Below are 56,150 nucleotides of genomic sequence, written 5' to 3'. Positions count from 1 at the left end.
GAGCATTTCCGCCCGGCGCACGACCGGGATGCGGGATTCGAGAGCGGCGACGACTTCGGGATTGTCGCGCTTGACCGCCGTCGAGGTGACGACCACCGCCGCGCCATCGACATTGGTCTTGGCGTGGCCGATATGGACTGCGATGCCGCGTTCGCGCAGCCGCTCGACGCTGGCGCTTTCGTTGATGTCGGAACCCTGCACGGCATAGCCGAGATTGTGCATCACCTCCGCGATGCCGGACATGCCGATCCCGCCGATCCCGACGAAGTGGATCGTGCCGATATCGGTCGGAACCCCTCTCATGCGCGCGCCCTCATGCCGCCACGTCCTCGTCGCTCGACGCGCGCGAGGACGGCTGCGTGCGCACCGCCGCCGCCGCCCCGCGCGGAGCGGTTTCGCCGACGCGGATCACGTCCATCAGGTCGACCCCGCCGAAGCTTTCGAGCAGGTCGGCAAGGTCCCTCGTCGCATCGGGCCGCCCGCAATTGAATGCGCCATGCGCGGCATTGCCGAGGCTCGCCGGGTTCTGCGCCAGCGCCTGGATCTGCTTGGCGAGCTCCTTGGGCGTGAACTTGTCCTGCCGGATCATGCGCGCCCCGCCGGCCTTGACCATTTCGCGGGTGTTCGCCGCCTGGTGATCGTCGGTCGCGATCGGGAGGGGCACGAGGATCGCCGGTCGCCCCACGCCCGTAAGCTCGGCGATGGTCGATGCGCCCGCGCGCCCGATGAACAGGTGCGCATCGGCCAGCCTTTCGTGCATGTCGGTGAAATAGGTGCCGAGCTCGGCCGGGATGTCGTGCTGCGCGTAGCGGGAGCGCACCGCTTCGAGGTCCTCCGGTCGGCATTGCTGGGTGACCTGCAGGCGGCTGCGCAAGGCGGGCGGCAGCATGGCGAGCCCGTCGGGTACGATCTGCGACAGCACCCGCGCACCCTGCGACCCGCCGGTGACAAGGACACGCAGCAGGCCTTCTTCGGTGAGCGGCGGGAAATCCATGTCGCGCAGGGCCAGCACCTCCTCGCGCACCGGATTACCGGTAAGATGGACCTTGCGCCGGTGCTTCGCCTTGAGCCGGTCGACCTTTGCATAGGAGGTCGCGATCGCATCGACGCGCCCGGCGAGCAGGCGGTTGACCCGGCCGAGCACGGCGTTCTGTTCGTGGATGACGCTCGGCAGCTTGGCCGACCTTGCGGCGAGCAGGGCGGGCAATGCCGGATAGCCGCCGAAACCGATCACCGCGCTCGGCTCGAACGCATCGAACAGGCGCAGCGCCATGCTCCGCCCTTCGAGCACGGCGCGCACGCCGCCGACCCATTTCAGCGGATTCCTGCCGAAACGCCCCGCGGGCAGGACATGCGCGGTCAGCCCTTCGGGCTTGCCCGGGATATCGGCCCCGCGTTCATCGGTGACAAGCGCGACGTGATGGCCGCGCGCCTCCAGCTCCACGGCAAGCGCGAAGGCCGGGATCAGGTGGCCGCCCGTCCCCCCTGCGGCAAGGACGAAATGGCGACTTGCACCCGTTCGGGGTGTCCGGCGCGTGGCTTTGGTCATGCGCGCTCCTCCTTGCGCTCGAGAAACTGGCGCAATCCGCCACCCTCCCGCCTGAGGAAGGGATTGCGCCGCGTGATCGCCAGCAATAGCCCGAGCGCAAAGCACACCGCCAGCGTCGAGGACCCGCCATAGCTGATGAGCGGCAATGTCGCGCCCTTGGACGGGAAAAGCTGGAGATTGACGAGCACGTTCATGAAAGCCTGCCCGCCGACCTGCGCGATGAGGCCGGCCCCTGCGAGCAGTGCGAACAGGTCGTCCTCATCCACCAGCCGCATAAGCGCGCGTAGCACGATCGCGCAATAAAGCGCCACCACCAGGCCGCAGAAAAGCAGCCCGAATTCCTCGCCGATGACCGAGAAGATGTAATCGGTATGCGCCTCGGGCAGGTTCATCTTGCGCGTGCCGAGCCACAGGCCGGCCCCCGACCAGCCGCCATTGGTGAGCGTGCGAAAGGCAAGGTCGACCTGGTCGTAGGCGGTCCCCCCGCCAATAAAGGCATCGATCCGGCTTTTCGCATTGCCGTAGAAGAAATAGGCCGCGACGAGGAAGGCAAGCCCCAGCCCCGCGACGCCCGCAATGCGTTTGAGCGACACGCCCGCAAGCGTCACCAGCACCAGCCAGATCCCGCCGAACAGCACCGCTTCGCCGAGATTGGGCTGCATCATCAAGAGCCCCGCGATCAAAGCCATTACGAGGCTGGCGAAAGCGAGCACCGGAAGCTGCGGATCGCGCAGGCGCCATGACAAAATCCAGGCGAGCATGATGGCGAAAGCGGGCTTGAGAAACTCGCTCGGCTGCAGGCTCATGCCGACCTCAAGCCAGCGCCGCGAACCGTTCTTTTCCACCCCGACGAACGGCACGAGCACGAGCAGGAAAAGCATGAAGGCGAAGGCGAGAATACCGAGCCGCCGCGCCTCGTCGCGCGAAAGGAAGGAAAGGCCCACCATCAGCGCAAGGCCCAGCAGCTGGAAGACGAGGTGGCGCTTCAGGAACAGGAACGGATCGAGCGTCACCTGCGCGGTCGAGAGCTGGTCGGCGCTGGCGGGGGACGCGGCGGCGACCGCAAGCGTGCCGAGACCCATCAGCAGCACGATGAGACCGAGCAGCCAGCGGTCGAGCTCGCGCCACCAGATGCGCACCTCCTCGCGCCATCCGCGCCGCATCAGCGCGGGCGGCAAGGCCGAGGCGCTCCGGCGCGGGGCATGAAAGGCACCCGGCGTGCTCACGACGCAAGCTCCCCGTCCGCACGGTTTCCGGGCGCGCAGGTGTCGCATCTGGCGATCACGCCAACGAGATGACGGAAATGCTCGCCGCGCTTCTCGTAATCGCGGAACTGGTCATAGCTCGCGCAGGCGGGCGACAGCAGCACGACATCGCCCGGCCGCGCCGCGTCTTGGGCGCGGGCAACGGCCTCGGCGATCAGCTCGCAGCGTTCGACCTTGGGCACGCGCCCTTCGAGCAGTTCGGCGAAACGCGGACCCGCCTCGCCCACGGTATAGGCCGCCGCGATATGGCCGAGATGGTCGCCGCATTCGGCAAGGCCGTCCTCCTTGGCGAGGCCGCCGACGATCCAGTGGATGCGCGCCCTGCCGTCACGGATTGCCGGGTCGGGCGGAAAGGCGGCGAGCGCGGGGGCCGCGGAGGCGGGATTGGTCGCCTTGGAATCGTTGATGTAAAGCACGCCGTCCGCCTCGCAGGTCCGCTCCATCCGGTGTGCGAGGCCGCGAAAGCGCGGCAAGGCATGGCGCCACTGCGCCTCGGTAACGCCCAGCTCTTCGGCCAGCGCCACCGCCACGGCGACGTTCTGGAGATTGTGCGGCCCCTGCAGGGACGGCCATTGGTGCTGGAACGGAGCGAACCGGGCGAGATCGGCGAGCAGGGTTCGGCCTTCCCCGCGCCGCGCGACCTGCCGCGCGCGGATAGCGCCCGCCGGACCTTCGTCCGTCCCGAACACGGCACGGCGGTGCGCGGACTGCATGTCGAACAGGCGTTCCTTTGCCTCGGCATAGGCGGCGTAATCGGCATAGCGATCGAGATGGTCCGGCGTGATGTTCGTCAGCGCCGCGACATCCGCGTCGAGATTGAAAGTGAGGTCGATCTGGAAGCTCGACAGTTCGAGCACATAGACACCCAGCCCGTTCTCGTTGGGGCCGAGCGGCTCGCGCGTGAGTACGGGCTCGCCGATATTGCCGCCCATCACGGCCGGAAGGCCTGCCATGGCGAGGATATGGTGGGTCAGCGCGGTGACGGTCGACTTGCCGTTGGTCCCGGTAATGCCGATCACGCGGTGCTCCACCATGTCACGGCGGGCGAGCGCGAACAGCTCGATATCGCCGATCACCGGCACGCTGGATTTCGCCGCATGGAGCCCGATCGGATGGGTGTTGAGCGGCACGCCTGGCGACACGACCACGCCGGCAAAGCCGGCGAGATCGAGCTCGAGCGGGTCGGCGAGGTCGCAGCGCCCCGCGAACGCGGCGCGCCGGTCCTCGTCGCGATCCCACGCCGTCACCACCGCGCCGCTCGCCAGCAGAGCTTCGACGCTCGCCGCGCCGGATCGTGCGAGGCCCAGCACCGCATAGCGTTTCCCGGCAAAGGCGGCCGAAGTGATCACGCGCGCACCCTCACCGCAGCTTGAGCGTGGCAAGGCCCATCAGCGCAAGCACGATGGCGACGATCCAGAACCGGATCACGACCTTGCTCTCGCTCCAGCCCAATTGTTCGAAATGGTGATGGATCGGCGCCATGCGAAAGACCCGCCGCCCGGTGCGCTTGAACCAGAACACCTGGATGATGACCGAAACCGCCTCGACCACGAACAGCCCGCCGACAATGGCGAGCACGACCTCGTGATGCGCCGCGACCGCGATCGCGCCCAGCGCGCCGCCCAATGCGAGGCTGCCGGTGTCGCCCATAAAGACCGCCGCGGGCGGCGCGTTGAACCACAGGAAAGCCAGACCCGCCCCCATGATCGCCGCGCAGAACACGGCAAGTTCGCCCGCGCCCGGCACATGGGGGATGCCGAGATAGTCGCTGAAATCGACCCGGCCGACGAGATAGGCGATGATCGCGAAGGTCCCGGCCGCGATGATGACCGGCATGGTCGCGAGCCCGTCCAGCCCGTCGGTCAGGTTCACCGCATTGCCCGCCCCGACCATGACGAAGGCGGCGAAGACGTAATAGGCCGGTCCCAACGGGATCTCGACCTCGGAAAAGAAGGGCAGGTAGAGATTGGTGCTGATCTGGCTGACGATGATCCAGCTCGCGAGCCCGGCGACCGCGAATTCCATCAGCAGGCGCACCCGGCCCGAAACGCCGGAGCTCGTCGCCTTCGACACCTTGGCATAGTCGTCGAGAAAACCGATCGCCCCGAAACCCAGCGTGACCGCGAGGCAGGCCCACACGAACGGGCTGGACAAGTCCATCCAGAGGACCAGCGAGAATGTCAGCGCGACGAGAATCATCAGCCCGCCCATGGTCGGCGTGCCGCGCTTGGCGAGGTGGCTTTGCGGCCCGTCCTCGCGGATCGGCTGGCCCTTGCCCTGGCGCACGCGCAGCATGTTGATGAAGCGCGGCCCGATGATCAGCCCGATCACGAGCGCGGTCATCAGCGTCGCGCCGAAGCGGAAGGTCTGGTAGCGCACGAGATTGAGCGCCCCTTCGTAACCCAGCCATTCCGCGAGAAGATAAAGCATGGATGCGTACCCGGCGCAGTCAGGCCGGCCCTCTGGTAAAATGTGACACGAGCGCGCCGAGCCCGATGGAATTGGAGCCCTTTACCAGAACGGCATCGCCATGGGTGAGACCGTAAGCTTCGAGCGCTGCAATCGCCTCGGCAGGTCCCGCGCAATGCTCGAAACCGCATGCGAATCCAAGCGAATTGGCGGCTCCCTTGCCCAATTGGTCGGCCAGCGCGCGCATCTCGTCGCCGACAAGGATCGCGTGGTCGATTTTCGCCTCGGCCAGCGGCTCGGCAAGCTGGGCGTGGAAGCCTTCGGCGAAATCGCCGAGTTCCTTCATGCTGCCCAGCACGGCCACCCGCCGGTGCGCGGGGGTCTGGCCGAGCGCGCGCAAAGTGGCGCGCATCGAGGCCGGATTGGCATTGTAGCTTTCATCGATCAACAGCGCCTTGCCGCCCGGCACCTCGATCCTCAGGCGCGCGCCGCGACCTTTCAGCCCGCCCATTTCGGCGAGGGCGAGGCCCGCCGCGCCCAGATCGCCTCCGGCAGCGCGCACCGCCGCCATCACGCCCAGCGCATTGGCGATCCAGTGTTCGCCGGGCTCCGCGACCGAGAAGCACAGCCGCGCCCCGCCCTCGCCGGCCCCGCCCCAGTCTGGGTGGCAAAGCTCGGCGGTGACGAGCGAGCCGCCATTGGCCGAAGGAATCGCATCGAGCAGGCGCACATCGGCATGCGCGCTGCGCCCGAAAGTGACGATGCGGTGACCCAATGCCTCGGCATGGTCGGTCAGGCGACCCGCCCATTCGCTGTCCGCCGGAATGATCGCGGTCCCGCCCGGCATCAGGCCGGTGAAGATCTGCGCCTTTTCGTCGGCGATCGCCTCCATGCTGCCGAGATTCTCGATATGCGCAGGCGCGATGGTGGTGATGAGCGCGACATGCGGGCGGACATGATCGGACAGCGGGGCGATTTCGCCGGCATGGTTCATGCCCATCTCGAACACGCCGAAGCGCGCGCGCGCGGGCATCCGCGCGAGCGAAAGCGGCACGCCGACATGGTTGTTGTAGCTTCGCACGCTGCGATGCGCCGCGCCCCGGCTCGCGCGGTCGAGGCAGGCGAAGATCGCTTCCTTCATCCCCGTCTTGCCGACCGATCCGGTGATCCCGATGCGCACGGCGGCGCTGCGTTCGCGCGCGGCATGGGCGAGGGTGTGGAGCGCGCGTGTCGTATCCTCGACGAGGACATGGGGGAAATCGATGGGGCGGTCGACGATCGCGGCGACCGCCCCCTGGGCAAAGGCCTGTTCGATGAAGCGATGGCCGTCCATGCTTTCACCCTTCAGCGCGACGAAGACGTCGCCCGGGCGCACGTCGCGCGAATCCATTTCGATGCCGGACGCCTGGAAGGCATGGCTCGCCGCGCCGCCGGTGGCCGCGGCGATGGAGGCCGCATCCCACAGGGCGAGCGGGAGCGCATCGCGCGGGGCGACCGGCCAGCTCTTCAGGAGCGCAGTGGTGTGTCGCGTCATCGACCCGGGTCCTGCCCTGTTGCGGCCGCGCATTCGCGCACGGCTTCCACATCGTCAAACGGTAGAATGCGCATATCCGCTCCCGCCCCCATAATCTGCCCCTGTTCGTGACCTTTCCCCGCCACGAGCACGATGTCGTGTTCGCCCGCCCCGCCGATGGCCTGTGCGATGGCATCGCGGCGCCCTGCGACTTCGACGATTTCCGCCGCGCCGCCCGCCCCGCGCGCGCCATCGAGGATGGCGGCGCGAATTGCGGCGGGATCCTCGCCGCGCGGATTGTCGTCGGTCACGATCACGCGCCCGGCCGTGCGCGCGGCGACTGCGCCCATGGGTGCGCGCTTGCCGGGATCGCGGTCGCCGCCCGCGCCGAAGACCACGGCGAGCCGGCCGCCGCGCGCGTCGTCGACATGGCCGTGCAGGGCCTCGATGGCGGCCTCCAGCGCGTCGGGCGTGTGGGCATAATCGACATAGACCGGCGCGCCCGCAGGCGTGATCGCGGCGCGTTCGAGCCGTCCGCGTACCGGCTGGAGCCTGCCGAGTGCGTCGAAGACCTGCCCCGCCCCGCAGCCGGTCGAAAGGGCAAGGCCTGCTGCGACCAGCGCGTTGGCGGCCTGGTATTGGCCGATCAGCGGGAGATTGACCGTGCGCGCGCTGCCCTCGAATTCGACGGTCAGCACTTGCCCCAATTGCGTCGCTTCGCGCGCGGTCAGCCGCAGGAATTTGCCGCGCTCGCCCACGGTGCGCACATCGAGCCCGCGCGCGCTTGCCCGTTCGATGGCTTGCGGGATCCAGACAGGGTCGCGCCCCCCGTCGAAGATCACCGCCGGGCTGCCGGGCTGCGCGATGTCGGTGAACAGGCGCATCTTGGCTTCGAAATAGGCGTCCATCGTGCCGTGATAATCGAGATGGTCGCGGCTGAAATTGGTGAAGGCCGCAGCCGCCAGGGTCGGGCCTTCGCTGCGATATTGCGCCAGGCCGTGGCTCGATGCCTCGTAGGCGACGTGGGTCACGCCCTCGCGCGCGAGCCCGGCCATGTTGGCAAGGAAAGTGACGATATCGGGGGTGGTCAGCCCGGTCGAGACGCTCCCGTCGGGCGTCGTCACGCCCAATGTCCCGATGCTCGCCGCGCTCAGGCCGCACATGCGCCAGATCTGGCGGGTCATTTCGACGGTGGAGGTCTTGCCGTTGGTCCCCGTCACCGCGACAACCGCTTCGGGCACGGGCTCGAAGAAACGCGCCGCGAGCTGCGCGAAGGCGCGGCGCGGCTGGTCGCTCGCGACATGGGCCGCGCCCTCGATGCGCGCTTCGGGCGACGCAACGACGGCGATCGCACCCGCCTCGATCGCCTGGGGAATGAATTGCTCGGCATTGAAGCGCGCGCCCTTGAACGCGCCGAATACCGTACCCGGGGCGACCTTGCGGTGATCGATGGCAAAACCGCTCACCGCCGCGTCCTCCCAAGGACCGCGCGCCTCCAGCCCCGACGCCTCCAGCCCCGCCGCCTCCAGCCCCGCCGCCTCCAGCAACGCCGACAGCCTCACGTCTCCTTCCCCTTGCCGGCCTTGTCCACCAGATGCCGCAGGTCCGAGATGTCGACGTCGCGCGTGTCGTCCGGGCGGACCCCCAGCATCGGGCCGATCCGCGGGACCAGTCGACCCACGATCGGCGCCGCGTTCCACGCCGCCGTACGCTGGTAACTGCTGGCGATCGTCCCGCGCGGTTCGTCGAGCACGACCACCACGACATAGCGCGGGCGGTCCAACGGGAAAGCGGCGGCGAAGTTGCTGATCAGCTTGGTCTTGGAATAACGCCCATCCTCGATCTTTTCCGCCGACCCAGTCTTGCCGCCCACGCGGTAGCCCTTTGCATTGGCGCTCTTCCCTGTGCCGTAAAGCGCGACCAGCCGCAGAAGCTGGCGCATCCGGGCCGAGGTCGACGCCTTGAACACGCGCTCGCCCCGCGGCACGTCACCCGCCTCGAGCCGCCGCAGAGTTGCCGGGCGCCACATACCGCCATTGACCATCGCGGCATAGGCGCAAGCAAGATGCAGCGGGGTGACGGCGATGCCGTGGCCATAGCCGACCGTCATCGTGCGGATACGTCTCCATTTGCCCTTCGGCCAGATCGGCCGCGCGCGCGCGGGCAATTCGATCCGCGGGCGCTCGCGCATATGCAGATCTTCAAGCATCCGCATCAATCGCTCGGTCCCGAGCTTGTCGGCAACCCGCGCCGTCACGGTGTTCGACGAATGGGCCAGCGCCTGCGGGATGTTGAGCGCAGCGCCCTTGTTCGTATGATCCGACAGTCGCGCTCGCCCGATCTCGACCGTGGTCGCGTCCCAGTCGCGCGTCAGGTCGCGCACCACGCCCGCATCGATTGCCGCAGCGACCGTCAGCGGCTTGAATGCCGAACCCAGTTCGGACACCTGGTTGGTCACCCGGTTGAGCATGTTCGGCACGTCTTCCTCGGCGATCCGGTTGGGGTCGAAATCGGGCAGCGAGGCGAGCGCCATGACCTCGCCCGTGTCGACATCGAGCACCACGCCCGCCGCCCCGATCGCATCGGTCGCGAGCATGCCCGAACGCAATTCGTCCTCGAGCGCGCCCTGGACGCGCAGGTCGATCGAAAGCGCGGTCGGACTTGCCCGCAGGGAGGGGTCGGACAGGCGTTCGTCGAGCACCTGCTCCATCCCGACCCGCCCGCGGCGCGTGCCGTCGTCTGCTTCCACCACGTAGCCGAGGACATGCGCGGCGAGCCTGCCTTGCGGATAGTGACGGTCGGGCTCGCGCGGGATTTCGAGCGCCGGTTCGCCGATGTCGAAGACCGCGTTGGCCTCTTCGGGCAGGATCCGGCGGCGCAGGTAAGCGCCTCGCCCGCTCGCCAGCTGACGCGCGGTGCGGGCCTCGTCGAGATCCGGAAAAATCGTCTTCAACTCGGCCGCGACTTCCTGTGCAGAACGCACCAGCGGAGAATTGCCATCGCCCATCGCTCGCGGATTGTACCATAGCGCGTAGGGTTCGAACTCGCGCGCCAGCGGCACGCCATTGCGGTCGGTGATCTCGCCGCGGTCGGGCAGCAGCGCGGCATCGAGACTGGTGCGCGCGGGGCTATCGCCGGCAAGGCCGAGCCAGCCGAGCCGCGCAATCGCCAGGGCCGCGAGCGCGACGAAGAGCAGCGCGATCACCAGCAGCCGGGCCCGCGCGGTCAGCAGCAATTCCTGTCGCAGGCTGACGAGCCGGCCCGGCCCGGCAGGAACCGCCGGGCGCGCAGCGGTGGCGGGCGACGAGGATGGGGCGGGAGAGAAGGCGGGAGCGGGCGCGGGTGCGGCAAGACGCGCGGCCCCCATGGAAGGACCCGGCCAGTCGAAGCCGAGCGGGAGCTGGTGCTGGGCCGGGCGTGTTCCGGTCCCGGACGCAGCCCCCCTTGCCGAAACGCGTCCGAGGCCGGGGGCCCTCGCGGTCATTGCGCGCTATCCTTCGGCTCGCTTGCAACGACGGGCTGCGCGCGCGCCGGGCGGATCGGCGAGGCCTCGAGCAGGAAATCGCCGAAAGCGTCCGCGAAGCGCGCCGGAACATCGTCGCTTCCTGCGGTCCTGGTGGCCGCGAGCGCGACCGGCCTGCCGGTGACCGGGGAAACCATGGCCGGCTCTTCCGCCCCGTTGCCGCCGGCCTCGTCGTTTCGATCGGCCTGCACCCCATCGCCCGGCGCCGGACCGGCGGAAGCGGGCAGCTCGGCCCGGGCGACGCGGATCGGCGCGGGGGCATCGGGGCCGCGCGGCTGGCCGAGGCTTGCCAGCTGACGCTCCCCATCGAGATACTGGTCGGCGCGAGGTGCCTCGTAACCGAATTCGACCCGGTTCCATTCGGCCAGTTGGCGCTGGTTGGCGCGGGCCTGGAATTCGGTCTCCAGCCGCCGCGTCTCGCGTTCGAGCCGGATGATCTCGCGCTCGGCAAGCAGGACCTCGCTCTTGACCGCGTGGACCCGCAGGCTGAGCAGGACGAACAGGGCGAGACACAGCGCCATCACTGCGGCCCAGCCGAGCGAGCGCATGCGTGCATGAGTGACCATCATGGAGCCTCTCCCGGATCGGGCGCGCGCGTCTCGCCCCGCGCCGGGGCCGCGCTGCGCACGGCATGGCGAAGGATCGAGGAACGCGCGCGCGGATTGCGGGCGATCTCGGCCTCGCTCGCGCGGATCGCCCTCGACAGCTTCGTGAACGTGGGGGCCGGGCCGGGCACTTCGCCCGGCAGGTGGCGCGACACCGCGCGGCCCGCGCCCGAGGCCTCGCGCAGGAACCGCTTGACGATACGGTCCTCGAGACTGTGGAAGCTGACCACGGCGAGCACGCCGCCCTCGCGCAGCAGCACCTCCGCCGCCGCCAGCCCTGCGCGCAGCTCGCCCAATTCGTCGTTCACATGGATGCGCACCGCCTGGAATGTGCGGGTGGCCGGGTCCTTCTTTTCGTGCGGCTTGTGGCCCAACGCCTTGCGCACCACGCGGGCGAGGTCGCCCGTGGTCGCGAGCGGGCGCGCGGCGACGATCGCGCGGGCGACGCGGCGCGACTGGCGCTCCTCGCCATAGTGATAGAGCACGTCGGCGATGGCGGCTTCATCTGCCGTGTTCAGGAAATCGGCGGCGCTTTCGCCGTCGCCCGCGCCGCCCATGCGCATGTCGAGCGGGCCGTCAGTTGAAAAGGCGAAGCCGCGCTCCGCCCGGTCGAGCTGCATCGAGGACACGCCGATATCCATGACGACCGCATCGACCTGTTCGACCCCGAGGGAGGCCAGTTCGTCGGCCATTTCGGAAAAGCGCCGCGCATGCAGCGAGAGGCGGCTTTCGTAGCGCGCGACCAGTGCCTCACCTTCGGCAATCGCATGCGGATCACGGTCGAAGGCGAAGACGCGCGCACCCGCATCGAGCAATGCGCGCGAATAGCCGCCCGCACCGAAAGTCGCATCGACGATGCTCATGCCGGGCGCAGGCGCGATCGCGGCGAACACTTCATCGAGCAGGACGGGGATATGGGGTGCGCTCACTTGCCGCCCCCCTTCGCCTTCGCCATCAGGCTGCGGCAGGTTGCCTGCGCGCCCCTGAAGCTTGCATCCATGCGGGCAAGTTCGGCCGGGTTCCAGACGAAGAAGAACTTGCCCGCGCCGTGGAAATAGAGCGCGTCGTCGACCTTGCCGAGATCCTTGAGATGCTCGGGCATGACGAAGCGGCCCGAATCGTCGAACGGGATCTGCTCGAAGCCGAACAATTGCTGGGCGCGCACGTCGGGATCGAAATCGGTGAGGCCGAGCCGGATCGCGCGCTCCTCCTCCTTGTCGAGCTGCTCGTGGAGTTCGTCCATGCGCGACAGGCCGAAACCGACGAGGCAATCGTATTTGTCATGCACGGCAAGGCAGAGCGTCTTCGTCCCGCCCGAGCTCTCCTTCACCGCCTTGCGGAAGGTCGGGGGCAGGACGAAACGGCCCTTGTCGCCCGCGGGCGAAAAGGCCTGTCCGTTATATCCCGAAAAACCCGCCACTGGCCGCCTGACCCCCTCTCGCCTGCACCCGTCCGCGACACGCCTTCCCCCCGCCGCCCGAGCGCGCGTTCGGGCGGCGCGCCGCGCTGTGTGCGGCGACGCGGGATGGTTCGGCATGTTTGATGGAGCCCGGTAATATCCGGGAACCAGGCGGGTGAAAAGGGGAATTTGCGGGATTTCGCGGGATTACTTGGTAAATATTTGATTTAGATGATATTTCTTTCCCGGACCTCGCATTCGCACGGAGACGCCCCCGAATGACTTTTATCAACTTAAGGGGGGTCAGGGCCTGATTTCCCGTCGATTCCCGCATCATCCCCGGTGCAGCGGGGCAGCGTTCCCGCATCGTCCCCGGGCCGCGCGCAGGCGAAGGCGAAATCGAGCAGCGCCCCGATCGCTGAGCCGCCCTGCCCCGCCTCGCGCGCGAGGTCCTCATGCTCGAACAGGGCTGCATCGGCGAGCAGGGTGACACTACCCTCGCCCACCAGGCATCGGGCGAGCGCTCTTTCGGCAGCGACAATGCAGGAGGCCGCCCGCTCCGGCCCGGCGCGGATCTCGCCCGCGAGCATCAGGGCCAGCGTGCCATCGGGATGCGCGGCGAAGTGCGGGACCGCCTCTTGCCCGGGGACATAGGCGACCTCGAGACCCCAACGCTCCACCACCGGCGGGATCAGCGCAAGCGTATTGGGCCGGCCCGGATCGCCCAGCGGCAGGTCGTATTCACCGGTCAGGGCGGGATCGAGCACGAGCAGCAGTCGCCCGCCCGCGGTCACCCAATCGTCTAGCGCGACATTGTCGGCCGGGGAAAGCCCGCGCGGCTGGATCACGGCGAGCCGCCCGATATCCTCCAGCGGATCGTTTGCCGCGCCCTCGCCCGTCGGCCCTTCGGCCGGCGCCAGCGTATCGAGCGGGACGAGATCGTAGGTCCGCTCGAGCGCGCGTCTCTGCCACGGCACCGCGCCCTCGCCCCGGGCGAGTTCGGCCACGCCGAGCCCGAGCGGGCGGTAAAGCGGCAGTCCGGTGTGAAGGCCAAGGCGGGGGCGCACCGCCGCCGCGGGCGCAGCCGCACCCGGGCGCGGGGCTGACGCATCGGGCGAACCACCGGGCAGGAACAGGCGTGGCAGCAGCAGGGCGAAAGCCGCGGCGAGCGCGGCAAGCAGGCCGCCGATCAGGAAAGGCCGGGCACTCGGGCCGCTCATCCGTGCGCCCGTCGCCGCCTCCGCGCCGGACGGGCGATCACGGGGTCCCTGCGTCGTTGGGAGCCGGACCCGGCACCGGGCCATTGGCGGGCGCGGGGCCGGGGCGCATATGGGGGTCCGACGCTTGCTCGGGCCGCAGGTCGGGCTCGGGCTCGGTCGGCGGAACCACGCCCGCATCGGCGAGCGGGTCGCGCTGCTGCGGTGCGGGGCTCGGCTCGGTCGTGGGGGCAGCATCGGGCACGGCGGCCTCCTCGACGAGGTCGGCCTGGCTGCCGATGATGCTGGCAAGCCCGACCAGCAGGATCATGGCGCAGATGCCGACCACGCCGACCTGCACCCGCTGCATCGCCTCCGTGCGCGTTCCCCCGAGCGGCGCGCCCGCGGGCGGGTCCTCGCCCGATCCTGGGGGTTCCACGGCGAAGAGCCTGCGCATCTTCATGACCGCGAGTCTTCGTGCGCCGCCGTGCCGCCTTCCAACCATTCGAACACCGGCAGTCCCTTGGACCGCAGCCATTCGGCATTGTAGAGCGTAGAAAGATAGCGAAAGCCCGTGTCGCACAGGATCGTAGTGACCTGCGGGGCCTCGTGCCCTTCGGCGACGAGCTGGCGGCCCAGTTCGATCGCGCCCGACACATTGATGCCGGAGGACAGGCCGAGGCACAGCCCCTCTTCGCGCAGCAGGCGCTCCACCCAGACGAGGCCTTCCTCGTCGGAAATGCGGAACTGCGTGTCGATCGGCGCGCCTTCGAGATTGGCGGTGATGCGGCCCTGCCCGATCCCTTCGGCGACCGAGGACCCTTCCCCCTTCAATTCACCATGCGCGAAATAATTGTAGAGCGCCGCGCCATGCGGATCGGTGAGAGCGATGCGGATATCGGGGTTCTTCTCCTTGAGCCCCATACCCACGCCCGCGATCGTGCCACCAGTCCCCGCCGCGCAGGTGAAACCGTCGATCCGCCCCTCGGTCTGGTGCCACAGCTCCTGTGCCGTGCCTTCGATATGGGCCTTGCGGTTGGCGATATTGTCGAACTGCCCGGCCCAGATCGCGCCCTCGGTCTCCTCCGCCATGCGGCGCGATACGTGCTGGAAGTGGTTGGGGTCGGCATATTTCGTCGGGGGAACGAGGACCAGCTCGGCGCCCAATGCGCGCAGCGTGTCCATCTTCTCCTTCGACTGGTTGTCGGGCATCACGATCACGGTGCGATAGCCCAGAGCATTCGCCACCAGCGCGATGCCGATCCCGGTATTGCCCGCCGTCCCCTCGATCACCGTTCCGCCGGGCGCAAGCTCGCCGCGGCTTTCCGCACCGCGGATCATGTAGAGCGCCGCGCGATCCTTCACGCTGGAGCCGGGATTGGCGAATTCGCACTTGCCCCAGATGGTGCAGCCAGCCGCCTCGCTGGGGCCCGCAAGCCGGACGAGCGGGGTGTTGCCGATGAGCGAAAGCGTGTCGCCGATGGGCGCCGTGATATTCATGACACGTGACCTAGGGCGGGATCGCCCCGCCCGCAACACCGATCGGTCCCCTAAACCGCGCTCAGTCCTCGGGCGCGATCGTGACCTTGAGCCCGTCGAGCGCGTCGGTGAAGGGAATCTGGCACGACAGGCGCGAGGTTTCGGTGCGGTGATCCGAACTTTCGAGCAGGTCGTCCTCGTCCTCGCTCATTGCGGGAAGCTTGTCCATCGCGCCCGCATCGACGTGGACGTGACACGTCGCGCAGGAACAGCACCCGCCGCACAGCGCGAGCAATTCGTCGAAGCCGTTGTCGCGGATGGCTTCCATCACCGTCAGACCGTCCTCGACGTCGATTTCGCTCGTTTCGCCTTCGCGATTGGTGACGACCAGCTTGGGCATGGGCTTTCGTTCTCCTGCCGTTCGAATGGGAGCGCGGGACAAGGCTCCCGCGCTGTTCGGGAAACTCGCGGGCTGCTAGGCGAGTTTCCCGCGCGAAGCAAGTTAGGGGATTTGAGAGTGGGCGAGGCGGCATGGGGCTGAGCGAAAGGCAGTTGCGAAGCGCACTGGACGATGTCGCCGCGAGCGACGAACGGGTAGCGCGCGAGCTCGAGCGCGTCGGTTATCCCGCCCCGCGCATCCGCGAGCGCGGCTTTCGCACCCTGCTGCGCACGATCGTCGGCCAGCAGGTCTCGGTCGCGGCGGCGAGTTCGATGTGGGCGAAACTGGAGTCCGAACTCGGCGCGGATTTCGCGCCCGGCGAGCTCTTGGCGCGCGATTTCGACGCGCTGCGCGCCTGCGGCCTGTCGCGCCAGAAACAGGGCTATGCCCGCTCGCTGTGCGAATTGGTCGAGGCGGGCGCAATCGACCTTCATGCCCTGCCCGAAGACGACGAGGAGGCGATCGCCCTGCTCACGCAGGTCAAGGGAATCGGGCGCTGGTCGGCGGAGATTTACCTGCTCTTCGCCGAAGGCCGCCCCGATATCTGGCCCGCAGGGGACCTTGCCGTGCAGGAAGGGGTGCGGCGGCTTGTCGGAATGGGGGAGCGGCCGAAGGAGCAACGGACCCGCGAAATCGCGCAGGATTGGGCACCGCATCGCGGGGCCATGGCGATCTTCACCTGGCACTTCTACGCCAATCCGGCGCTGTAGCGCGCTCGTCGAAACCGCCTCTGGCAATCGGGCGCATGGCGCATACATGGCCCCGCAACCGACACCAAAAAGGGAAGAGACCATGCCCGAAGCCGACACTTTTCCGATCATCCCGCGCGAGGCGCTGTTCGGCAATCCGACCCGCGCACAGGGCAAGATCAGCCCGGACGGCAAGTGGCTCTCCTGGCTTGCGCCTTACGAGGGCGTGCTCAACATCTGGCTCGCGCCGGCCGACGATCCGGCGAGTGCGCGAGCGATGACGAAAGCGACCGCGCGCCCGATCCGCCAGCATTTCTGGCCGGGCGATGCCAAAAGCCTGCTCTATGTCCAGGACAAGGACGGTGACGAGAACTTCCTGCTCTACCGGATCGATCTCGAAACGGGCGAGGAGACGACGCTGACCCCGTTCGAGCATACCCGTGTGCAAATCGTGGGCGCGTCGGAGACGATCAAGGACCGGATCCTCGTCGGGCTCAACCACCGCGATCCGCAGTTCCACGATGTCTACCGGCTCGATCTCAATACGGGTGACCTGACACTGGTCTACGAAAACCATTCCTTCGCCGGCTTCATGGCCGACGACACGCTCACCTTGCGCATGGCGATGCGCCAGAACGAGGCCGGCGGGACCGACTATTTCCGCTTCGACGACGGCCGGGTCGAGGACGAACCGTTCGAGACGACGGCGATGGAGGATTCGCTGACGACGACGCCCGCCGGATACACCACCGACGGGTCGGTGCTGTACTGGCTCGACAGCCGCGGGCGGAACACAGCGGCCCTTTATGCGCAGGACACCGCCACCGGCGCGCGCACCCTCGTCGCACAGGACGACAAGGCCGATATCGGCGGCACGATCCGCGACCAGGAAACCGGAAAGGTGCAGGCCTATTCGGTCGAATATCTCACTACCGAATGGACCGCGATCGACCCTGCGATCCGAGCGGCGCTCGAATGGCTGGGAGACCGGCTGGAGGGGGAATTCGGCATTTCCAGCCGCACCGATGACGACCGGACATGGATCGTGTGGAACGATCCGCTGACCGCGCCGGTGCGCACCTTCATATTCGACCGCGACGCGGAAACGCTGGAGGAATTCTACGTCTCGCGCCCCGAACTCGAAGGCGCGCCGCTCCGGCCGATGCACCCGCTCGAAATCGCGAGCCGGGACGGGCTGACGCTGCCGTCCTATCTCACGCTTCCGCCGGGCAGCGACGGGACGCACAGCGGGCGCCCGGACAGCCCGCTGCCGACGGTGCTGCTGGTCCATGGCGGCCCCTGGGCACGCGATAGCTTCGGCTTCGACGCGGTCCATCAAATGCTCGCCAATCGCGGTTATGCGGTGCTTTCGGTGAATTTCCGTGGCTCCACCGGATTCGGCAAGGACTTCATCAATGCCGGCAACAAGCAATGGGGTCTGAAAATGCATGACGACCTCATCGATGCGGTCGAATGGGCCATCGATCAGGGCATCGCCGAAAGGGACAAGGTCGCGATCATGGGCGGCTCCTATGGCGGCTATGCGACGCTTGCCGGGCTTGCCTTCACGCCCGACGTCTTTGCCTGCGGGGTGGACATCGTCGGGCCATCGAACCTCGAAACGCTGCTTTCGACCATCCCGCCCTACTGGGCGCCGATGGTGAAGATCTTCCACGAACGCATGGGCAATCCCGATACCGAGGAAGGCCTCGCGCTGCTGCGCGCGGCAAGCCCGCTCCACAAGGCCGAGAGCATCGCAAAGCCGCTGCTGATCGCGCAAGGGGCCAACGACCCGCGCGTCAAACAGGCCGAAAGCGACCAGATCGTGGGCGCGATGAAGCAGGCGGGGATACCCGTCACCTATGTCCTCTACCCGGACGAGGGCCACGGCTTTGCCCGGCCGGAAAACTCCATCGCCTTTTTCGCCCTGGCCGAGAACTTCCTCGCCCAATGTCTCGGCGGGCGGGCCGAGCCGCTGGGCGACGTGCTCGAGCCGTCGACCACCCAGATCGTGGAGGGCGAGGAGCACGTCAAAGGGCTTGCGAGTGTGCCGGGCTGAACCGGGCTGACAAAGTCCGCCGGCCCTTATAGGCAGTTAGGAAACGCTATTCATGAGAGAGGGATCGGATGGCACAGCGGCGCAGCATTTTCATCAGCGGCGGGGCGTCGGGCATCGGCCGGGCCATCGCGCGCCATTTCGGCGAGCGCGAATGGTTCGTCGGCATTGGCGACGTCAACCAACAGGGGATGGAGGACACGCTCGGACTGATCCCTGGCGGGTTCAAATATGCCCACCGGCTCGACGTGCGCGACCGCGCCGCATGGGACGAGGCGCTGGCTGCCTTTCGCACCGCAGCGGGCGACCGGATCGATGTCGTGGTCAACAATGCCGGGATCGGCACGGGCGGCCCGCTTGCCGAACTCGACACCGACGAGATCGACCGCTGTCTCGACATCAATCTCAAGGGCGTGCTCTACGGCGCGCAGGCGGCCCATCCACACCTGCTCGAAACCGCGCCCGGATCGGCGCTCGTCAACATCGCGAGCGCGGCGGGCATTGCGGGCGGCACGGGCATGAGCGTCTATTCCGCGACCAAGTTCGCCGTGCGCGGGGTCGCCGAAAGCCTTGATGCCGAATGGGCGGCGGACGGGATCAAGGTCGCCTCGATCTGCCCCAGCTTCATCGAGACGCCGCTCCTGGACGGGACCGGCAATCGCCGCTCGAACGAAATGGTGCGCGACCGGGTCAAGGCGGCGGGCCTCGAGATCACGCCGGTCGAAGAAGTGGCCCAGGCCGTCTGGAATGCGGTCCATGGTGAGGACCTGCACTACCTCGTGGGCAAGACCGCCCGCCGCCTGAATTTCGCCAAGCGCTGGTTCCCGAACAAGGTCCGAAAGCAAAATCGCGCGGGCACGGCGTTACTCGGGAAATAGCGAGAGATATTAGGCGACGCGGAACAATCGGCGGCGTAGCCGCTGCAAGCGCGACCGCGCGCCCGCCGCGGAGTCGTAGGCGGCCGGAGCCACCCGGGCGGCAGGCCGTATGAGCTAGGATGGCACACCCGCCCAAGCGGTTGCGCCATCAAACCAACCGATCGATCGCGCGCGCCATCGTCGCATCGCGCACCGATAGGCCATCCGCGTCGTGCGTCGTCAGCGTGATCTCGACCTTGGCATAGACGTTGAACCATTCGGGGTGGTGGTCCTGCGCCTCGGCGATCAGCGCGACCCGGCTCATGAAGCCCCAGGCCTGCGAGAAATCGTCGAACTGGAAAGTGCGCCGGATCGCCTTGCCGTCATTGATCAGTTCCCATTCGGGATGATCCTGCAAAAGCGCCTTGCGGTCGTTTTCGTCGAGTTCGGATACGGCCATGGTTTCGCTCCCTGTCTGGCGTGGCTGGATTGGGATTTCTCGTCGCTTGTCGCGCCCCTGTGTTTTGCCTAACGCACGAGGTCAATGGAAGGTTCTGACCGTTTCCCGCCGGATAGTCGTCTCGTCGCGCACACGCTCGCCTGCCGCCGGGGCGAGCGGTTGCTTTTCCGGAAGCTGTCCTTCGCGCTGAGGCCGGGCGAGGCGCTGCATGTCACCGGTGCAAACGGGACCGGCAAGACGACGCTGATCCGCACGCTGGCGGGACTTTCGCGGCCCTATGCCGGAGAGATCGAGTCGGCGGGCAGCGTCGGCCTCGTCGACGAACGCCCTGCGCTCGATCCCGACCTGCCGCTCGGCCGCGCGCTCGGTTTCTGGGCGCGGATCGACGGCGTTGACGACACCGCGCCGATCCATGCGCGGCTGGGGCTGGACAGCCTGCTCGACGTGCCGGTGCGTTTCCTGTCGACCGGGCAGAGGAAGCGGGCCGCGCTCGCCGTGCTGGTGGGCCGCGGCGTTCCGGTCTGGCTGCTCGACGAGCCGCTTTCGGGTCTCGATTCAGGGGCGATCGAAACCGTCTCGCGGCTTGTGACCGAACATCTCGAACAGGGCGGCATCGCTCTCATCGCATCGCACCAGCCGCTCGCCGTGCCGGGCCTTCGGAAACTTGCGCTCGAGGACTTTGCCCCGCGGGAAGAGCCCGCGTGATCGCTGCCCTGCTCCGCCGCGACCTTGCGACATTCTTCCCCTTTGCTGGCGGAGGGGCGGCGCTGCCGGTGGTGTTCTTCGTTGCGGTGGCAATGCTCTATCCCTTCGCGGTGGGGCCGGACGTTGCCCTGCTCGCGCGCACGGGAGGGGGCGTTGTGTGGATCGCCGCGCTGCTCGCCGCGATCCTGCCGTTGGACCGACTGGTGGCAGAAGACATCGAGCGCGGCACCTTCGACCAGCTGCGGCTGCGAGGCGTGTCCGAGGAGGCGATGATGGCGGTACGGCTGCTGGCCCACTGGCTCAGTTTCGGCCCGCCGCTGGTGCTGGCAACTTTCCCGGCGGCCGCGCTGCTGGCGCTGGACGGGCCGACATTGCACCTGCTCCTGCTCGGGCTGCTGGCGGGCACGCCGGGGCTGGCCGCAATCGGCCTCATCATCGCCGCGCTCACCGCGAGCCTGCGTTCGGGCGCGGCGCTGTCGGGCCTGCTGCTGGTCCCGCTGGCGCTCCCCATCCTTATCTTCGGCGCCGGAGCGCTGGCTCGTCAGGACCCGGCGAGCCTCGGCTTCGTTGGAGCGGCAAGCCTGCTGCTGGTCGCCATCGCGCCCTTCGCAGCCGGAGCCGCCATTCGCGCCGCGAGGGAGAACTGATGCGCGCCCCCGAAAGCCATCGCCATTCGAACCTGCTGTTGAGCCGCATCGCGCAAGGGCTGCTAGGCTTCACCCTGATCGCCTTCGCGGCCAAGGCGATTGCAGAGCCCGCGGTGCAGGCGCGCTACACGCCGATCGTGGTGCTTCATGCGACGAGCATGGTCGCATGGCTCGGCCTCCTCGCCTCGCAGGCCTGGCTCGCGGCGGAGCATCGGTTCGAGTTGCACAAGACGTTCGGTCGCGCCTCGATGGCGCTGGTAGGCGCGATGGCGGTCTCGGGCGCAATCATCTCGGTCAATATCGGCCGCGAACTGGGCCGCCCGGAAGTGACGGTGGTGAACCTCGCCGCCTTCGTGACCTTCCTCCCGCTCTATTTCGCCGCGCTGCATTTTGCCCGAAGGCTCGACATGCACGCGCACCGGCAGGCGATGCTGATCGGGACGCTGGCGCTGATGACGCCGGCCTATGCGCGCGTGGTGCAGGTGGCAGGCCTGCCCGATCCCGTGGCGATCGCGGTGCAGGTGCCGATCACTTTGGGAATCGCGCTCGGCTATGAATGGAAGGTGCTGGGCCGCGTGTCGCAGCCGGTGATCGGGATGCTCGGCTTTTCGCTCGGCGTGATTGCGGTGATGGTGGGGGTGTTGGCGGTGTGGTTTATGTGAGGTCGTCTGCGCAGGTTCAACAGAATTGAGGCGGCCACGACACCTTTGGTTTCGTGGCCGCCCATGAATTGTCCAGCAGTAAAAGCTTGGTTTATTCAGCAGTGTACCATTGACCTGTGCCCACGGACATCTCGTTCGAGTACCAGTGCATGGTCAGACCGCCGCGCGTGCCCTTTGCGTCGCCATCCCTGGCCTCCATCGCTCCAATGCATCCCAATGGCGTCTCCGGGCCGGGCTCCCCGAGGAAATTGCACCCGTATGCGAGCGAGTATGTGCCTTGCTCGTCTTTTGCGGTGCAGGTGAGATGAATTGCAAAGACACCTCCGTCAGGTTGGTCCATCCCCACGCAATTTACCGCACCATTGACGACATTGCCGTCGTCGAACGTTGTCACATAGGTGCCCTTGACGGAACCACCGCCATACTGCGGCCCATCACGACCAGTCAGGCCACCCACGGATTCCACCGGTTCCCATGTGACATCGTAGGTGAAGGATTGCGCCAAAGCGGGTCCGGCCAAGACGACAGCCAAAGCCCCGGTCGCAGCAAGTATAAGATTTTTCATATCAAAGCATCCTCCCCATTGACCAACGGCCAAGACAGGACTCTGGGCTCGTCGATCAGAACGCAACCCATTCTTTGGGGATAGCACTAAAACGGTTGCCCGGCAAAAATAAAAAATGCCGCTGGCTTAGCGGTTTATTTCCCGGCTAAGTCCGCCCTCAAGAATATGGCGGCTTGTCCCGACCCATCGGGCTTTTTGTAAAAATCTCCACCCCGTCCTCGGTGATTGCGAGGGAATGTTCGAACTGCGCCGAAAGCGACTTGTCGCGCGTTACAGCGGTCCAGCCGTCGCCCAGCACCTTCGCCCAGGGCTTGCCGAGGTTGATCATCGGCTCGATCGTGAAGAACATGCCGGGCTTGAGTTCCGGCCCCGTGCCCGCCTTCGCCGCGTGGACGACTTCGGGTGCGTCGTGGAACAGGCGCCCCAATCCGTGCCCGCAGAACTCGCGCACCACGCCGTAGCGAAAGCTGCGCGCATGGGCTTCGATTGCCGCGCCGATATCGCCAAGCCGCGCGCCGGGCTTCGACGCGGCGTCGATCCCCAGCATCAGGCATTCGTAGGTGACATCAACCAATCGCTTCGCCTTGATCGACGGCTCGCCCGCGAAGAACATCCGGCTGGTGTCGCCGTGCCACCCGTCCAAGAGCGGCGTAACGTCGATGTTGAGGATGTCGCCCTCTTTCAGCACCTTGTCCGAGGGGATGCCGTGGCAGATCACGTGGTTGATCGAGATGCACGAGGAATGGGTGTAGCCGCGATAGCCGAGCGTCGCCGGAACCGCGCCCGCATCGAGCATCATCTCCCGAATGCGCGTGTCGATGCTTTCCGTGGTCACGCCCGGCTGCACCCACTCTGCGCACTCGTCGAGGATGGTCGCGGCAAGCCTTCCGGCCTTGCGCATCCCTTCGAAGCCTTCCTCGGTGTGGAGCTTGATCGTACCGTCGCGGTAGACGGTGTCCTTGCTGTCGACGAGCTGGTATTCGGTCATCCCGATTATATAGCGAGAGACGGGCGCGGTTGCGAGTCCCGGCCTGGCGCGGCGGATTACGGCGCGGCGAAAGCGCCCCGATAGTCCTCCTTCACCGCTGCGAGCAGGGCATCGGTCACCGGCAGGCGGACCATATAGGGCCCCTCGGCATAGGCCCCGGCGATATAGGGCGCGGCGAGAAGGCGCAGTTCATCCACCGACGCGCCGCCATTGCTGGCGGGCACGAGGACGAGATCGTCCAGCGACGGGCATTCGGCCAGCGGATCCTCGGGCGGCACGAAATATTCCCCGCGCCGTTCCTCCTGCAGCACCAGCAAGCCCTCGCAATAGGGCGTGCGGACCGCTTGCCAGAGCGCCTCGGGCGAGGTGAACAGGTTGAGCGGTGCGAGCGCCCTGCCCGCCTTGCGGTCCCAGACGAGCGCGTCGAAGGCGGAATTGGGATGCGCCCCGCCCGCGTAGAGGCTCGCCTCGCCCTTCAGGGAAAGGAAACGCGGCGTGTCGGCGGTGACTTCCCAGCCCTTGATGTAGCCGCGCGACTTGCACGATGTGCACTCCTCCCCGGCGAATTCGGCCAGCGCCTCTTCCCAATCGGCCTTCTGTTCGGCGAGCGCCGCCTCGCGCCGCTGCTCGAGCAGGGCGGCGAGATCGGGGATCGCAGAGACCTCGGCGGGCCAGGCATAGGTGAAATCGCGGGTGCCGCCGTCCCTTTCGGCACTGTCCTCGAAATTGACCGCGCGCGGATCCGCTGTCGAGGACACGGTCAGCTCGATGTCGCTGTCATCGAGCCCGACGGCCTCGCCCATCTCCTCGGGCGATGAACAGTTGACGAGAGCAACACACGCCCCCGCCACCCAGACAGCACGCATCACAGCCTCCCCCTTCAATACGCCCCTTCCCAATTGAAACGTGACATGCGCCAAGGCGCGACTAAGTAGCCCTTTATGACCGATTCAAAGGACCTGATCCAGCCCGATCGCGGCCAGGACGCGATTCCCATCCACCTCGTCAACAAGGACGGTTTCGAGGATTTCGCAAAGACCCTCTCCGCTGGCCAGCGGGCAAGCCTCGCGGGGCAGAAATTCGACGGGAGCGGCTACCAGGTCGGGATCGTGCCCGATGGCGACGGGTTCTTCGCCGTCGGCGGGGTGGCGAATACGGAAAGGCTGTCGAGCTGGTGTCTCGCCGCGCTCGCGGAGGCGCTTCCCGGGGGGACGTATCGTCTTGCCGAAGACCGCGCCCCCGGCGTTGCCATGTTCGGCTGGATGACGGCGCAATATCGCTTCACCCGCTACCGCGAAGAGGAAAAGCCGGTCGGCCCGCGCGTGCTGCTCACCACCGAAATCGCGCGGATGGAAGCGCTGCGGGCCGAGGCGGAAGCGGAGATGAAGGTCCGCGATCTCGTCAACACGCCGGCCGAGGACATGGGCCCCGCAGCGCTCGAGGCGGAATGCGAGGCGTTGGCGAAGGCGCATGGAGCGAGCCTCAAGGTGACGCGCGGCGACACGCTCGAACAGGAATACCCCATGGTTCACGCGGTCGGCCGTGCCGCCGCGCGCCACCATGCGCCGCGCATAATGCACCTGACCTGGGGGAAGGAGGGCGACCCGGTGCTTGCGATTGTGGGCAAGGGTGTGTGCTTCGATTCGGGCGGGCTCGACATCAAGCCGGCTACGGGCATGCGGCTGATGAAGAAGGACATGGGCGGCGCGGCGCATGCGATCGCGCTTGCCGGGCTTGTCATGGGCGCGGGGCTGAAGGTGCAGCTGCACCTGCTTGTTCCCGCAGTCGAGAATGCGATTTCCGGTCCCGCCTTTCGTCCAGGCGATGTGCTGAAAAGCCGCAAGGGGCTGACGGTGGAGATCCACAACACCGACGCCGAAGGGCGCCTGATCCTGGGCGATGCGCTGACCCGGGCGAGCGAGGAGGAGCCCGACCTGATCGTCGATTTCGCGACGCTCACCGGCGCTGCGCGGGTCGCGCTCGGCCCGGATTTCGCCGCGATGATGGCGCGGCGCGATGAAACGGCGGAGGCTTTCCTCGAAGCGGGCAAGGCCAATGACGACGCGCCCTGGCGGCTACCGCTGCCCGACAGCTATCGCGAATGGCTGTCGAGCGATATCGCCGATCTCTCCAACGCCCACCAGAACCCGTTCGCCGGGGCGAGCGTCGCGGGCCTTTTCCTCGATCGGTTCGTCGGGGAAGGAATCGACTGGATCCATTTCGATACCTTCGCATGGCGTCCTTCGGCCAAGCCTGGACGGGCCAAGGGCGGCGGGGCCATTGGCCTGCGCGCGAGCTGGCACGCGCTCAAGCTGCGCTATTCCGACTGAACGGGACCGGCACAGGCATCGAGCGGTCGGGGCAAGCGGACGGGCCGGGCAATCGCAGGCCATGCCCCGTCCGGCCTCGCTTGCTCCGGGCTATGCTTGCGGCTAAGCGCGCGGGTTCACTCGTCTTACCGACCGGGCAAGGATTGCGACGAATACGATGAACGGCGCGCGAGCGGACAGCGTGACAAGCCCTGCGGCATACAGCGTGCCGACGGGCGTGCTCGGCCTTTATGGCCCGGTCGAAAGCCCCGCGCCCGGCACGCTTCCGCTGCGCGGCGACCTTGCCCATATCGCTCTCGCAGGGCGGCACCTTGCCGCGCATTACGTCATTCCCGAGATCCGCACTCTGGGTTTGTCAGGGGCCGACCTGCGCCTGCTCCCGCATGAGGACAGCGAAGTGCTCCTTACGCTCCCGGCCGGTGCCCGCTTCGAGGTGCTCGACCGCGCTGGCGAGTGGATCTGGGGCTGTCTCGGGCCCGAAGGACCCAGCGGTTATTGCCGCGTCGGCGAACTCGCCGAAAAGACAGGCGGCGCGTGACGACGCGCGTGTTCATCGACGGGGCGGCGGGTACGACCGGGCTCGAAATCCGCGACCGGATCAGGGGGCGTGAGGAATTCGAGCTGATTGTGCTCGACGATGCGCGGCGCAAGGACGGGGCCGCACGACGCGACGCGCTCCACGAAGCCGATGTCGCTATCCTGTGCCTGCCGGACGAAGCCGCGCGCGAAGCGGTGAAATTGGCGGAAGGCGCGGACACGCGGATAATCGATGCCTCGAGCGCGCATCGCGTGGCGCAAGGCTGGACCTACGGTTTTCCCGAGATCGTCGGACGCGAGGCGATCGCGAATGCGCGCTTCGTCAGCAATCCGGGCTGCTATCCCACCGGTTTTATCGCGCTTGTCGCGCCTCTCGTGCGCGCAGGGCTGCTGCCTTCCGACTGGCCCTACACCATCAACGCGGTGAGCGGTTATTCGGGCGGCGGCCATGCCCTGATCGAACGGTTCGAGGCTGACAGGGACATCGCCTTTCGCGCCTACGGTCTTGCCCTCGGGCACAAGCACCTTCCCGAAATGCAGGTCCATGCGGGCCTTGTCCACCGGCCGGTTTTCTCGCCGTCGGTCGTTCCGGCCCATCGCGGCATGGTGGTCGACGTGCCGCTACCCCTGGCCGCCATGCAGGGCGCTGGCCCGATCGACAGTCTGCGTGAGGCGCTGGGGGAGCATTACCGCGAGGGCGAAGTCATCGCGGTGGACCCAACCGATGACGTTCCCGACGAAATCCTTCTGCGGCAGAGCGCAGGCGCGCGGGACTGCATGGAACTGCTTGTCTTCGGAAATGATGAGCAGGCGCGGCTCGTCGCCAGGCTCGACAATCTCGGTAAGGGCGCATCGGGCGCCGCGATCCAGAATCTCAACCTGATGTGCGCCCTTCCCGAAACCACCGGATTGCGCCTGTGAGCGGGCTTGCTGCCCAAAATTCGGGCAGCTTGCGAAAGGTTCACGAGTCCTGTTGCGCCGCCTGTCACAATCTTGCTAATTCCGTAGGCACACGTTCCGATTCCTTGCGCTTTCGCCTGAGCGGAGCGAGCCGGGGTCGAATGACGGGCCGCGAGTGACAGGGGATCACGTGAAAAAGATCGAGGCGATCATCAAACCCTTCAAGCTCGACGAGGTGAAGGAGGCCCTCCATGAAATCGGCGTGTCCGGTATCACCGTCACGGAAGTGCAGGGCTTTGGCCGCCAGAAGGGCCATACCGAGCTGTATCGCGGCGCCGAATATGTCGTCGATTTCCTGCCCAAGAAGAAACTCGAAGTGGTCGTGGCCGAAGACCAGGCGAGCCGCGTGGTAGAAGCCATCGCCTCGGCTGCCGAGACGGGTCGCATCGGCGATGGCAAGATCTTCGTCAGCACGATCGATTCCGCATTGCGCATCCGCACCGGGGAGACCGACGACGATGCGATCTGAGCGGCTCAAGATCCTCGCCTGCCGTCCCGGCGGGTACCTCTCCAACCACCAGCAACAACCAGTGGAGGCAGTGACACAATGGCAAGCGTGAAAGACGTCCTGAAACAGATCAAGGACGAGGAAATCGAATGGGTCGACCTTCGCTTCACCGATCCGAAGGGCAAATGGCAGCATCTCACCATGGCGGCGAGCGCGATGGACGAGGACTCGCTCGAGGATGGCCTGATGTTCGACGGCTCGTCGATCGAGGGCTGGAAGGTCATCAATGAAAGCGACATGATCCTCAAGCCCGACATGGACGCGGTGTACACCGATCCGTTTTCGGCGACCCCGATGCTCGCCGTGTTCTGCGACATCGTCGAACCGTCCGACGGCCAGCTTTACCAGCGCGACCCTCGTTCGACCGCCAAACGCGCCGAGGCCTATCTCAAGTCCACGGGCATCGGTGACACGATCTTTGTCGGACCGGAGCCGGAATTCTTCATGTTCGACGATGTCCGCTTCGAGGACGGCTATGCCGGTTCGGGCTACGCGATCGACGACATCGAATTGCCGACCAATACGGGTAAGGAATACGAAGCCGGCAACATGGGTCACCGCCCGCGCGCCAAAGGCGGCTATTTCCCGGTCGCCCCGGTCGACAGCGCAATGGACATTCGCGGCGAGATGGTCTCGACCATGATGGAAATGGGCCTCGACATGGACAAGCACCATCACGAGGTCGCCGCCGCCCAGCACGAACTCGGTATCACCTTCTCGACGCTGACCAAGACCGCCGACCAGGTCCAGGTCTACAAGTATGTCGTGCACCAGGTCGCCCATGCCTATGGCAAGACCGCGACCTTCATGCCCAAGCCGATCAAGGAGGACAATGGCAGCGGCATGCACACACACATGTCGATCTGGAAGGACGGCGCACCGACCTTTGCAGGCAATGAATATGCCGGACTGTCGGAAAGCTGCCTGCACTTCATCGGCGGTGTGATCAAACATGCCAAGGCCGTGAACGCATTCACCAACGGCACGACCAATAGCTACAAGCGGCTTGTCCCCGGCTTCGAGGCGCCGGTCCTGCTCGCCTATTCGGCGCGCAACCGTTCGGCGTCCTGCCGTATCCCTTACGGCGCGGGCGAGAAGGCCAAACGGGTCGAATTCCGTTTCCCCGATGCTATCTGCAATCCCTATCTCGCTTTCTCGGCGCTGCTGATGGCGGGGCTCGACGGGATCGAGAACAAGATCCATCCCGGCGAGGCGATGGACAAGAACCTCTACGACCTGCCCCCGGCCGAACTGGCCGAAGTGCCTACCGTCTGCGGCTCCCTGCGCGAAGCGCTCGAAGCGCTCGAGTCGGATCACGAATTCCTGCTCAAGGGCGGCGTGTTCTCGACCGACCAGATCGAGGCTTATGCCGAGCTCAAATGGGAAGAGCAGCTGCGGCTCGAAACCACGCCGAGCCCGGTCGAATACGACATGTATTACAGCGCCTGACCCAGCAGCGGCGCCCCGCGCGCTTGTCATAGGGACGCGAACGAGGCCGCCCGGCAGCAATCCGGGCGGCCTTTTTCGTGCGCGCGATCGTGACAGTTCTACAACATTGTCGCAGAAGTCAGTCCCGACGCAGGACATGGATTTACATTTAAACTCATTGGGTTAGATTTCTAACTCTTACCGATTGAGCATTAACAGGGTCGAATTATGACAACCACATCGCGCCTCCCCGACCTCTTGGCCGGATCCGCTCCGTTTGTCCTCGCCGCGGCCGGCATCGCCTCGCCCGCTAAGGCACAGGACGCGCCCTCCGCACCGGATCTCATGGTCGTACCGAACGAAACGACCGATTCCGACCAGATCATCGATACCGAAGGTGAATTCGACGGGGTCGGCATGTTCTTTCGGGCCGACGGTTCGGTCTGCACCGGCTCGCTGATCAATCCGCGTACCGTCCTGTTCGCGGCGCACTGCGTCAATGACAGGGATGCCTCCGAATATGGTCCGGACGGCCTGCCCGCAGCGTGGTCTTTCAATGTCGACGCGCTGCCCGGCTTCCAGGACTGGTTCGCGAATGCCTTTACCAGCAATCCCGATCTCGCCGTCTTCAATGTCAGCCAGATCCAGTACGATCCGCGTTCGCTGGCGAACCCGGCGGCGGGCGGCTTCATCGAAGCGGATATCGCGCTCGCCACGCTCGACACGCCGGCTGCCGACATCCCGACCTGGGCGCTGCTGTTTTCTCCCCTGCCAGACCCTGGCGCGATCGACCCGGTCACCGGAACGGGCTATTTCGTCGACATCGCGGGCTATGGCGGCACGGGCACGGCAACAACGGGAGCGAGCTTCGGCATCGATTTTCGCCGCCGCGCGGCAGAAAACATTCTCGGCGGGTTCTTCTCAATCGACGATCGCAATGCGGTCCTGTTCGGGCCCGGGCCTGATGTCGTGCCGCAAAACCTCTATTTCACCGATTTTGACGCGCAGGACCGCAATTCCCCCGAAGCGTTGTTCGACATCAACGTCTCGCGCGACGATGCCCGCCCGAACGAAGGCACGACGGCCGGCGGCGATTCCGGCGGCCCGTTGATCCTCGATGCGGACACGAACGCGCTGACTGACGAGGACCTTGTTATCGGGCTTCTTTCCGGGGGCTCGCGCGTGTTCGGCGTTCCGTTCAGCTCGATCGGCACGCAGAGCTTCTACCAGCCGCTTTTCCTGTACTGGCAGTATATCGCGGCCAACAATCCCTATCGCTACGTCGGCACCAAGGGCGGTGACGGCGCGTGGGAGGATTCTGAGCACTGGGTCACCCTGCTCGACCCGGCCTATCGCATCATCGACGAAAATGGCGAGGTCGTCAGCGGCCTGCCCTCGACGCCCGAACTCGGCCTCGACGGGACCGAAGGCGATTTCGGCGCGGTGTGCTTCGAGATCGAGGCGCCGGGCGATTTCTGCACCGATCTTGCGACGGGAATAACCACGCCGACTTTCGACGGCGGCGCGAGCGCCGCTGTTCCGGGCGACGACACTTCGATCGCCGTGCGCGACAATCGCGGCTGGGTCACTCTCGAACGGGGTGGCAATGCGGCGGAAAACAACAATCGCGGCTGGGTCGATCTAGACCTTGAAGAGTTCCGGCGGGCTGCAACCGCGCCGGACGGCGATGCAATCGCCAACGAAGCGGTGGAGGGCGACAATGCTCCCGGCCTGCCCGCCCCGACGCTCGCCAACGGTCTGCCCGGGGCGAGCGGCTTCGTGCCCGACAACATCGCTCCCGTAGTCAGCGCGGATCCTGCCCTTGCCGTGCAGGGACGCTATTTCGACGTGACCCTTGCCAGCACGGGGACGACCACGCTTTCGAGCACGGTCGAAATCGATCGCCTGACCGTGCGCGATGCAGCCGGGCTTGCGATCGATGCCGATGGCGACCTCACCTCGCTGATCAATGTCAGCCAGTTCGGCGGCAATGTCGCTGTCGACGGCACGATCACCAGCATCGGCGACTACACGCTGTTTGCCGGCATGCTCTCGGGCGCCGGCAGGGTCGAAGCCCCCTTCGTCACCAGCATCATGGGCGCGATCTCGCCGGGCGAGATGGGGACCATCGACACGCTGACGATCGACGGCAATCTCGTCATGTCCTCTGGCGCGACCCTGCTCGCCGACATCGACGCGGCAGGCAATTCGGACACGCTCGCGGTTACGGGGCTTGCCAATGTCGGCGGCATCGTCGGCATCGGCCAGGGGATCACCAACCAGGTCAACGGCAATGGCCGCACCTACACGATCCTGACTGCCGATGGCGGGGTGAGCGGTGCGTTCAGTGAAACCACGATTTCCGCGATCCTCAGCCAATCTTTCTCCTACACCGAGAATGCGGTGCTGATGCAGATCGATGCGGCGAGCTATGCCAGCGTGATCGACGGGAGCGACCCGGTTCAGTCGGCCTATGCCCAGCTGTTCGACCAGAACCGCTCGAATGCCAATATGTCCGAGATCTATGCGCTCGACTTCGCTGACAGCGAAACGATCCGCTCGACCTTCACCGGCCTCGCGCCGGTTGCCGAGGCAGCGGTCAATTCGCTGACCCAGCAATCGGTCAACCTGCTGCAGAACTTCAACGACCGCCGTCTTCGCACCGCCGACCGTTCGCAAGCGGGCGGTACCATCGCCAAGATCGGCTCCCCGCTCGAAGCCACGCAGGCGAGCGTGCAGCGTTTCGGCCAGCCGGTCGGCGCCGGTGCGATGGCGCTGCAGGGCGGCGAAGGCGACACCGAGGTGATGGATGCCGACCTGCCCGAAAACGTCGCGATCTTCCTTGCCGGCGGCATCGTCTCGGGTGAGGCCGATCCGCTGCCCGGCTATCGGGGCAACAGCGAGATGGACGGGCTCTATGTCGCGGGCGGGCTGGAATTCTATCTCGGCGAACGCACCATGATGGGCGTTTCCAGCTGGTTCTCCTCGATCGAGGCCGACACCGCGCTTGGCCAGCAGGCAGAGGCCGATACCTTTGCCGGCTCGCTTTATGCCCGCCACCGCAGCGAAGGCGGCCTGATTCTCGATGGTCAGGTGACGATGGGGTCGATGAACCTGACGACGGATCGCCGGGTCGAATTCCTCGGCACCCGTCAGACCCTTTCGAGCGATGACAGCGACACCCTGTTCTCCGCCGCGATCGGCGCATCCTACGATCTCGAAAGCGGGATCGGCACGCTCTCGCCCGGGGTCGAGGCGCGCTATGCCAGCGTCGATCTGTCCTCGGTCGAGGAATTGGGCGGTCCGCTCGGCCTGCAGGTCAATCGGGAAAGCTATCGCAGCGCACAGGCTCGCGGCGGTCTCGATTACGAGACGTCGGGCGAGATGTTCCAGGTGAATGCCACCGCGCAGATGGTCTGGGAATTCGAAGACGGCCCACAGCTTCTCTCGGCCCAGTTCGTGCGCGGCAACGGCCCAGCGGCGAATTTCGTGGTCGACGGAGCGGACCGGACGTGGGGCGAAGTCGGCATCGGCGCGACCATCGGTGACGGCCCGGTGACGCTCGGCTTCGGCTTCGATGCGACTATCGGTCGAAGCACGGCGAACACGCAGGTCTGGAGCGCCGAGGCGACTTGGCGTTTCTGATCGCCCCATGATCGAACGGCAAGCAGGGGCGCTTCACCACAGGGTAGAGCGCCCCTTTGTTCGGATGGACGATTGCCACGGCGATTGCCCCTCGCCTATCTTTCACACCAACGAGGGAGAGGGAGACAAAGATGAATGTTCGCGTCCTTTTCGGCGCGCTGGCCGCTGCTGCGATATCGATGCCGCTTCAAGCGCAAGAGCAGCCCAAACCCGCTTCCCCCGCGACGATCGCCGCGCAGCGCGAAGCGGCCGCTTCGCTCCCCCCCGATGGGAAGCGCGATGCCGATTTCGCCGCGCGCGGCTATCTTGCGACACGCAGCGACCCTATCATCCGGGATGCGAAGGGCGAGCCGGTCTGGAACCTCGATGCCTATGCCTTCGTCGAGGGTAAGGCCCCGCCGAGCGTCCATCCGAGCCTGTGGCGACACATGCGCTACCTCGGACGCCACGGCCTGTTCGAGGTTGCCGACGGCATCTGGCAGGTGCGCGGCTTCGACCTGTCGAACATGACCGTGGTCCGGGGCGAGACGGGCTGGATCGTCATCGACCCGCTGACAACGAGGGAAACGGCCGCAGCCGCAATCGGGCTCGTCAACGAAACGCTCGGGCGAAGACCGGTCGTCGCGGTGATCTACAGCCACAGCCACGCCGACCATTTCGGCGGCGTGCGCGGGGTCACGAGCGCGGAGGACGTCGCGGCGGGCCGCGTGGCCGTGATCGCGCCCGAACATTTCATGGAGGAGGCCGCCTCGGAAAACGTGCTCGCCGGCGGCGCGATGCAGCGGCGCGCGGCCTACCAGTTCGGCGCCGCACTCGTGCCGGGCGATACCGGCCAGATGGGCAGCGGCATCGGCATGGCGGTTTCACGCGGGACCATCACTCTTATCGAACCGACCGACAGCATCGCCAAGACCGGCGAGACGCGCGTGATCGACGGCGTCCCGCTCGAATTCCAGATCGTCTCGGGCAGCGAAGCACCGGCCGAACTCAACGTTTATATCGCCCCGCAGCGCGCTTTTCTCGCCGCCGAGATCGCGACCTGCACCATGCATAATATCCTTACCCCCCGCGGGGCCAAGGTGCGCGATGCGCGGGCATGGGCGAAGTTTCTCGACGAAGCGGTGACCGATTACGCATCGCGCAGCGATGTCGTGCTGTCGAGCCATTGCTGGCCCCAGTTCGGGCGCGAGGCGGGGGCCCAGTGGCTTGCCGCACAGCGCGACAATTACCGCTATCTCCACGACCAGACCGTCCGCCTCATGAATCGTGGGGCGACCATGGCCGAAATCGCCGAGGCTATCCCGCTGCCGCCGCAATTGGCCGACGAATGGTCGAACCACGGCTATTACGGGACGTACAGCCACAATTCCAAGGCGATCTACCAGTATTATCTCGGCTGGTACGACGCGGTCCCGGCCAATCTCCATGCACACCCACCTGTCGCGCGCGCTCGCCGCATGGTCGAGGCGATCGGCGGGACGCAGCGCGTCATCGCGCTCGCCCGCACGGCCATGGCCAAAGGCGATTATCGCTGGTCTTCGGACCTGCTCCAGCAGCTCGTCTTCGCCGAGCCCGCGAACACGACGGCGAAGGACCTGCTGGCCGACAGCTATGAACAGCAGGGCTACCAGTCGGAAAGCGCGATCTGGCGCAACCAGTTCCTCGCCGCGGCGCGCGAACTGAGAAACGGTCCGACCGAGAACTTCCGTACCCAGAGCAGGGATCTCATCGCCGCGGTGCCGACGGGGCTGCTATTCGATTCTGCGGCGACCCGCTATGACCCGAGAAAGCTTGCGCGTGGGCGCGTGGCGGTGCGTTTCCGGCTGACCGACCGCGGCGAAGAGGTGCTGGTCGAGGCGAATGACAGCGTCATGATCGCGCGGATGGAGGACGAGGCGACCCCGCCCGACGTGATCGTTACGGGCCCGCGCCAAATGGTGCTCGGCCTTCTTTTCCTCAAGCTACCGCTGGCGCAGATGAAGGCGGCGGGCCTTGCGGTGGAGGGTGACGAGGACGCTCTAGGGGCCCTGCTCGATGCGCTCGACCCGATGCCCGGCGGATTCGACATCGTCACGCCGTAGCGCGTCCTGACTCGTCGTCGCGCACTTCGCGCCGCAATGCACGCAGGAGCCCGATCGCGGATACGGCCAGGACAAGCGACATCGGCAGGCCGAGCGTGATCGCGGCATTCCGGATCGCCGACAGGCCTCCCACCAGCAGCAGGGTGGCGGCGACCGCTCCTTCGCTTACAGCCCAGAACACGCGCTGCGCCCGGGGCGGATCTGGGTCGCCGCCGGCCGTCACCATGTCATCGACCAGTGAGCCCGAATCCGAACTGGTGACAAAGAACAGGACGATGACGAAGGTCGCAAAAATCATCGTCGCACCGGCAAGCGGCATGGCTTCGAGCAGGGCATAGAGCCCGGCGGCCGGCTTGTCCGTGACCCGCGCTGCCAGCTGGGACCCGCCGCGCATTTCGGCTTCGAGCGCGCCGCCGCCGAATGTCGCGAGCCAGGCGAAAGTGGCGAACGTCGGGACGACCAGGACCGTCAGCACGAATTCGCCGATCGTGCGCCCGCATGAAATGCGCGCGATGAAGATCGCGACGAAAGGCGACCACGAAATCCACCAGCCCCAGTAGAAGAAAGTCCAGGTCGCCTGCCATTCCTCGTCGCCGGCGAAATCGACGAACAGGCTCGAACGAGGCAGTTGCTGGAGGTAGAGCCCGGTGGTCGAAACGAAGGTCTCGAGGATATACTGCGTCGGTCCGGCGAGGAATACAAAGGCGAGAAGCACGGCTGCGACGGCGATATTGAACAGGGAAAGGCGGCGGATCCCGGCCTCGACCCCGAGAACGACAGAGATTGTCGCAATCACGGTGATGACGGCGATCAGAACGATCTGTGTTTGCGGACCCTGTGGCACGGGAAAGAATTCGCCCAGCCCGAGATTGAGTTGCATCGCCCCAAGGCCGAGCGTCGTCGCCACGCCGAGCAGCGTTCCCACGGTGCACAATATATCGACCCCGTGTCCGAACGGCCCGTGGATACGCTCGCCGATCAAAGGATGAAATACCGATCGCGGGGCGAGCGGCAGGCCCCGGTTGAAATGGAAGAAGGCAACCGCGAGCCCCAAAACCAGGTAGATCGCCCAGGCATTGAGGCCCCAGTGAAAAAAGGTAATCCGCATCGCTTCCCGCGCGGCCTCGGCGGTTCGCGGGTCGATCCCGTCTCGCGGCTCGGCAAAATGGGTGAGCGGTTCGGCCACCGACCAGAAGACGAGCCCCGTCCCCATGCCTGCGGCAAACAGCATCGCCATCCAGCTGGCCCGGCCGAATTCCGGCTTGGCATCGGGGCCGCCGATCCGGATGCGCCGCCATGGTCCGATCGCGAGGATGGCCCCCATGGCAAGCAGGCTCGTGCCCAGCGCCATGTACCACCAGCCGAAAGCACCGCTGACGAATCGTTGCGATGCGGCGAATGCGCCGCGCGCGACATCGGTCCAGACCGCCCCGACGACGACGAACCCGACGACCATGAAAGCCGAACCGAAAAAGACAGCCGGTTCCATGTGCGCGGTGACCGTGCGCCAGATGGATTTCACATTGCTGATGGGGCCCGGATCCTCCGCTGGCGGTCTGACGCGATCAAAGCACGCGTTGTGCATGTTCTTGCGATAGCATGGTCAAGCGCCAGTTCCGAAACGGATTCTCATGGGCCTTATCGACCTCTCAACCGGCACTCGCCGAGCGCTTTGGGATTGGAGCGATGCGTTACTGTGCAGCCATTTTCGAGCAATGGCGAATTGGTCGCATGGCGCGTCCGGGACCAGGCACTGCGGCGAGCGTCGTGCGCAGCCTTGGGCGGAGCTAGGAGCTCTGGGCGGATTTTCGTTTTCCTACTCGCCCTGCCTGTGCCTATTTGCCGGGCCTTTGCTGCCAGACGCGAAAGAGTCCCCGCTATGACCGGTCCCGAATCCCAGTCCTGCCCGCGCAAGCCGATCTTCGATACGGTGCGGAACATCCTGCGGCGCGGCTTTCGCCGACGCGAGGTCGAGCGGTTGGATCACGCCATCGACGAAACGCTTTCCTCAAGCGTCCGCACCAAGGCGGGCGGGTCGCCGAACACCGCCCCTGTCAGATCGCCACACCATGGGGTGAGCGTGCCGTGCATCCGGCGCCGTCAGCCGCCGGAGCAAGCCGAGGCGCGCCGGATCGGACGCGAGGGAGTCGCTCTCATCAAACGTTTCGAAGGATGTGCGCGGCTGCGCGGCGACGGCCTCGTCGAGGCCTATCCCGATCCGGCGAGCGGGGGCGAACCCTGGACGATCGGCTGGGGCGCGACCGGTCCTGGGCTGGAGGCGGGAACGCGGATCGGGCCGGGAACCGTCTGGACGCAGGCGCAATGCGATGCCCGGCTCGATGCGGATCTCCAGCGCTATGCGGCGGACGTCGAACGGGCGATCGGCGATGCACAGACCACGCAGGCGCAGTTCGATGCCATGGTGAGCTTTCACTACAATACCGGCGCGATCGCCCGCGCGACCCTCACGCGCAAACACTGCGCCGGAGACCATGCAGGCGCCGCGCGCGAGTTCGCCCGCTGGAACAAGGCGGGAGGGCGCGTGATGAAGGGACTTGTCAGGCGCCGCGCTGCCGAAGCCGCGCTCTACCGGTCCTGAAGAGAGGTCCGGGCCAGAATTAGTCCGAAGAGTGAAAGCGCAGCGGCTGGCCGTCCTTGCCGCGCGCTGCGGCTATGTTGTCCTTGTCTTCGCCACGCGGGGCTGTTGCCTTGGCGATGAGCCGACTCTGCTCGTCCGGGTCCATGACCTGCCAGCCCTCGCGAGTGAGCCTTTCGAGCGGGCGATAGCGCACCTTGTACTGCATGCGCGGAGACCCCTCGACCCAATAGCCGAGATAGACGTAGGGCAGGCCCAGTTCCGCCGCGCGACGGATATGATCGAGGATGATGTAATTGCCGAGCCCCGCACGCGTGGGATGGCGGGGGTCGTAAAAGGAATAGATCATCGACAGGCCGTCGCCCTGGCGATCGGTCAGGCAGGACCCGACCAGTCGGCCCGGCTCGCCGTCCTCGCCTGGCTCGCGATATTCGACGACATTCGTGGTGACGGGCGTGTGTTCGACCATGTCGGCATAATCGAGTTCGTCCATCTGCGACATGCCGCCATCCGGGTGCCGTTCGCCGAGATAGCGCGCCAGTAATTCAAACTGCTCGTCGGTCGCCCAGGGGCGGCATTCGGTCGCGACGAGATCGGCATTGCGCTTGATATCGCGCTTCTGCGTGTTTGACGGGCGGAATTCCTCGGCCACGACGCGGACCGAGACGCAGGCCTGGCAATCGAGGCAGGAAGGCCGGTATGCGACCGTCTGACTGCGACGGAAACCGATCCGGCCCAGCGCCTCATTCAGCTGGTCCGCATGCGCACCCTTGAGTTCGGTGAAAACCTTCCGCTCCTGCCGGCCCGGCAGATAGGGGCAGGGAGCGGGCGAGGTCACGAAGAAGCGGGGGAAGCGGATGGGGGCCGTCACGGGTCTGGTCGGGTCCTCTGGCAAGGGGAATCGGCTGGGGCTCGTGTTAAGACAATCTTATGCCTCCTCGAAGGGTCCGGTAAAAGTCCCTTAACCACGAATCAGGGTGAATAATGGCTTAGTTTGCACAGCTTGGCGTATGAAACCGGACCGAAGCGGACCGATCGCGACGCAATTGAGCAACGATCTTGCGGTGCCGGGAAACGCGGACGGGATGCCCGCGTCAGTTGAGCTCGACCGCCTGCACCGCATAGCCGGCCTCGCGCAGCGCCGTGACGAGCTGATCGACCTGCGCCGCGTCACGCGCCTCGCATTCGATATCGGTGATCAGGCCCTTGGCCGGAAGCGTGGTGAAAATGCGCTGGTGATAGATCTCGATGATATTGACATTGTGCGCATCGAACAGGCGCATGACCTTGAACAGGGCGCCGGGTCGATCCTGAAGGGTCACGCGTAACCGGGCGAGCCGACCCTGCCGGGCGAGGTCGCGCAGCAGGACATTGGCAAGCAGGCGCGTATCTATATTGCCGCCGCACAGGACAAGGCCGATGGATTTGTCGCGGAATCGGTCGGGATAGCTCATCACCGCCGCCAGTCCCGCTGCCCCTGCGCCCTCGACCACGGTCTTTTCGATCTGCAGCAGCAGCGAAACCGCTTTTTCGAGGCTAGGTTCGTCGACCAGCACGATGTCGTCGACCCTTTCGGCGATGACCTGTGCGGTGAACGCTCCGGGCTTCTTGACCGCGATCCCCTCGGCCAGCGTGTCGCCGCCGCAATCGTGGTCCTCGCCCTTTATCTGCGCAAACATGCTCGGGAACAGGGCGGACTGCACGCCGACCACTTCGATTTCGCTGTCGTGGGCGCGCGCCACGGTCGACATGCCCGAAATCAGGCCGCCTCCCCCGATCGGCACGACCAGGCAATCGAGGTCCGGCTTCGCCTCGAGCATCTCGAGCGCGACCGTCCCCTGCCCGGATGCGATCAGCGGATCGTCGAAGGGATGGATGAAGGTCAGGCCCAGTTCGGCTTCGAGTCCCCGGGCATGGGCATAGGCTTCGTCGTAGGTCTCTCCCTCCAGAACGACCTTGCCGCCGACGCTTTCGGTCTGCATCACCTTCACCGTCGGTGTGGTGCGCGGCATGACGATGGTCACCGGGACGCCCAGCCTGGTGCCGTGATAACTCAACCCCTGCGAGTGGTTGCCCGCCGAGGCCGCGATGACCCCCCGCGCGCGCTGTTGCTCGGAAAGAGCGAGCAGCGCGTTGAGAGCGCCGCGCTCCTTGTAGGCAGCCGTGAACTGGAGGTTCTCGAATTTCAGCCAGATGTCGGCGCCCGTGATCTGCGAGAGCGTGATCGAATGCATCAACGGCGTTCTGACCACTGCGCCTTCGATCGCCTTTGCAGCGGCGCGGACGGTGTCGACGGTCAGGGCATCGGGACCGGGCGCGGGCGGATGCGAGCCCGGATGCAATTCCGGACCGTGGGCCTTCTCGGGGGCTGGTTGCGCAGTCATGACCCGCCGAGCCCTAGGGCGCGATGCGATGGGAGGCAATCGCTTCCTGCAATGCTCGCTCGAATGCGTTGGCAAGCGCGCCGCGAGCGATTAGTCAACCGGCCCATGACAGGGACAATGCAGCTTGCCTTTATCGGTCTAGGCGTCATGGGCGGACCGATGACCGGCCACCTCGCGCGCGCCGGGCACCGCGTGACCGCCTATAACCGCTCTTCCGGGCGCGCCGCCAAATGGCGCGGCGCATGGAAGGAGGAAAATCTCCCCGTGGCTTTTGCCGATACGCCCGGCAAGGCAGCGCGCGGGGCCGACATCGTGTTCACCTGCGTCGGCAATGACGAGGATCTGGCCGCCATCACCCTGGCCGAAGACGGCGTTCTATCGAGCCTCGGCGAAGGCGCGCTGCTGGTCGATCACACCACCACTTCGGCCGCCATGGCGCGCGAGCTCGGCGAGGCCTGTGGGGCGCGCGGAATCGGCTTCGTCGATGCCCCGGTAAGCGGCGGCCAAGCGGGTGCCGAGAACGGCACGCTCGCAGTCATGTGCGGCGGGTCGCAAAAGGATATGGTGCGCGCCCGGCCTGTGATGGAAGCCTATGGCAAGGCGATCGTTCATGTCGGCCCCGTCGGCGCGGGCCAGACCGCCAAGATGGCGAACCAGATGTGCATTGCAGGCGTGCTCGCCGGGCTTTCCGAGGCGGTGCGCCTCGCCGAAGCGGCCGGGCTGGATCTCGATAAGACTTACGAAGCGATTTCGGGCGGCGCGGCGCAGAGCTGGCAGATGGACAATCGCTGGAAAACCATGTGCGCGGGCGAATTCGATTTCGGCTTCGCGATCGACTGGATGCGCAAGGATCTCGGCTATGCGCTGGACGAGGCGAAGCGGCTGGGCCTGACTTCGCCTGTCACCGCGCTGGTCGATCAGTTCTACGCCGATGTGCAGGCCGCAGGCGGCAGCAGGTATGACACAAGCGCGCTGATCACGCGCCTTCCCAAAGGTAACTCGGCCACATGACCATGCTCCGCAAGCTTCTCGCCGCGACCGCGGCGCTTGTCGGCGCGCCCGCGGCCGCCGATACGCTCGTCTACGATGTCGATGGCGTGACGATCGGCGAAAAGGGCGAGGTCGTGCGCTTCACCGGGCTCGTCTTCGACGATGATGGAATCATCACCGATCTGGTCGAGCGCGGGGAAGAACGCCCCGAGGTCGACTATGCTGTGGACGGAAAGGGGCAGGTCATGCTGCCCGGAATGATCGACGCGCATGTCCATGTCATGGATATCGGCTTCGCGGCGCTGACGCTCGACCTGTCGGACACGAATTCGCTCGACGAAGCGCTCGAGAAGGTCCGCCGCTTTGCCCAGGACAATCCGGGGCGGCCGTGGATCCTCGGACGCGGCTGGAACCAGGAAAAATGGGGGCTCGGGCGTTTCCCGACGGCGGCCGATCTCGATGCGATCGTCCCCGACCGCCCGGTCTGGCTCGAACGGGCGGACAATCATGCCAACTGGGCCAACAGCCTCGCAATGGAACGGGCGGGAATTACGGCCGACACGCCCGATCCCCAAGGCGGACGCATCATTCGCGACGCGCAGGGGGCGCCCGCGGGCGTCTTCGTCGACAATGCGATCGCCCTCGTCGGCAAGGTCGTCCCCGAGCCGCGCCCCGAGGACCGCGACAACGCTTTCGCACAGGCGCAGCAGGTGCTGCTCGGCTACGGTGTCACCGCGGTGGCCGACATGGGAACGAGCGTCGTCGACTGGATGACCTATCGCCGCGCGGGCGACACCGGCGCCCTGCGCATCCGCATCATGGCCTATGCCCGCGGGGTAGAGGCGATGGAGCTGATCGGCGGCCCGGGCCCGACCCCGTGGCTCTATGACGACAGGTTGCGGCTTGCCGGGGTCAAGCTCTATCTCGACGGCGCACTGGGGTCGCGCGGGGCGAAGCTGAAGGAACCCTATGCCGACGAGCCCGACACGCATGGCCTGCCGCTGCTCACGCCCACGCAATTGCGCAACCTGATGAGTCGCGCCGCGATGGACGGTTTCCAGACCGCAGTCCACGCGATCGGGGATGCGGCGAACGAAGATGTGCTGCTCGCGATCGAGGAACTCTCGACCAGCTATGACGGCGACCGGCGCTGGCGGATAGAGCATGCGCAGATCGTCGATCCGGTCGACCTCGCCCGCTTCGGCAAGCACGGCGCGATCGCGTCGATGCAGCCGCTCCACCAAACCTCGGACATGATGATGGCAGAGGCCCGGCTGGGCGAGGATCGGCTCGCAGGTGCCTATGCCTGGCGCAGCATCCTCGATGTCGGCGGTCGCCTCGCCTTCGGCTCCGATGCCCCGGTCGAGCCGGCCGATCCCTTTGCAGGAATGGCGGTCGCGATCAGCCGCACCGATGCAAACGGCAAGCCCTTCGGCGGTTGGCGGGCAGAGGAAACGGTGAGTCGCGAGCAGGCGCTTGCCGGGTTCACCGCCGATGCAGCCTATGCCGGCTTTGCCGAGGGTCGCTTCGGCCGCCTTCTGCCGGGCGAGCGAGCGGACTTCCTCCTGGTTGACCGCGACCCGCTGCTCGCCTCGCCCTCCGAGATTCGCGAAACCCGGATCAATGAGGTCTGGATCGGCGGCCAACGTGTGCTGACGAAGTAACCGGTGACGAATCCCGCTTGGAACAATAAAGTTCGAATGGCATCGTGCGTTGCCCGGCATCCCGACGATTTTCCGTCGGCCACGTGCAAGCCCCTGCCCTTGCCTCCGAATCGCTCGACAGCGGGTCGGATCGGTTGAGACCTTGGAACACACTGCCTGCCCACGGTCCGCGCGACGCGTCGTCTACCATCAGCCTGTGCTAACCGTTACGGCCGCGAAGGCCGTTCGCAATGCGTTGATTAGGCGAGACGATTTTCCCGGGCACTCGCGATACCCGGGAGAAATACGGGGGTTGTCAAACGGCGCGATCTGACATATTGCGGACCCCGATTGGAATAAGAAAGAAGCTCACAGGAGACGTATCGATGAAGTTTCGGAATATCGTGCTGGCGACTGCAGCGGTTTCGCTCGCTGCCTCGCCTGCCATTGCAGAAGCCGCGTTCGAACGGTCGGTCGCTCCGGTCGAAGGCGAAAGCAAGGTTGGCGGTGAGAGCATTATCCTTGCCATCCTGGCTGCTAGCGCGGTTATCGGCGGCATCATCATCGCTGCCGATGGTGACGACGACGACGCTGTCAGCCCGTAAGGCAGGCCGCTTCCAAAAAGTCATGAAAGGCCTCCTTTGCGGAGGCCTTTTTTGTGCCCGACACCCCGACGGTTGTTCGGCGCGGGTTCTTCGAAAGGCAGAATGGCTCGATTGTCGGCCCGCGGACTCCCTCACCCGGCTTCGCCCCCGACCGCATCGGGCATCAGCATTTCGACCATCGCCCGGAAGATGTGCGTCGGTCTCGCCCGATCATTCCGCAGCCGCGCGCCTCAAAACAAAGCAACTGGCCGGGTACAAGGACCCGACGGCAGGGATTGCGGCGCGCGGGGCTTCGCTGGAAATGCGCGCCGTCCGCATGTCCGATTCACTCGGACCCGCTCTTGTCCGCTTCCGGCTCGACAGGACTCGCTTCGTCCACGCTATCCTTGTCCGGTTTGGCGCGCATCGTGCGTTCCTGCAGCAGCATGAGCAGGAGCGAGCCTTCGAACAGCAGCAGCAGCGGCACTGCGAGAATCACCTGGCTGCCGGGGTCGGGCGGTGTCACGATCGCGGCCAGCGCAACCACGCCCACGACCACATAGCGCCGCGCCGCCGCCAGCTGCGCGCGGGTTACGATTCCGGCGCGGTGCAGCAGCATCAGCAGCACCGGGAGCAGGAACGTCATCCCGAAAGCGAGGATGAACTGCATGACGAGGTTGAGATAACGGCCGGCCGACGGCAGCGCCTGCACCGACAAACCCCCGGTCTCCCCGCCATAGCCGAGGAAGAACAGGAATGCGGTGGGCATCACCACGTAATAGGCGAGCGCCGCCCCGCCGATGAACAGGACGGGGGTCGCAATCAGGAATGGCAGGAACGCTTTCTTCTCACGCGCATAAAGCCCCGGGGCGACAAAGGCCCAGAGTTGGTTGGCAATGATCGGAAAGCTCGCCATGAAACCGGCGAACAGGGCGACTTTCAATTCGACGAAGAAGATTTCGGGCAGCTCGGTGAAGATCAGCTGTCCCTCGCCTTCGGGAAACGCATCCTTCAACGGCTGGACGAGAAAGCCGAGGATCGGATCGGCGAAATAGAGGCACACGGCAAAGGCGACGACCAGCGCGATCACCGAACGCACAAGGCGGGTGCGCAGCTCGATCAAGTGGTCGAGCAGCGGAGCGCGGCTTTCGTCGATATCCTTGATCTGGAAAGCCATGGCGCGCCTATTCGCCCCTCGGCATTTCGGAAGCGCGCTTGGCAGGCTGGTCGTCGCCCGGCACGCCCGATCCGGCGATATCCTCGGGCGTCACGGACGCCGGCGGGTCGTCGTGGGTCGGATGATCGGGCGGAGCCGCCTGCTTCCCATCGTCGATCGGCGGCGGGCCGGTCATAACCGGCTCACCCGCCTTGCCCTCGGCGGAAACGGCGGTGCGGCGCATGATCTCCTCGTTCTGCGCCTTCCATTTCTTCTCCATGTCCTCCAGCTCGGCCTCGCGCACCATCGCGTCGATCCCGGTCCGGAAATGGGCCGACACGCGGCGCACCTTGCCGATCCATCGCCCCGCCGTGCGCATTGCGCGCGGCATGTCCTTCGGGCCGATCACGAGGACGGCCACGATGATGATCACCAAGAGTTCTGCTGCGCCAATGTCGAACATGAAAAAGCGGCGCGCGCCTCCTTATCGCGGGCTGATCGGTCGGCGCGAAAGCGCGACTTCCTGCTTCAGGAGCCGGTTTTCTCGCTTGTCTCCGCCGATTTCGTCTCGCTTGCCGAAGCGTCGCTCGCCGGTGCCTCGATCCGCTTCGCATGGGCCGGATCGGCGGACGATTCCTCCTCGCTCATGCCCTTCTTGAAGCTGGAAATGCCCTTGCCGAAATCGCCCATCATTTCAGAGATGCGCCCGCGCCCGAACAGGACGAGGACGACTAGCGCGATGATGAGGATTTGCCAGATGCCGATGCCGCCCATGATGTAATGCTCTCTTTCCGCCCGTGTGGGACTGTTGAGACAAATATAGGGGCGATCCTTCGCTCGCGCCAGTCACCCGGTGGCGTTTGCCCGCGAAGGCGCAGCCAGACGGCCCGTTCAGGCCGATTCGTCGCCCGTATCCCCCTCGCCCTCTTCGGCCGCGCCTAGCGCCTCCATCGCTTCCTCGAATGCCTCGTCTACCGGATCGAGGAGCCCGGCGGCACGCAATTCGTCAAGGCCGGGCAGGTCGCGGCGCGATTCGAGCCCGAAATGGTCGAGAAATTCGGGCGTGGTCGCATAGATCACCGGACGCCCCGGCACTTCGCGCCGCCCGGCGAGCCTGATCCAGCCCGCTTCCATCAGCACGTCGAGCGTGCCCGCACTGGTCTGCACACCGCGGATCGATTCGATCTCGGCCCGGCTGACCGGCTCGTGATAGGCGACGATTGCGAGCACCTCGGTCGCCGCACGGCTGAGGCGTCGTACCTGTTCCTGCTCGCGGCGCAGCAGGTGGGCAAGATCCGGCGCGGTCTGGAAATGCCAGCGTCTGGCGCGCTCGACGAGATGCACGCCGCGGGTCGAATAGTGTTCGGCCAGCCGCCGCAATGCCTCCCGCACCCGGCCCGTTTCCATCCCGCCCAGATGCGCTGCGAGCCGTTCGACCGTCAGCGGTTCCTCGGCCGCGAACAAAGTCGCCTCGAGCGCGCGGTCGATGGCGTCGGGTGTTGCTGCCTCGACCGATGCCGTATCCGGCTCCTCCTCGCTCACTGCGATGCGCCTTGCTTCAGGCGCCGGATGCGCAGGGGCGCGAAGGCGTCGTCCTGGGCGAGTTCGGCACGGCCCATCTTCGCCAGTTCCAGCGCCGCGACAAAGCTCGAGGCGAGCGCCGACTTGCGCAATTCGGGCCCCGCGTGCGGCGGCAGGAAATCGCGGATTTCCATCCATTCGAGCGTCACGCCGAGCATGGCAGAAACCCGCTCGAGCGCGCTGTCCAGTGTCATCACCGGGCGATTGGCAACGTGATAAATGCGTGGTGCGGTGCGCGCCTTGACCTGACCGTATGCCTGGATGAGCGCATAGGCATCGCTTTTCCAAACGGTCTTACGGTCGGTGCGCAGGCCCTCGGGGTTCCCTCGCAGGAAGATCTCGCGCCCGATCCGGTCGCGCGCCATCAGCCTCGCGCCCGCCTCGCGCATCGCGGAAAGACGCTGCAGGCGCAATTGCAGGCGCAGCGCGAGTTCTTCGGGACTGGGGTCCTCCTGCTCATCCTTGGGCAGCAGCAGGGCGGACTTGAGATAGGCCAGCCACGCCGCCATCACGAGGTAATCGGCTGCCAGTTCGAGCCGCAATTCCCCGGCCCTTTCGATATAGGTCAGGTACTGGTCGACCAGAGCAAGGATCGATATCTGGCGCAGGTCCACCTTCTGCCGGCGCGCGAGGTCGAGCAGCAGGTCGAGCGGTCCCTCCCATCCATCGAGCTCGAGGATCAGCGGCGTGTCGCCCGATTTCGCGCCCTGCCTTGCGACCTCGTCCTCGGGCCACTCGGCCGTGGGTTCCGTTGCCCCCGCCGCCTCGCCGGTGAGCATGAACTCGCTTGCGGCGGGATTTTCCGCCTGCTCCCGGCGCGTCGCTTGCGCCTCGCCCGGCATATTCGCGCTGCCGCTCATGCGTGCTCTCCGGCAAGCGCCAGCAGTGCGTCGCGCTCGGCGAGCAATTCGGCGTGTTCGGGTCCCATCGTGTCGGCCACGCGGGTTTCCTCGAGCGCATGATCGAGCCGGGCGAGCGCGGCCTCGTTCATTTCGGGCAGCGCCTCGCAGATGCCGACCATGTCGTCCATCTTCGCCCAGCAATTGAGCACGATGTCGCACCCTGCAGCGATCGCGCGAGCCGAACGCTGCGGGATCGTATCGCTCAGCGCCTCCATGTCGATATCGTCGGTGAGCAACAGCCCCTCGAAGCCGATCTCGCCGCGAATCACGTCACTGATGATCGCGGGCGAAAGCGTCGCCGGGTTGTGCGCATCCCAGGCGGGGAAAAGCAGGTGGCCGGTCATGCCGATCCGCGCCGAGCAGGCGAGCGCGCGGAAGGGGGCAAGGTCATTCTCGAGTTCCTCGGCGCTTTCGTGCACGGTCGGCATTTCGCGGTGCGAATCGACCATCGAGCGGCCATGGCCCGGCATGTGCTTGATACAGCCCGCAATCCCGCCTTCGGCCAGCCCTTCGAGAACGCCGCGCCCGATCGCTGCGACCTGCACCGGGTCTTCGCCGAAAGCACGATCCCCGATGACATCGTGCGAACCGGCAAGGCGCAGGTCCAGGGGCGGGTGGTAATCGACCGTGATGCCCATAACGGAAAGCTCGAGCGCCATCGCCCGCGCATTGAGCCGGGCCGCCTGGATCGCGCTGGCGGGTGCGATCCGGTACAGCCGGGCGAACGCCTCGCCCGCCGGATAGGCGCTCCATTGCGGCGGACGCAGGCGGGCGACGCGGCCGCCTTCCTGGTCGATCGAGACGAGCAGCTGCGCGCGCCCGTGGAGGCCGCGTAGGTCGTCGGTCAAGGCGCGCAGCTGATCCCGGTCACGGCAATTGCGGGCGAACAGGATGTAGCCCGCCGGAGCCGCATCGCGGAAAAAGGCGCGCTCATCGGCCGTCAAGACGGGGCCGGAACATCCGAAAATCGCCGGGGTCATGGGCCGAGACTTGCACCGGCGGGCACGTCGCGCAAGGCGGCAAGGGTCCCGCCATGGGGAAAACGCCGCGACCCTGCCGGGGCAATGGTCAGGGCTTTACCTGGCAATCGAGCCCGTCGGCCTTGAGCGCGGCGCACAGGCTATCGGCGCTCGTGCGGTCGGGGGACAGCGCCTGCAGGCGGTAGACCGTCCCGATGTCGATCCGCCCCTCGACCACGCGGTAGCGCACGCCGGACAGGACATCGGTGCGGCGGGACAGATCTCTCCAGCCCTGCTCGGCGCGGGCGCGGCTCGAATAGGCGGCGAGCTGGACAGCGACCGAGCCATCCGCGGCGGCAGAGGCCGGCGTGGCGGGCGATGTGGTGGATTGCGTGGCAGGCGCAGCGGGTGAGGCGGTCTCCTCGGTCGCGACGCGCCCTTCGCGGGTCTGGCCTTCGCCCACGACCGGCGCGACCTTGCCGGTGCCTTCGAATTCCTTGCCGCCGGGATCCCGGGGCTTGACCTTCACGGGCGTGTCGGGCGCTGCAATCGTGCTCCCGTCGGCGACGAATTCGTCCCCGTCGCCGCGCCCGGCGAAATACCAGATTCCGCCAACGACGATGACGAGCAGGGCGAGCAGGACCGCGACGAAACCGACCACCTGCGCGGTGTCGATGCCGCCCGCGTCATCGTCCTCCTCATCGGATTCGAGCCATGGCAGGCTGTCGTCGCCGGACAGGGCGAGTTCCTCGTCCTCTTCGCCGATCTCTTCGTATTCCGCCTCGACCATCACCTTGTCGTGCACCTTGTCCCTTTCATCCCTTCGCCGCGCCTCGCGAGGCGTATACGGGATGGCGCGTCACATGGATTCAACCGCTTCGACCCCGAGCACTGCCAGCCCGCCCCGGATGACTTGCCCGATCGCCTGCCCGAGGAAAAGCCTCGCGCCCGTAAGCTCCGTGTCCTGTTCCACGATGAAGCGTTTTTGGGGCGTATCATTGCCGAGATTCCAGAAAGCGTGAAGCTCTGCAGCAAGATCGTAGAGATAAAAGGCGATCCGGTGCGGTTCACGCGCGCGGGCGGCAGCCTCGATCTCGCGCGGGAAGCGGGCGGCGAGCTTCACCAGCGCCAGCTCCGCCTCGCCCAGCCTCACCAGAGCGTCCGACGACGGCGCGAACCCCGCCTCGCCCGCCTTGCGCAGGGTCGAACGGATCCGCGCATGGGCGTATTGCACGTAAAAAACCGGGTTGTCCTTCGACGCCTCCACCACCTTGGCGAAATCGAATTCCATCTGCGCCTCGGGCTTGCGCGTGAGCATGGTGAAGCGAACCACGTCCTTGCCCACTTCCCCGACCATGTCGGCGATGGTGATGAAATTGCCCGAACGCTTGGACATCTTCACCGGTTCGCCGTCGCGCATGAGCTGGACCATCTGCACCAGCTTTACATCGAAAGGAATGGCGCGCCCTTCGCCCTCGGACAGCGCCTGAACGGCGGCCTTGATCCGCTTTACCGTGCCCGCATGGTCCGCGCCCCAGATGTCGATCAGCTCGTCCGCGTGCGCCGCCTTCTGCATGTGATAGGCAAGGTCCGCGCCGAAATAGGTCCACGCCCCGTTCGATTTTCGGATCGGCCGGTCCTGGTCGTCGCCGAACTTCGTCGAGCGGAACAGCGGCAATTCCACAGGCTCCCAGTCTTCGGGCGGGGCCTTGCCCTTGGGCGCTTCGAGAACGCCGTCGTAGACGAGATCGTGCTGGCGCAGCCACTCTTCCGCCTCGGCGGGCTTGCCCGCGGCGTGGAGCGCGGCTTCGGAGGCGAAGACGTCGTGATGGATGCCGAGCAGGGCAAGGTCGGACTTGATGAGGTCCATCATCTTTTCGACCGCCTCGGCGCGGAAGACGGGGAGCCATTCCTCTTGCGGAGCATCGCGGAACCGGTCACCCAGTTCGCTGGCGAGATACTGGCCGACCGGCTTCAGGTAATCGCCGGGATAAAGGCCTTCGGGAATCGCGCCGATATCCTCGCCCAACGCCTCGCGGTATCTGAGGTGCGCCGAGCGGGCGAGCGTGTCGACCTGGCCACCCGCATCGTTGATGTAATATTCGCGCGTGACCTCGTGCCCGGCGAATTCGAGCAGGCTGGCGAGCGCATCGCCCACCACCGCGCCGCGGCAGTGGCCCATATGCATCGGCCCCGTGGGATTGGCCGAGACATATTCGACATTGACCCGCCTCCCAGCGCCGATGTCCGAACGCCCGTAATCCGCACCGAGTTCGTGGATCGCGGCGAGCTCGCCGAGCCATGCGCCCGCATCGAGCCTTAGATTGATGAAGCCGGGTCCGGCTATCTCGGCGCTGGTGACGGTGGGGTCGGCGGCAAGTTTTTCGACGATGGCCTCGGCCAGCGCGCGCGGATTCGTCTTCGCCGCCTTCGCCAGCACCATCGCGGCATTGGTGGCAAGGTCGCCGTGCGCAGCATCGCGCGGTGGTTCGAGCGTGACATTGGCGAAGGACGCATCGGCGGGCAGCGCGCCTTCAGCGACAAGCGCCTTGAGCGCGGCCTCGATCCGGCCTGCGTATTCGGCGTAGAGAGTGGTGTGTTCCATGTATCCTATGCGCTCCATGAGGGGCGTTTCATCCGGAGGATGAAGGTCCCCGCCTTCGCGGGGACTGGCGAAATGTGCAAGTGGCGATAACCGGTCGCGCCGCGACCGCAAGCCCGAGCGGGCGCCCGCAGCCGCCCGGACACCGGACCTGGTCCGGGGGGAGGAACAGCGGCGAGGAGGCAGCCCGGATGGGCTGCCATACACATCAACGCGTCGCGTTGTACGCCAGCTGGTCCTCGGAAAGCTGGAAGCCGACCAGCATCTCGAAACGGGTGCGCGCGATCGCAGCCTTCACTTCGGGGTCGGCCAGCGGGTCAAGCGCGGCTTCGGGATCGCCGGGTCGTCGACGCCGCGTGATCTTCTCACGGATATCCTCGGGCAGCGAGGAGGCCGAGCGGTCGACATAGCTCGCCGCCGTCCCGCTAGCCATGGCGCGTTCCTCGCCGTCGGCGAAGGTCAGGGTAACCTCGCCCACCCGCTTGGAAACGACCGCCGAGCCTGCGCGCAGCACCGTCACGAAATAGGGCAGTGTCACCGTCCGGCTCCCGCTCGCATCGGCGCGGCGGGCGACCACGTCGAAAGTGGCGCTGGTATAGACCTTCTCCCCGCTGTCGTCGCAGGTGGAGCGCAGATTGGTCATCGCCGCGCTCATGTCGAGATCGGCCGTGGTCTTTCCCGCGCCGGAAAACAGGGTGATGTCGCCGGTATAGTCGGGGATGCCGACCGCCGGGCACGAGGTCAGGACGGAGGTGATGCCGACGCCCTGGTCGACCACCAGTTCGCCCTCCTGGGAGCACGCGCCGAGCGCGGCGATGGCGGCAAGAGCGGCAGCGGGCAGGACAGGGCTGCGTTTGAACATCGTGAAGGGCCGTCCTCGATAATCGCGTCGAACAATGCGCAAGGGCGCACGGCTTCGTGCCGGGCTGTCCCTTAAATTGGCCCAGAGCCCTAGCGATGCGCGTCACAAAACGCTAGAGGGAGCGGTATGAACGCGTCCTTGCCGAATCCGCCCGTGGCCGAAGGCGAAGCTGATGCTCGCGATGCCGCCCCGCTCAACCTCCTGATCGCTGCCCCGCGCGGTTTCTGCGCCGGGGTCGACCGCGCGATCGAGATCGTCGAAAAAGCGCTCGAACGCTATGGCGCGCCGGTCTATGTTCGGCACGAGATCGTCCACAACAAATACGTGGTCGAAGGGCTCGAGGCGAAAGGGGCGATCTTCATCGAGGAACTGGACGAGGTTCCCGACGATGCGCCGGTCGTCTTCAGCGCGCACGGCGTGCCCAAATCGGTCCCGGCCGAAGCGGATCGGCGCAAGCTGTTATATGTCGATGCGACCTGCCCGCTGGTCTCGAAAGTCCACCGCCAGGCCGAACGGCAGATCGAAAAGGGACGCCACATCATCTTCGTCGGCCATGAAGGCCATCCCGAAGTGATCGGCACGATGGGGCAGGTCGAACCCGGCCAGATGACCTTGGTCGAAACGATCGAGGACGTCGACAAGCTCCCCTTCGACAGCGACGAGCCGCTGTCCTATCTCACCCAGACGACGCTCTCGGTCGACGATACGCGCGAAGTGATCGAGGCGCTCGAATGGCGCTATCCCAATATCGAGGGGCCGAAGGCGGAAGACATCTGCTATGCGACCTCGAACCGCCAGGCCGCAGTCAAGGAGATCGCGCAGGATTGCGATTTCGTGCTCGTCATCGGCGCTCCCAATTCGTCCAATTCGCTGCGGCTGGTCGAAGTCGCCGAGCGGCTGGGCACGCCGTCCAGGCTGATCCAGCGCGCGGACGAAATCGACCCCGCATGGCTCGAAGGCGTCACCACGCTCGGCATCACGGCGGGCGCGTCCGCGCCCGAAGTGCTGGTGCGCGAAGTGGTCGAGGCTCTGGGCCGGATGCGCCCGATCGCGGAGGAGACGATCACCGCGGCCGAGGAGAAGATGGTGTTCAAGCTGCCCCGCCAGCTCACCGAATAGCCCGCCTGCCCGGCGCGCGCGATCGACATGGCGGTCTACACCCATCTCGGCGCGGAGGAGCTCGCCCGGCTGATCGAAGAATACGATGTCGGGGCGCTCGTCTCGGCCAAAGGCATCGCAGAAGGCGTTTCCAATTCGAACTGGCTGGTCGAAACGGCAGGCGCGGGCGAAGGTCCCCGGCGTTTCATCCTGACCATGTACGAACGCCGGATCGACCTTGGCGACCTGCCCTATTTTCTCGGCCTGCTCGACCATCTTTCCGCCCGGGAATGTCCCGTTCCCCGCACGATCCACGATCGCAGCGGCGCGGCCTATCGGATGGAGCGGGGCAAGGCGCTGGCGCTGATCGAATACCTGCCGGGCGTCTCTCCCACCCGCCCCAGCCCGGCGCAGGCCGCCGCCGTGGGCGAGGCGCTGGGGCGGGTGCATATCGAGGGGCGCGACTTCGCGCTCACGCGGGCCAACACGATGGGCTTCGCCGACAATCTCGCCGCGCTCGAAGCCTGCGGCAAGGACGCCCTCGGCGCGATCCATCCCGAGCTTCCCGCGATCGTCGCCCCCGCGCGCGAGGCCGCCGGGCTCGACCTATCCGGATTGCCGCGGGCCAATATCCATGCCGACCTGTTTCCCGACAATGTCCTGATGCTGGACGAGGCAGTAACGGGCATGATCGACTTCTACTTCGCCTGCACCGATTGCCTCGCGCTCGACCTTGCGACGACCCATGCCGCCTGGTGCTTCGATGCGGACACCAACGCCTATGACGAAAGCCGGGGCGAGGCGCTGCTTTCGGCCTACCGGCGGGTCCGCCCGCTGGAAGAGGCCGAGCGCCGCCTGTTCGGACCCATCGCGCAGGGCGCGGCGCTGCGCTTCGTGGCGAGCCGGGCGGAGGACTGGCACGAAACGCCCGGCGATGCGCTGGTCACGCGCAAGGACCCGATGCAGTTCGTGCGCCGGTGGCGATTCTATGCGGAGCACGGCGACGACCTCGTCGCCTGAGAGGAACCGACGACCTCGCCAGCCCGTCGGCACCCTTCCCCTTGCCCCGCAGGCCGAACCCGGCGACAGGGGCGCGATGGAACCCACGATGAAACAGGTCGAAATCTTCACCGACGGCGCGTGCAAGGGCAATCCGGGAGCCGGCGGGTGGGGCGTGCTGCTGCGGATGGGTGACCGCGAAAAGGAACTGTCCGGCGGCGAGGCGGATACGACCAACAACCGCATGGAACTGACCGCCGCGATCCGCGGCCTTGCGGCGCTGACGCAGCCGTGCCGCGTCGACCTTTATTCCGACAGCAAATATGTCCTCGACGGCATGACCAAGTGGGTCGAGGGCTGGAAAAAGCGCGGCTGGGTCAATGCCAGCAAGAAGCCGGTGCGCAATGCCGATCTGTGGCACGAACTGATCGATGTCGCCGCACGCCACGACGTGTCATGGCACTGGGTGCGGGGCCATTCGGGCCATCCGGAAAACGAACGGGTCGATCGCCTCGCCAGCGACGAAGCGGAGCGGATCGCGCGGGGCGATCACGCCGGCGGCGGGGCCGTGTAGGGCGATTGCCGGGGGTTAGTTGATGAAAGTCAGCCGGGGGCGTTCCGTTTGCGGCGCGCACCCGACACGAAATATCCAACACGCCTTGGCAAATATCCTAAAGACGCGCCCGCCCGGCAATCTTCGCAAAGGCTCAGCTGTTGTCTTCGACCGGTGCGTCGGGGCCGTTTTTCTTGATCGAATCGATTGCGTTCTGCGCGCTCGCCTTGCTCGAATAGCCCTGGGTGGAGAACATCACTTCGGAATTATAGCTGAAGCGCACGCGGTATTCGTCGGCCTTGTCCTTGTAGATTTCGAACTTGTGAGCCATTCGATTTCCCCTCTTGTGTGACCAATGCGGCGAACACCATCTTACAGACCGCGCCTGCGATGGCTAGCCGGTTCGCGCGGTTTTCCCGACATGAAAACGCGCCGGCGAATAGGCGGCCGGATCGATCCGCGCCGTCATCGCGTCCGGCCCCAGCCCGAGCATGACCTGCGCCCCCAGCCGCGCGGCGGCAGGCGCGGTCTGGATGCCGAAACCGCCCTGCCCGGCGAACCAGAAAAAGCCGGGCACGCCCGGGTCCGGCCCATAGACCGGCAGGCGGTCGGGGGCGAAGCTGCGCAGCCCGGCCCAACGATGCTCGACCGCCTCGATCCGCCAGTCGGCGACCTTTTCGAAGCGGTCGATGGCGAGCGCGACATCCATTTCCTCCGGCGCGGCGTCGCAGGGCACGGTCGGGACCTCGTCATGCGGGCTCAACCACAGGCGACCATTGTCGGACTTGAAATAGAACCCCCCATTGATGTCGAGCGTCAGCGGCAGGTCGTCGGGCGCGGCCGGGGAGACACGCAATTGCGCCACGGTGCGGCGCTTGGGATCGATGCCGAGCGACTGCGCGCCCGCCAGCCGCGCGAGAGTGTCCGCCCACGCCCCGGCCGCGTTGACGACCCGCGCGGCGCGGAATTCGCGCCCGTCCTCGCACGCAATGCGCCACCCGCCGCTTTCCCGCCCCAACCCGCAAACGCGCGCCCGGCAGGCGATCTCTACCCCGGCAAGGCGCAGTTTCCCGAGATAATGCTGGTGCAGGCCCGCCACATCGATATCGGCGCAGGCCGGTTCCCAGATCGCATCGACCCAGTCTTTGCGCAGATGCGGGACGCGCTCCTCCAGCCGTTCGCGCCCCAGCCGTTCGATCGTCACGCCCGTCCCCTCGAAGGAGCGCACGAAATCGTCCATTTTCGCCCGGTCGCCGGCGCGTCCGATATAGAGCGCGCCGCGCCCTTTCAGAAAGCCATGTTCGCGCAAGTAATCGCCCGAGGGCAGGGTGAGCGGGACGACACCCGGCCCGCCGTAACATTCCTCCCAGAATGCAGCGGACCGCCCGGTCGAATGATAGCCCGGCGCATCCTCCGCCTCGAGCACGAGCACGCGCGCATGGGGGGCGAGTTCGGCGGCGATGCTCGCGCCGGCCATGCCTGCGCCGATGACGATGAAATCGTGACGAGTCCCGGTCATGGGCGCCTCATTCCCGCGCCGGGGCCACCTCGTCAAGGAAAGCGGCGATTGCCTGCATCGCCTGCGCCCGGACGGGATCGGCTTCGCGCAGGATTTCGTGGCGCGCCTCGCTGCCGAATTCGACCAGCCGCGCGCGCGGCAGGCGGCGCGCGGCGCGGACATTGGCGGCATGGCTGACCAGCTTGTCGGCGCTGGTCGACAGGATCAGGACCGGGGTCTCGACCGTTTCGAGCGCGCCCGATTCCTCCAGCCCCCGCCACGAGGCATAGGCGCGTTCGAGCCAGCGCCAGCTGGCCGGGCCCATGACGAGTTCGGGGCGATGCCCGCGCCACCACACCTCGTCTTCGTATCGGTCATCGTCATGGGTGAGCAGCATGTTGCGCGTCGCGGGCAATGCGCCGGGCTTCTCGCTCCATTTCCACGCCTGCCGCGCGGGATCGCCGATCCGGGTCATGGTCTTTGCGATGGCATGCAGCGCGGGCAGCGGCAAAGGCGGGCCGTTCATGCCGATCATCGGCGCGGACAGGACCAGCGCATCCGGGGCGACGCGCCGCTCGACCACGGCGCGCATCGCCAGGTGCCCCCCCATCGAATGGGCGGCGAGCACGTGGGGGCCGGGGGTTTCGGCCGTCCAGCGCGCCCAGAAATGGGCGAGATCGTCGACCCAATGGGCGAAATCCTCGATATGGCCGGTGACATCGTCGCGCCCCAGCCGCCCCGACGCGCCCTGCCCGCGCCAGTCCGAGGCGGTGACGCGCCAGCCGGCGCGATGCCATTCCTCCAGCGCCTCGAGATATTTTTCGTAATGGTCGCCGCGCCCGGGAAGGAACAGGATCGAGCCGCGCGGGCGCTTTGTATCGCCGGGCCAGTCGATCCGCCGCACTGCGTGTCCGTCGGCCGAGCGCCAGACGGTTTCGCGCGCATGGGCGGGGATCGCGCGCCGGTCTATCGGGGGGTGGTCCCCCTCCTGCCCGCCGCGCCGCGCTGCCGCCTCGCCCATTTCCGCCGATCTCCGCCCGAGTGTTTGGTTACTATTTGGTAAGTCCTGACCTGTAGCACCCGCAAAAGCAACAGGCTGCCCGCAGCGGGCGGCGTGCGCGCAAACGTCACGATGCGCCATCACGACAGGGGGCCACATGTTCGCAACCTATCTCCATTACGGGCTGCTTGCAGCCTTGGCGCTTGCGGTGATTTTCGCCGCCGCGACCGATATCCAGCGCCGCCAGA

Annotated in this window: 55 protein-coding genes (2 of these 55 running past the window's edge); 21 read left to right on the top strand and 34 right to left on the bottom strand. The window is 66.4% G+C overall.

Annotated features, from left to right (window positions below):
• The 15 genes from murC to RIB52_RS14600 form a co-directional block, all read right to left on the bottom strand.
• Positions 1–303, bottom strand: the 5' portion of a protein-coding gene (murC, locus tag RIB52_RS14670) for a UDP-N-acetylmuramate--L-alanine ligase (protein WP_350176854.1). Its footprint begins 1,185 nt before the window's first position; 303 of the gene's 1,488 nt are visible here — the first part of the coding sequence; it begins with the start codon at positions 301–303; its stop codon lies off the left edge, out of view.
• 10 nt (positions 304–313) lie between these two features.
• Complete coding sequence (gene murG, locus RIB52_RS14665) at positions 314–1,549, bottom strand: undecaprenyldiphospho-muramoylpentapeptide beta-N-acetylglucosaminyltransferase (protein WP_350176852.1); 1,236 nt, start codon at positions 1,547–1,549, stop codon at positions 314–316.
• On the bottom strand, positions 1,546–2,712 hold the full coding sequence (locus RIB52_RS14660; RefSeq protein WP_350176911.1) for an FtsW/RodA/SpoVE family cell cycle protein: 1,167 nt from the start codon (positions 2,710–2,712) through the stop codon (positions 1,546–1,548). Before RIB52_RS14660 ends, murG begins: the two co-directional genes overlap by 4 nt.
• Positions 2,713–2,771: 59 nt before the next feature.
• Positions 2,772–4,163 carry a UDP-N-acetylmuramoyl-L-alanine--D-glutamate ligase gene (murD, locus tag RIB52_RS14655; protein WP_350176850.1) on the bottom strand — a complete coding sequence of 464 codons (1,392 nt, stop codon included), beginning with the start codon at positions 4,161–4,163 and terminating at the stop codon, positions 2,772–2,774.
• 10 nt (positions 4,164–4,173) lie between these two features.
• The gene (mraY, locus tag RIB52_RS14650) at positions 4,174–5,244 is read right to left on the bottom strand and encodes a phospho-N-acetylmuramoyl-pentapeptide-transferase (protein WP_350176848.1); all 1,071 of its coding nucleotides are present in this window, start codon (positions 5,242–5,244) and stop codon (positions 4,174–4,176) included.
• 19 nt (positions 5,245–5,263) lie between these two features.
• Positions 5,264–6,757 (bottom strand): UDP-N-acetylmuramoyl-tripeptide--D-alanyl-D-alanine ligase, encoded by a 1,494-nt coding sequence (locus RIB52_RS14645; protein ID WP_350176846.1) that lies wholly within the window; start codon positions 6,755–6,757, stop codon positions 5,264–5,266.
• Positions 6,754–8,298 (bottom strand): UDP-N-acetylmuramoyl-L-alanyl-D-glutamate--2,6-diaminopimelate ligase, encoded by a 1,545-nt coding sequence (locus RIB52_RS14640; RefSeq protein ID WP_502879552.1) that lies wholly within the window; start codon positions 8,296–8,298, stop codon positions 6,754–6,756. Before RIB52_RS14640 ends, RIB52_RS14645 begins: the two co-directional genes overlap by 4 nt.
• Positions 8,295–10,220, bottom strand: a complete 1,926-nt coding sequence (locus tag RIB52_RS14635; RefSeq protein WP_350176844.1) for a peptidoglycan D,D-transpeptidase FtsI family protein — start codon at positions 10,218–10,220, stop codon at positions 8,295–8,297. Before RIB52_RS14635 ends, RIB52_RS14640 begins: the two co-directional genes overlap by 4 nt.
• The gene (locus tag RIB52_RS14630; RefSeq protein WP_350176842.1) at positions 10,217–10,828 is read right to left on the bottom strand and encodes a hypothetical protein; all 612 of its coding nucleotides are present in this window, start codon (positions 10,826–10,828) and stop codon (positions 10,217–10,219) included. Before RIB52_RS14630 ends, RIB52_RS14635 begins: the two co-directional genes overlap by 4 nt.
• Positions 10,825–11,793 (bottom strand): 16S rRNA (cytosine(1402)-N(4))-methyltransferase RsmH, encoded by a 969-nt coding sequence (gene rsmH / locus RIB52_RS14625; protein ID WP_350176840.1) that lies wholly within the window; start codon positions 11,791–11,793, stop codon positions 10,825–10,827. The genes RIB52_RS14630 and rsmH overlap by 4 nt, the downstream gene beginning before the upstream one ends.
• The gene (locus RIB52_RS14620; protein WP_350176838.1) at positions 11,790–12,284 is read right to left on the bottom strand and encodes a division/cell wall cluster transcriptional repressor MraZ; all 495 of its coding nucleotides are present in this window, start codon (positions 12,282–12,284) and stop codon (positions 11,790–11,792) included. The genes rsmH and RIB52_RS14620 overlap by 4 nt, the downstream gene beginning before the upstream one ends.
• 272 nt (positions 12,285–12,556) lie before the next feature.
• Positions 12,557–13,483 (bottom strand): hypothetical protein, encoded by a 927-nt coding sequence (locus RIB52_RS14615; protein WP_350176836.1) that lies wholly within the window; start codon positions 13,481–13,483, stop codon positions 12,557–12,559.
• Positions 13,484–13,520: 37 nt separating this feature from the next.
• Positions 13,521–13,922, bottom strand: coding sequence for a hypothetical protein (locus RIB52_RS14610; protein ID WP_350176834.1), 402 nt, complete (start codon positions 13,920–13,922; stop codon positions 13,521–13,523).
• On the bottom strand, positions 13,919–14,959 hold the full coding sequence (locus tag RIB52_RS14605; RefSeq protein WP_350176832.1) for a cysteine synthase A: 1,041 nt from the start codon (positions 14,957–14,959) through the stop codon (positions 13,919–13,921). The genes RIB52_RS14610 and RIB52_RS14605 overlap by 4 nt, the downstream gene beginning before the upstream one ends.
• 61 nt (positions 14,960–15,020) lie before the next feature.
• On the bottom strand, positions 15,021–15,338 hold the full coding sequence (locus tag RIB52_RS14600) for a 2Fe-2S iron-sulfur cluster-binding protein (protein ID WP_350176830.1): 318 nt from the start codon (positions 15,336–15,338) through the stop codon (positions 15,021–15,023).
• Between the two features lie 131 nt (positions 15,339–15,469).
• On the opposite strand from RIB52_RS14600, the gene RIB52_RS14595 reads away from it, so the two are divergent.
• The 3 genes from RIB52_RS14595 to RIB52_RS14585 all read left to right on the top strand — a co-directional run bounded on the left by RIB52_RS14595 (position 15,470) and on the right by RIB52_RS14585 (position 19,000).
• On the top strand, positions 15,470–16,087 hold the full coding sequence (locus RIB52_RS14595; protein WP_350176828.1) for a DNA-3-methyladenine glycosylase family protein: 618 nt from the start codon (positions 15,470–15,472) through the stop codon (positions 16,085–16,087).
• Between the two features lie 82 nt (positions 16,088–16,169).
• Complete coding sequence (locus RIB52_RS14590) at positions 16,170–18,125, top strand: S9 family peptidase (protein ID WP_350176826.1); 1,956 nt, start codon at positions 16,170–16,172, stop codon at positions 18,123–18,125.
• 68 nt (positions 18,126–18,193) lie between these two features.
• Positions 18,194–19,000 (top strand): SDR family oxidoreductase, encoded by an 807-nt coding sequence (locus RIB52_RS14585; RefSeq protein ID WP_350176824.1) that lies wholly within the window; start codon positions 18,194–18,196, stop codon positions 18,998–19,000.
• 148 nt (positions 19,001–19,148) lie between these two features.
• Here the strand turns inward: RIB52_RS14585 and RIB52_RS14580 are convergent, their stop codons facing one another.
• Positions 19,149–19,439 (bottom strand): 4a-hydroxytetrahydrobiopterin dehydratase, encoded by a 291-nt coding sequence (locus tag RIB52_RS14580; RefSeq protein WP_350176822.1) that lies wholly within the window; start codon positions 19,437–19,439, stop codon positions 19,149–19,151.
• Between the two features lie 84 nt (positions 19,440–19,523).
• Between RIB52_RS14580 and ccmA the strand changes: the two genes are divergently transcribed.
• The 3 genes from ccmA to RIB52_RS14565 are packed head-to-tail and all read left to right on the top strand — an operon-like array spanning position 19,524 to position 21,453.
• The gene (gene ccmA, locus RIB52_RS14575; RefSeq protein WP_350176820.1) at positions 19,524–20,144 is read left to right on the top strand and encodes a heme ABC exporter ATP-binding protein CcmA; all 621 of its coding nucleotides are present in this window, start codon (positions 19,524–19,526) and stop codon (positions 20,142–20,144) included.
• The gene (locus tag RIB52_RS14570; RefSeq protein ID WP_350176818.1) at positions 20,141–20,791 is read left to right on the top strand and encodes a heme exporter protein CcmB; all 651 of its coding nucleotides are present in this window, start codon (positions 20,141–20,143) and stop codon (positions 20,789–20,791) included. The genes ccmA and RIB52_RS14570 overlap by 4 nt, the downstream gene beginning before the upstream one ends.
• The gene (locus RIB52_RS14565; protein ID WP_350176816.1) at positions 20,791–21,453 is read left to right on the top strand and encodes a hypothetical protein; all 663 of its coding nucleotides are present in this window, start codon (positions 20,791–20,793) and stop codon (positions 21,451–21,453) included. Before RIB52_RS14570 ends, RIB52_RS14565 begins: the two co-directional genes overlap by 1 nt.
• Positions 21,454–21,544: 91 nt before the next feature.
• On the opposite strand, the gene RIB52_RS14560 is transcribed toward RIB52_RS14565, so the two are convergent.
• The 3 genes from RIB52_RS14560 to RIB52_RS14550 all read right to left on the bottom strand — a co-directional run bounded on the left by RIB52_RS14560 (position 21,545) and on the right by RIB52_RS14550 (position 23,875).
• A complete protein-coding gene (locus tag RIB52_RS14560) occupies positions 21,545–22,018 on the bottom strand; it encodes a hypothetical protein (protein ID WP_350176814.1) in 474 nt (157 codons plus the stop codon).
• A gap of 157 nt (positions 22,019–22,175) precedes the next feature.
• Entirely contained in the window at positions 22,176–23,006 is an 831-nt protein-coding gene (map, locus tag RIB52_RS14555; RefSeq protein WP_350176812.1) for a type I methionyl aminopeptidase, read from the bottom strand.
• A 56-nt stretch (positions 23,007–23,062) separates the two neighbouring features.
• Entirely contained in the window at positions 23,063–23,875 is an 813-nt protein-coding gene (locus RIB52_RS14550) for a polysaccharide deacetylase family protein (RefSeq protein ID WP_350176810.1), read from the bottom strand.
• Between the two features lie 72 nt (positions 23,876–23,947).
• Between RIB52_RS14550 and RIB52_RS14545 the strand changes: the two genes are divergently transcribed.
• The 7 genes from RIB52_RS14545 (at position 23,948) to RIB52_RS14515 (ending at position 34,495) form a co-directional block, all read left to right on the top strand.
• Positions 23,948–25,336, top strand: coding sequence for a leucyl aminopeptidase family protein (locus RIB52_RS14545; RefSeq protein WP_350176808.1), 1,389 nt, complete (start codon positions 23,948–23,950; stop codon positions 25,334–25,336).
• A 157-nt stretch (positions 25,337–25,493) separates the two neighbouring features.
• Entirely contained in the window at positions 25,494–25,874 is a 381-nt protein-coding gene (locus RIB52_RS14540) for a hypothetical protein (protein ID WP_350176806.1), read from the top strand.
• Complete coding sequence (gene argC / locus RIB52_RS14535; protein WP_350176804.1) at positions 25,871–26,794, top strand: N-acetyl-gamma-glutamyl-phosphate reductase; 924 nt, start codon at positions 25,871–25,873, stop codon at positions 26,792–26,794. The genes RIB52_RS14540 and argC overlap by 4 nt, the downstream gene beginning before the upstream one ends.
• Before the next feature lie 169 nt (positions 26,795–26,963).
• On the top strand, positions 26,964–27,302 hold the full coding sequence (locus RIB52_RS14530) for a P-II family nitrogen regulator (protein ID WP_350176802.1): 339 nt from the start codon (positions 26,964–26,966) through the stop codon (positions 27,300–27,302).
• 78 nt (positions 27,303–27,380) lie between these two features.
• On the top strand, positions 27,381–28,790 hold the full coding sequence (gene glnA / locus RIB52_RS14525) for a type I glutamate--ammonia ligase (RefSeq protein ID WP_350176800.1): 1,410 nt from the start codon (positions 27,381–27,383) through the stop codon (positions 28,788–28,790).
• A 207-nt stretch (positions 28,791–28,997) separates the two neighbouring features.
• Positions 28,998–32,414: an autotransporter domain-containing protein gene (locus RIB52_RS14520; RefSeq protein WP_350176798.1), complete on the top strand. Its 3,417-nt coding sequence runs from the start codon at positions 28,998–29,000 to the stop codon at positions 32,412–32,414.
• 131 nt (positions 32,415–32,545) lie between these two features.
• Positions 32,546–34,495, top strand: a complete 1,950-nt coding sequence (locus RIB52_RS14515; RefSeq protein WP_350176796.1) for an alkyl/aryl-sulfatase — start codon at positions 32,546–32,548, stop codon at positions 34,493–34,495.
• Here RIB52_RS14515 and RIB52_RS14510 read toward each other — a convergent pair.
• On the bottom strand, positions 34,485–36,017 hold the full coding sequence (locus RIB52_RS14510) for a BCCT family transporter (RefSeq protein ID WP_350176794.1): 1,533 nt from the start codon (positions 36,015–36,017) through the stop codon (positions 34,485–34,487). The genes RIB52_RS14515 and RIB52_RS14510 overlap by 11 nt on opposite strands.
• A gap of 357 nt (positions 36,018–36,374) precedes the next feature.
• Between RIB52_RS14510 and RIB52_RS14505 the strand changes: the two genes are divergently transcribed.
• Positions 36,375–37,094 (top strand): lysozyme, encoded by a 720-nt coding sequence (locus RIB52_RS14505; protein WP_350176792.1) that lies wholly within the window; start codon positions 36,375–36,377, stop codon positions 37,092–37,094.
• A 19-nt stretch (positions 37,095–37,113) separates the two neighbouring features.
• On the opposite strand, the gene RIB52_RS14500 is transcribed toward RIB52_RS14505, so the two are convergent.
• The gene (locus tag RIB52_RS14500; protein WP_350176790.1) at positions 37,114–37,962 is read right to left on the bottom strand and encodes an arginyltransferase; all 849 of its coding nucleotides are present in this window, start codon (positions 37,960–37,962) and stop codon (positions 37,114–37,116) included.
• A 223-nt stretch (positions 37,963–38,185) separates the two neighbouring features.
• The gene (locus RIB52_RS14495; RefSeq protein WP_350176788.1) at positions 38,186–39,475 is read right to left on the bottom strand and encodes a threonine ammonia-lyase; all 1,290 of its coding nucleotides are present in this window, start codon (positions 39,473–39,475) and stop codon (positions 38,186–38,188) included.
• Between the two features lie 105 nt (positions 39,476–39,580).
• On the opposite strand from RIB52_RS14495, the gene RIB52_RS14490 reads away from it, so the two are divergent.
• From RIB52_RS14490 to RIB52_RS14480, 3 genes are all read left to right on the top strand, one after another.
• Positions 39,581–40,486, top strand: a complete 906-nt coding sequence (locus RIB52_RS14490; RefSeq protein ID WP_350176786.1) for an NAD(P)-dependent oxidoreductase — start codon at positions 39,581–39,583, stop codon at positions 40,484–40,486.
• A 2-nt stretch (positions 40,487–40,488) separates the two neighbouring features.
• Positions 40,489–42,129 (top strand): amidohydrolase, encoded by a 1,641-nt coding sequence (locus RIB52_RS14485; protein ID WP_350176907.1) that lies wholly within the window; start codon positions 40,489–40,491, stop codon positions 42,127–42,129.
• A gap of 365 nt (positions 42,130–42,494) precedes the next feature.
• Positions 42,495–42,713 (top strand): hypothetical protein, encoded by a 219-nt coding sequence (locus RIB52_RS14480; RefSeq protein WP_350176784.1) that lies wholly within the window; start codon positions 42,495–42,497, stop codon positions 42,711–42,713.
• Between the two features lie 325 nt (positions 42,714–43,038).
• On the opposite strand, the gene tatC is transcribed toward RIB52_RS14480, so the two are convergent.
• From tatC to RIB52_RS14435, 9 genes are all read right to left on the bottom strand, one after another.
• On the bottom strand, positions 43,039–43,869 hold the full coding sequence (tatC, locus tag RIB52_RS14475; RefSeq protein ID WP_350176782.1) for a twin-arginine translocase subunit TatC: 831 nt from the start codon (positions 43,867–43,869) through the stop codon (positions 43,039–43,041).
• A 7-nt stretch (positions 43,870–43,876) separates the two neighbouring features.
• Positions 43,877–44,311: a Sec-independent protein translocase protein TatB gene (gene tatB / locus RIB52_RS14470; RefSeq protein ID WP_350176780.1), complete on the bottom strand. Its 435-nt coding sequence runs from the start codon at positions 44,309–44,311 to the stop codon at positions 43,877–43,879.
• 65 nt (positions 44,312–44,376) lie between these two features.
• On the bottom strand, positions 44,377–44,622 hold the full coding sequence (locus tag RIB52_RS14465; protein ID WP_350176778.1) for a twin-arginine translocase TatA/TatE family subunit: 246 nt from the start codon (positions 44,620–44,622) through the stop codon (positions 44,377–44,379).
• A gap of 117 nt (positions 44,623–44,739) precedes the next feature.
• On the bottom strand, positions 44,740–45,390 hold the full coding sequence (gene scpB, locus RIB52_RS14460) for an SMC-Scp complex subunit ScpB (protein ID WP_350176776.1): 651 nt from the start codon (positions 45,388–45,390) through the stop codon (positions 44,740–44,742).
• Complete coding sequence (locus tag RIB52_RS14455; protein WP_502879555.1) at positions 45,387–46,208, bottom strand: segregation and condensation protein A; 822 nt, start codon at positions 46,206–46,208, stop codon at positions 45,387–45,389. The genes scpB and RIB52_RS14455 overlap by 4 nt, the downstream gene beginning before the upstream one ends.
• 77 nt (positions 46,209–46,285) lie before the next feature.
• On the bottom strand, positions 46,286–47,311 hold the full coding sequence (gene nagZ, locus RIB52_RS14450) for a beta-N-acetylhexosaminidase (RefSeq protein ID WP_350176772.1): 1,026 nt from the start codon (positions 47,309–47,311) through the stop codon (positions 46,286–46,288).
• An 88-nt stretch (positions 47,312–47,399) separates the two neighbouring features.
• Positions 47,400–48,095, bottom strand: a complete 696-nt coding sequence (locus RIB52_RS14445; RefSeq protein ID WP_350176770.1) for an SPOR domain-containing protein — start codon at positions 48,093–48,095, stop codon at positions 47,400–47,402.
• Positions 48,096–48,149: 54 nt separating this feature from the next.
• Positions 48,150–49,895, bottom strand: a complete 1,746-nt coding sequence (argS, locus tag RIB52_RS14440; protein WP_350176768.1) for an arginine--tRNA ligase — start codon at positions 49,893–49,895, stop codon at positions 48,150–48,152.
• 205 nt (positions 49,896–50,100) lie between these two features.
• On the bottom strand, positions 50,101–50,754 hold the full coding sequence (locus RIB52_RS14435) for a hypothetical protein (protein WP_350176766.1): 654 nt from the start codon (positions 50,752–50,754) through the stop codon (positions 50,101–50,103).
• A gap of 126 nt (positions 50,755–50,880) precedes the next feature.
• Here RIB52_RS14435 and ispH point away from each other — a divergent pair, with 126 nt between their 5' ends.
• From ispH to rnhA, 3 genes are all read left to right on the top strand, one after another.
• A complete protein-coding gene (gene ispH, locus RIB52_RS14430; RefSeq protein ID WP_350176764.1) occupies positions 50,881–51,873 on the top strand; it encodes a 4-hydroxy-3-methylbut-2-enyl diphosphate reductase in 993 nt (330 codons plus the stop codon).
• Positions 51,874–51,900: 27 nt separating this feature from the next.
• Positions 51,901–52,872 (top strand): homoserine kinase, encoded by a 972-nt coding sequence (locus RIB52_RS14425; protein ID WP_350176762.1) that lies wholly within the window; start codon positions 51,901–51,903, stop codon positions 52,870–52,872.
• An 88-nt stretch (positions 52,873–52,960) separates the two neighbouring features.
• A complete protein-coding gene (gene rnhA / locus RIB52_RS14420; protein ID WP_350176760.1) occupies positions 52,961–53,425 on the top strand; it encodes a ribonuclease HI in 465 nt (154 codons plus the stop codon).
• Positions 53,426–53,558: 133 nt separating this feature from the next.
• On the opposite strand, the gene RIB52_RS14415 is transcribed toward rnhA, so the two are convergent.
• The 3 genes from RIB52_RS14415 to RIB52_RS14405 all read right to left on the bottom strand — a co-directional run bounded on the left by RIB52_RS14415 (position 53,559) and on the right by RIB52_RS14405 (position 55,923).
• Positions 53,559–53,735: a YegP family protein gene (locus tag RIB52_RS14415; RefSeq protein ID WP_350176758.1), complete on the bottom strand. Its 177-nt coding sequence runs from the start codon at positions 53,733–53,735 to the stop codon at positions 53,559–53,561.
• Positions 53,736–53,798: 63 nt separating this feature from the next.
• Positions 53,799–54,923 (bottom strand): NAD(P)/FAD-dependent oxidoreductase, encoded by a 1,125-nt coding sequence (locus RIB52_RS14410; protein WP_350176756.1) that lies wholly within the window; start codon positions 54,921–54,923, stop codon positions 53,799–53,801.
• A gap of 7 nt (positions 54,924–54,930) precedes the next feature.
• On the bottom strand, positions 54,931–55,923 hold the full coding sequence (locus RIB52_RS14405) for an alpha/beta fold hydrolase (protein WP_350176754.1): 993 nt from the start codon (positions 55,921–55,923) through the stop codon (positions 54,931–54,933).
• Positions 55,924–56,059: 136 nt separating this feature from the next.
• On the opposite strand from RIB52_RS14405, the gene RIB52_RS14400 reads away from it, so the two are divergent.
• Positions 56,060–56,150, top strand: partial view of an A24 family peptidase gene (locus RIB52_RS14400; RefSeq protein ID WP_350176752.1) — the 5' portion only. Its footprint extends 473 nt past the window's final position; the window shows 91 of its 564 coding nt (coding positions 1–91); its start codon is at positions 56,060–56,062; its stop codon lies off the right edge, out of view.

Source organism: Erythrobacter sp. (assembly GCF_040217515.1).
Classification (GTDB): domain Bacteria; phylum Pseudomonadota; class Alphaproteobacteria; order Sphingomonadales; family Sphingomonadaceae; genus Erythrobacter.
This window is presented reverse-complemented; position numbering and strand designations above follow the sequence as displayed.

Excerpts from the sequence above, each read along its gene's own strand:
- murG (WP_350176852.1), bottom strand. The coding sequence starts at position 1,549 with ATGACCAAAGCCACGCGCCGGACACCCCGAACGGGTGCAAGTCGCCAT.
- RIB52_RS14660 (WP_350176911.1), bottom strand. The coding sequence starts at position 2,712 with ATGCGGCGCGGATGGCGCGAGGAGGTGCGCATCTGGTGGCGCGAGCTC.
- mraY (WP_350176848.1), bottom strand. The coding sequence starts at position 5,244 with ATGCTTTATCTTCTCGCGGAATGGCTGGGTTACGAAGGGGCGCTCAAT.
- RIB52_RS14645 (WP_350176846.1), bottom strand. The coding sequence starts at position 6,757 with ATGACGCGACACACCACTGCGCTCCTGAAGAGCTGGCCGGTCGCCCCG.
- RIB52_RS14635 (WP_350176844.1), bottom strand. The coding sequence starts at position 10,220 with ATGACCGCGAGGGCCCCCGGCCTCGGACGCGTTTCGGCAAGGGGGGCT.
- RIB52_RS14630 (WP_350176842.1), bottom strand. The coding sequence starts at position 10,828 with ATGATGGTCACTCATGCACGCATGCGCTCGCTCGGCTGGGCCGCAGTG.
- RIB52_RS14615 (WP_350176836.1), bottom strand. The coding sequence starts at position 13,483 with ATGAGCGGCCCGAGTGCCCGGCCTTTCCTGATCGGCGGCCTGCTTGCC.
- RIB52_RS14610 (WP_350176834.1), bottom strand. The coding sequence starts at position 13,922 with ATGAAGATGCGCAGGCTCTTCGCCGTGGAACCCCCAGGATCGGGCGAG.
- RIB52_RS14605 (WP_350176832.1), bottom strand. The coding sequence starts at position 14,959 with ATGAATATCACGGCGCCCATCGGCGACACGCTTTCGCTCATCGGCAAC.
- RIB52_RS14600 (WP_350176830.1), bottom strand. The coding sequence starts at position 15,338 with ATGCCCAAGCTGGTCGTCACCAATCGCGAAGGCGAAACGAGCGAAATC.
- RIB52_RS14595 (WP_350176828.1), top strand. The coding sequence starts at position 15,470 with ATGGGGCTGAGCGAAAGGCAGTTGCGAAGCGCACTGGACGATGTCGCC.
- RIB52_RS14590 (WP_350176826.1), top strand. The coding sequence starts at position 16,170 with ATGCCCGAAGCCGACACTTTTCCGATCATCCCGCGCGAGGCGCTGTTC.
- RIB52_RS14585 (WP_350176824.1), top strand. The coding sequence starts at position 18,194 with ATGGCACAGCGGCGCAGCATTTTCATCAGCGGCGGGGCGTCGGGCATC.
- RIB52_RS14580 (WP_350176822.1), bottom strand. The coding sequence starts at position 19,439 with ATGGCCGTATCCGAACTCGACGAAAACGACCGCAAGGCGCTTTTGCAG.
- ccmA (WP_350176820.1), top strand. The coding sequence starts at position 19,524 with ATGGAAGGTTCTGACCGTTTCCCGCCGGATAGTCGTCTCGTCGCGCAC.
- RIB52_RS14565 (WP_350176816.1), top strand. The coding sequence starts at position 20,791 with ATGCGCGCCCCCGAAAGCCATCGCCATTCGAACCTGCTGTTGAGCCGC.
- RIB52_RS14560 (WP_350176814.1), bottom strand. The coding sequence starts at position 22,018 with ATGAAAAATCTTATACTTGCTGCGACCGGGGCTTTGGCTGTCGTCTTG.
- map (WP_350176812.1), bottom strand. The coding sequence starts at position 23,006 with ATGACCGAATACCAGCTCGTCGACAGCAAGGACACCGTCTACCGCGAC.
- RIB52_RS14545 (WP_350176808.1), top strand. The coding sequence starts at position 23,948 with ATGACCGATTCAAAGGACCTGATCCAGCCCGATCGCGGCCAGGACGCG.
- RIB52_RS14540 (WP_350176806.1), top strand. The coding sequence starts at position 25,494 with ATGAACGGCGCGCGAGCGGACAGCGTGACAAGCCCTGCGGCATACAGC.
- glnA (WP_350176800.1), top strand. The coding sequence starts at position 27,381 with ATGGCAAGCGTGAAAGACGTCCTGAAACAGATCAAGGACGAGGAAATC.
- RIB52_RS14520 (WP_350176798.1), top strand. The coding sequence starts at position 28,998 with ATGACAACCACATCGCGCCTCCCCGACCTCTTGGCCGGATCCGCTCCG.
- RIB52_RS14515 (WP_350176796.1), top strand. The coding sequence starts at position 32,546 with ATGAATGTTCGCGTCCTTTTCGGCGCGCTGGCCGCTGCTGCGATATCG.
- RIB52_RS14505 (WP_350176792.1), top strand. The coding sequence starts at position 36,375 with ATGACCGGTCCCGAATCCCAGTCCTGCCCGCGCAAGCCGATCTTCGAT.
- RIB52_RS14495 (WP_350176788.1), bottom strand. The coding sequence starts at position 39,475 with ATGACTGCGCAACCAGCCCCCGAGAAGGCCCACGGTCCGGAATTGCAT.
- RIB52_RS14490 (WP_350176786.1), top strand. The coding sequence starts at position 39,581 with ATGACAGGGACAATGCAGCTTGCCTTTATCGGTCTAGGCGTCATGGGC.
- RIB52_RS14485 (WP_350176907.1), top strand. The coding sequence starts at position 40,489 with ATGCTCCGCAAGCTTCTCGCCGCGACCGCGGCGCTTGTCGGCGCGCCC.
- RIB52_RS14480 (WP_350176784.1), top strand. The coding sequence starts at position 42,495 with ATGAAGTTTCGGAATATCGTGCTGGCGACTGCAGCGGTTTCGCTCGCT.
- tatC (WP_350176782.1), bottom strand. The coding sequence starts at position 43,869 with ATGGCTTTCCAGATCAAGGATATCGACGAAAGCCGCGCTCCGCTGCTC.
- tatB (WP_350176780.1), bottom strand. The coding sequence starts at position 44,311 with ATGTTCGACATTGGCGCAGCAGAACTCTTGGTGATCATCATCGTGGCC.
- RIB52_RS14465 (WP_350176778.1), bottom strand. The coding sequence starts at position 44,622 with ATGGGCGGCATCGGCATCTGGCAAATCCTCATCATCGCGCTAGTCGTC.
- RIB52_RS14455 (WP_502879555.1), bottom strand. The coding sequence starts at position 46,208 with ATGCTCACCGGCGAGGCGGCGGGGGCAACGGAACCCACGGCCGAGTGG.
- nagZ (WP_350176772.1), bottom strand. The coding sequence starts at position 47,311 with ATGACCCCGGCGATTTTCGGATGTTCCGGCCCCGTCTTGACGGCCGAT.
- argS (WP_350176768.1), bottom strand. The coding sequence starts at position 49,895 with ATGGAACACACCACTCTCTACGCCGAATACGCAGGCCGGATCGAGGCC.
- RIB52_RS14435 (WP_350176766.1), bottom strand. The coding sequence starts at position 50,754 with ATGTTCAAACGCAGCCCTGTCCTGCCCGCTGCCGCTCTTGCCGCCATC.
- ispH (WP_350176764.1), top strand. The coding sequence starts at position 50,881 with ATGAACGCGTCCTTGCCGAATCCGCCCGTGGCCGAAGGCGAAGCTGAT.
- RIB52_RS14425 (WP_350176762.1), top strand. The coding sequence starts at position 51,901 with ATGGCGGTCTACACCCATCTCGGCGCGGAGGAGCTCGCCCGGCTGATC.
- rnhA (WP_350176760.1), top strand. The coding sequence starts at position 52,961 with ATGAAACAGGTCGAAATCTTCACCGACGGCGCGTGCAAGGGCAATCCG.
- RIB52_RS14415 (WP_350176758.1), bottom strand. The coding sequence starts at position 53,735 with ATGGCTCACAAGTTCGAAATCTACAAGGACAAGGCCGACGAATACCGC.
- RIB52_RS14410 (WP_350176756.1), bottom strand. The coding sequence starts at position 54,923 with ATGACCGGGACTCGTCACGATTTCATCGTCATCGGCGCAGGCATGGCC.
- RIB52_RS14405 (WP_350176754.1), bottom strand. The coding sequence starts at position 55,923 with ATGGGCGAGGCGGCAGCGCGGCGCGGCGGGCAGGAGGGGGACCACCCC.